This window comes from Anaeromyxobacter sp. K, from assembly GCF_000020805.1.
Classification (GTDB): domain Bacteria; phylum Myxococcota; class Myxococcia; order Myxococcales; family Anaeromyxobacteraceae; genus Anaeromyxobacter; species Anaeromyxobacter dehalogenans.
Genome location: NC_011145.1, coordinates 2,244,392 through 2,298,796, shown reverse-complemented (window position 1 = coordinate 2,298,796; position 54,405 = coordinate 2,244,392). Strand labels below are relative to the sequence as shown.

Genomic DNA, 54,405 nt, shown 5'->3' with positions numbered 1-54,405 from the left:
TCTCGCGCGCGGCGAGCAGCACGCTGTCGCGGCGCACGTAGCCGCTCGCGAGCACGTGGCGCATGGAGTCGAGCAGCGCGCGCAGCTCCTTCATGCGCTTCTCGATGAACCCGTCGGCGCGGGCCAGGTCGAGCCCGAGCGGCGCGAGGCCGGCGTTGATGGCCTTCAGCTTGCCGGTGAGCGCCTCGATGGCGCTGGTGTAGTCGCCGCCGTTCGCGAAGCGCGCGTAGACGCCGGGCTCGCCGGTCTTCTTGTGCTCGAGGAGCTGGTTGGTGACGCCCGCGTACGCGGAGACGACGTAGACCCGGCCGTACACGCGGCTCGGGTCGCGCAGCATGATGTTGCGCAGCACCTCGTCGAAGCGGGACATCGAGGTGCCGCCGATCTTCTCGACGCTGATCATGCGAAGGGTTCCGGGGGACTGGGTGGCGGTGCGGGACTCGTGGCCTGGGATGGTCGGTCCGCGATGATACCCAAACGTGCGCCACATGCCACCCGCCCGGGATCCGGACGGGCGCACCCTGGGCCGGAGGACGCCTCGGCGGGCCCGAGACGACGGCGCCCGGACCCTCGGGCGTCGAGGATCCGGGCGTCGGGCGCCGGGGTGGCGCGTGGCAGCCTAGGCGGCGAGCACGGTCCGGCGGAGGTCGCCGCGCGCCGAGAACCGGAACGCGGTCACCGCGCCGACGCGGATCTCGTCGCCGTCCCGGAGGACGGCGGACCGGACCCGCACGCCGTTCACGAACGTGCCGTTGGTCGACCCGAGATCGGTGACCATCCAGGCGCCGTCCGGCCGGCGGGCGATGCGCGCGTGCAGCCGCGACGCGCCGCGGTCGTCCACGGGCAGGTCGGCCTGCTCGGCGCGGCCGATGGTCAGGCCGTCCGTCAGCCGCAGCACGCGCCCGAACGCGTCGAGGTGGCTGGCGAAGCTGCAGACCAGCGACGGCGCGGGGGTGGTTCCTGCGGGTTCGAAGGTGGCGAGCATGGGGACCTCCTCGGCTACTCCGAGATGGACACGTCGGCCGCGTTCAGGAAGACCTGCACGGGCCGGAACGCGCGCCCGTTCACCGAGCAGGAGGCGTGCGTGACGCCGTCCGCGCCCGCCGTGCAGCGGTCCGCGGCCAGCCCGGCCTGGACCATCGGGCCGCAGGAGCCCGGGACGCCGTGCTCGGCGGCGCAGCCGCGGGGCGTGGACACCCGCGGATCGAGCGACTCGGCCGAGAGCGCCACGTACACGCCGGAGCCGTCGAAGAGGTTGCCGAAGTACGTCGCCTCGCTGAACCGCCAGCCGGCGGTCTCCTCGGCGGTGACGGGGATGGCGGCGCCGCTGGGGTCGTAGCCGCGGACGGAGATCTGGACGTGCTTGCCGAACGCGTTGGTGTGCGCCGCGACGCAGGCGCTCACGAGCTCCTGCTCGGCGGCGGGGATGGCGGCGCCCGCGGACCACCGCGGCGCCAGGCCGAACACGCCCGACCACGCGTAGGACTTGCCGGCGTGCGCGTAGGACAGCGCGGCGCCGGCCGGCAGCGCGCACTGCGCCACGTACTTCATGACCATGTCCGAGTACGCGGCGTCGCGGTCGAACCAGGCGGCGAACGCCGGGGCGGCCATCGCGGAGCCGGTCAGGCCCGCGGCCGCGATCCCCGACGTGCCCGCGCCGAAGGCGAGGCCGTTGTCGAGCGGACGGAAGCCGTTGGTGTTGATGCCGTTGGTGTTGATGCCGTTGGTGTTGATGCCGTTCGTGTTGATGCCGTTCGTGTTGATGCCGTTCGTGTTGATGCCGTTCGTGTTGATGCCGTTCGTGTTGATGCCGTTCGTGTTGATGCCGTTCGTGTTGATGCCGTTCGTGTTGATGCCGTTCGTGTTGATGCCGTTCGTGTTGATGCCGTTCGTGTTGATGCCGTTCGTGTTGATCCCGTTCGTGTTGATGCCGTTCGTGTTGATGCCGTTCGTGTTGATGCCGTTCGTGTTGATGCCGTTCGTGTTGATGCCGTTCGTGTTGATGCCGTTCGTGTTGATGCCGTTCGTGTTGATGCCGTTCGTGTTGATGCCGTTCGTGTTGATGCCGTTCGTGTTGATGCCGTTGCCGACGAGACCGTTCGTGTTGATCCCGTTCGTGTTGATCCCGTTGGTGTTGATCCCGTTGGTGTTGATGCCGTTCGTATTGATGCCGTTGCCGACGAGACCGTTCGTGTTGATCCCGTTGGTGTTGATGCCGTTCCCGACCAGGCCGTTCTCGCTGGTGGTTGCGCGGGCGTGCGCGGCGACGGTGAGAAGAGCTGCGATCAGGAGCGAGCGGATGTAGACGTGCATGAGCTTTCCTCCTCCGTCGCCTGTCCACGCAGGGGTCCCCACCGCCACTCCCCCTCGCGCACCTTTGGGCACGGATCCGCACCACTTTTTGTCCCTTCAAACGGGTACGATATCCCTTGATCATGTGACACTCGTAGGGGGTATACTGTACGTGAAAGGGGCAGATCTGCGTCCCTAAGGATCACGTGGCTTTACTCCAAGCGGATATCGCGCACCCGTTCACGGGTTTCGCGCGACCCACCCGTGAGCGCGTCGTATGATGCGCTCCGTGAATGCGTCCGGACCGCCTCCACCGGCCCTTCCCCCGATCCCGGGGTTCGACATCGAGGGCGTGATCGGGCGTGGCGGGTTCGGCGAGACGCTGTCCGCCCGGCGGGCGCGCGACGGGGTCGCCGCCGCGGTCAAGATCGCGCAGGGCTCGACGCCGCGCGCGCGCGACCAGCTCTTCCGGGAGGCCGACGCGGTCCGCGCGGTCGGGCCGGCGCTGGCCCCTGCGCTCCTCGGCAGCGGGGTGCTGGACGACGGCCGCGCCTGGCTCGCGCTGGAGCTGCTGCCGGGCCCCTCGCTCGGAGACCGGCTGGACGCGCTCCGCGGCCCGCTGCCGGCGGACGAGCTGCGCCGGGTCGCGCTCGCGCTCGCCGAGGCGCTCGCGCTGCTGCACGGCCGCGGGTGGCGCCACCTCGACCTCAAGCCCCGCCACGTGTTCGTCCGGTCGGGCGCGGCCCGCTTCGTGGACTTCGGGCTCGCAGAGGGCCCCGCGGCGCAGGCTCCGGCGGACGCGCCGCCGGGCGCCTCCGCCGGGACGGCGGCCTACATGTCGCCGGAGCAGGTCCGCGGCGACGCGCTCGACGTGCGCGCCGACGTCTACGCCGCCGGCGCCATCCTGTTCGAGCTGGCCACGGGCTCGCCGCCGTTCGAGGGCGCTCCCGGCGAGCTGCGCCAGGCGCACCTCGCCCAGCGACCGCCGCGGCCATCGGAGCGTGCCGCGGTGCCTGCCGGGCTCGAGGAGGTGATCCTCCGCTGCCTGGCGAAGCTCCCGGAGCGACGCTACGCCGACGGAGCGGCGCTCCGGGCCGCCCTGCAGGCGGCGTTCGCGATCACGGCCGAGGTGCGCCCGCCGGCGGACGCGCCGCAGCCGACCGGGGTGCGGCGCCGCAACGTCGGCCTGCTCCGGGTCGGCTTCGACTCCGACGTGCTCCGGCTGCAGCGCGTGGCCCAGGCCGCCGGAGGCCGGCTGGCGCAGTTCGACACGCGCTCCGCCGCGGTGGTGTTCGAGCCCGGCGCGCGGGAGAACGCGGTGCGCCTGGCGCTCGACGGCGCGACGGCGCTGGTGCGCGACGCCGTGGCGACGCGCGCCGTCGTGGACCTCGCCAGCGTGTCGCTGGTCGATCTCGCCACCGGGCCCCGCTACTACCTGCCTCCGGAGCCCTGGCCCCCGCTGCACGGCGGTGCGGCGGAGGGCGCCCAGATCTTCCTGACCGCGCGCGCCGCGGCCGCGGTCCCGTCCGCGCGCGTGGCGCCGCGGCCGGACGGGCTGCTCCGACTGCTGGACGACGACGACGTGGACGCCCCGCTGCCCATGCTGGTGGGCCGCGCCGCGGTGCTGGAACGGCTGGTCGCTGCCGCCGCGGCCGCGCTCACCGGGCACGCTCCGGGGGTGGTCTCGGTCACCGGCGAGGCCGGCATGGGCAAGACCGCCCTCGGCGCCGAGCTGGCGGCACGGCTGCGCGCGCTCCCCGGCACGCCGGAGGTCTTCGAGGTCCGCGCGCGAGACGGCATGGTCGGCCAGGACGAGACGCTGCGCGCGCTGCTCGCCTGGGCCCTGCGCCTGCCCCCCGGGGCGCCGCCGCCGGCCGATCGCGGGCGCGCCGCGCTCGCGAACCTGCTGCCGGATGCCGGCCGGGAGTCCTGGGCGCCGGTCGCGCTCGCGCTCGGCTGGATCGACGCGGACGAGCCGGTGCTCCGGCAGTGGCGCGCGGCCCCCGGCGCGCTGCGGACCGCGGCCATGCGCGCCGCGGGAGAGGCGCTCCGGGCCAGGGCGCGCGCCCGTCCGGTCTGCGTGCTCGTCGACGACGCGCACTTCGCCGACGCCGCGGCGCTCGACGCGCTGGAGTTCGCCGCGCTGGCCGAGGCGGAGGTGCCGCTGTTCGTGTGCGCGCTGGCACGCCCGGCGCTCGGCATCGCGCGGCCGGGCCTGGGCGAGCGCGCCGCGCAGCAGCACCGGATCGTGCTCGGGCCGCTCGGGCCGGACGAGTCCGGCGAGCTGTGCCGGCGGCTGCTGCTCCCGGCCGAGAACGTCCCGGCGCGCGCCGTGGCCCGGCTGGTGGAGCGATCGCGCGGGATCCCGGTGCTGCTCGTCGAGCTGGTGCGCGGGCTCCGCGCGCAGGGGCTGGTGCGTCAGCAGGGACCGCAAGGCAACTGGTACGTGGCGACCGACGAGCTGGAGCGCGTGCCCGACCTGCCGCTGGTGGACTGGCTGGCGCGGCAGGAGATGGCGCTCCTGCCCGAGGCGCTGGCGGCGCACGCGCGGCTGGTGGCGCTGCTCGCGGACGAGGTCTCGCGCAGCGAGGTCGCGGGCGTCGTGACCGAGCTGGACCGCGACGGCCTGGGGCGCTCCATGAGCCTCGACCCCGAGGTCGCGACCCGCCGCCTGCTCGAGCTGCGGGTGCTCGTCGAGCGCGGAGACCGGGTCGCGTTCCGGCACCCGCTGCTCCGCGACGCGGTGGCCGCGTCCGCCTCCGACGACGAGCGCCGGGCGGTGCACCGCGCCGCGTTCCGCTACTACCTGCTCGTCACCACCATGCCCGACGGCGAGCGGCTGCCGCGCCTCGCGGTGCACGCCGAGGCGTGCGGGCTGCGCCCGGAGGCGGCCTCGCTCTGGCTCCGGATCGCCGAGGGCCTGCGCGGGCGCCACGCGTACCTGGAGGCGGAGACCCACTACACCCGCGTGCTGACCCAGCTCACGGCGGAGGACGATCGCGGGCGCTTCGTGGCCCTGCGCGGGCGTGGGCTGGTGCGCTACCGGCTCGGCCGGTACCGGGACGCCATCGTCGATCTGGGCGCCGCCGCCGCGGTGGCGCGCACCGTGGGGGATCCGGTCGGCGAGGTGGAGTGCCTGCTCGACGAGGCGACCGCGCTGGACTGGATGAACGACTGGGCGGCCTCGGCCGAGCGGCTCGCCCAGGCCGAGCGGATCGCCGGGCAGAGCCCGGGCCCGCTCGTGGCGGTGCGCCTCACGCTGGCGCGGGGCCGCGCGCTCCTGCGGCGCGCGCGGGTCCGGGAGGGCGCCGCGGCCGTGGAGGCCTCCGCCACGCTCGCCGAGCCGCTCGGCGACGAGGGCTACGAGACGCTGATGGTCGCGCTGGTGATGGGCGGCGCAGTGTTGCCCAGCCTCGGCCGGACCGCCGACGCCGAGCGGACGTTCGGGCGCGCGCTGGCGCTCGCGAGCGATCGCGGGGACGCGCTCCACCTCGCGTCCGCGCTGAACAACCGGCGCAACGTCTGGATCGCCCGCGGCGACCTGGAGCGTGCGCTCGAGGACGAGGCCGCGTTCCTGCGCATCGGCCGCGATCTCGGGATGATCGGGATCGAGTACGTCGGGCAGTTCAACATGGGCGAGCTGCTGTACCAGGCCGGCGCGCCCGACCGGGCGCTGCCTCACGTGCACCGCGCGGTGGAGCTGGAGCGGCGTCACCCGGAGATCGCGGGCAAGCCGCTCGCCCGGCTGCTGATGGCCCGCCTGCTGGCCTGGGGAGGCGACGCCGAGGGCGCGCGCGGCTGGCTGGCGGAGGTGCGGGAGGTGGAGGCGCGCTCCAGCGCCGGCGCGGTCCTCGCGCCCTCCGACGAGGTGCTCGCGGCCATGGTGGATCTCACCGCCCGCCGGGCCGGCGCGGCGGAGTGGGACGCGCTGAGCGCCAGATCGCGCGGCACCTCCATCGACCAGGAGGCGCTCGAGGTGCTGGAGCTGCGCGGCCTCGCCGCGCTGCGCGACGGGCGGGGAGCGGAGGCGCTCGCCGTGCTCGAGGAGGCGCTCCGGCTGGCGGACGGGATCCCCAACGTGATGCGGCGCCGCCTGGAGGCGTCGCTCGCCCGCGCCCGTGCGCCGGCGGCGCCGCCCGGCGACCGCCCCGCCTGACCGCCGCGAGCACGGCGCGTCAGCGCGGCCCGGCACCGCTCGCGACCGCGGCGGCGATCAGCGCCACGAGCGACTCGCCCACGATCGCGCCGGCCGCGACCGGCTCCACCACCGTGCCCCGGCCGCGCCGGGCCTGCCATGCGCCGAGCAGCGCGCCCAGCAGCATCGTCCCGACGTAGTGCGCCGGCACCAGGAACCCGAGCCCGAGCGCGCCCGGGGTCGGGACCTTCCCGCGCAGGCGGCCGCGACTCGCCAGCTCGAGCAGCGCCCCCACGAGCGTCCCCGCGACCAGCAGCAGCAGCGCGCCGTGCGGCAGGTGCCCGCCCCCGCCCACCGCCTCCGCGAGCGCGCGCCAGCGCAGGGCCGTCGGCGCCGGGAGCTCCACCGAGCCGAGCGCGTGCGCGTGCACGAACGCGCGGTACAGCGGGACGGCCGCCGCGATGCCGAGCACGATGCCGAGGAACTGTGCGCGGAGCTGGAGCGCGGGGGGCACGCCCAGGCGGGCCCCCGCTCGCAAGGACCAGAGCGAGATCGCCGCCTGGCCCCCCACTGAGGAGGGCAGCGCCCCGGCAGCGGTGGCGGCCAGGGCCCCGGTGCCGAGCGCGCCCGCGCCGCCCTGCAGCACCTGCCCCACCTCGCCGATGGGCGCGACGTCGGTCCGCCCCGCCACCCGGGCGCAGGCGACCGCGCCGAGCAGCGAGGGCACCGCGACGAGCGCCGCCACCCCGAGGTGCAGGCCGAAGCCGACGTGGGCGGCGCCGACCATCAGGATCGCCGCCCCGACCGTGAAGGCGAGCGCGACCCTGGAGCGGCTCGCGCCGCGGAGCAGCGCGCCGAGGTCGGCGACCCCGGCGCCGAACGCCCGGAGGTCCGCGGCCAGCGACGCGACCGAGCCGCCGAGCACCAGCCCCACCCCGGGCCAGAGCAGCCACGCAGCCGACGAGACGAAGGTCACGTCGGCGATGGCGCCGGTCCGGACGAGGATGGGCGTGATGACGAAGAAGGCGAGCGCCGAGCCGGCCGCGAGCGCGCTCGCGTTCGCGACCCCCACCAGCGCCCCCGCCCCGGCCAGCATGGGCGAGAGCGCCACGCCGAGCCCCAGGGCGCCCGCCCGCCCGCCCGTCAGGAGCATCGCGGGGACCAGCCCCGGCCCGTCGCGCAGCGCCGTGAGCGCGGCGGCGAGCACGCCGCTCACGGTGAGCGCGCGCGCGCCGGAGCCGGCGTGCGTGCGGAGCACCTCGGCGGCCGCGATCCCGCTCGGGAACGGGAGCGCCTCCTCCTCGAGCAGCCGCCGGCGCAGGCCGTGCGCCAGCAGGAGCCCGAGCACGCCGGCCCCGATGCCGAACGCGACGACCGTCCAGGCGGGCGGGGCGGCGCCCATGAGCTCCAGCGCGGGGACCGCGCCGAGGAGCCCGGCGACGGCGGGCGCGGCGCCGGTGCCGGTCGCGATCGACTGCGTGATCGTCGCGTCCGTCGCGTCGAGGCGCCGGCCCAGCAGCGGGTACACGGCCGCGGCGAGCACCGTCGCGGTGACGATGCCGATCTCCCAGAACCCCGTCCGGAGCCCCATGTAGACGTTGCCCGCCGCGAGGAGCAGGCCGAAGACGGAGCCGGCCAGCACGGCGCGGGGAGTGAGGCTCACGCGCCCATGCTAAACCGGGGATCGAGGATGCCCGAGGAAAAGGCCACCCTTCCCCTCCCCGGTGCCACCCCCCCGGTCGGAGGCCGCGCCCCGGCGCCGGAGACGCTCGCCGCCGGCGCGTTCGCCGGCGACTGGCAGCTGGTCCGCTCGCTCGCGGCCGGCGGTCACGGCGTCGTCTACCTCGCGGCGCACCGCGCCACCGGGCGCCGCGCGGCGGTGAAGGTCCTGTCGCACGTCTACGCCGCCTCCCCGGAGATGGCGAGCCGCTTCGTGCGCGAGGCGCGCATCCTCTCCCGGCTCCGCCACCCGAACGTCGTGGAGATCCTCGAGCTGGGGTCGCTCGCCGACGGCCGGCCGTTCGTGGCCATGGAGCTGCTGGAGGGGCGGAGCCTCCTCGAGCTGGTGTTCGCCCGCGGGCGCCTGTCGCTGCCGGAGGCGGTGGAGCTGCTCGCGCCGGTGTGCACCGCGCTCGACGCCGCGCACCAGGCGGGCGTGGTCCACCGCGACGTCAAGGCGTCGAACGTGTTCGTGGAGAGCGGCGATCCGCCCCGGGTGAAGCTGCTCGACTTCGGGGTGGCCCACGCCGCCGGTCCGGACGATCCGAGCATCACCGTCACGGGCGAGCGGCTCGGCTCGGCGCACGCCATGGCGCCGGAGCTGATCCGCGGCGAGGCGATCGACGCGCGCGCCGACGTCTACGCGCTCGGCGTCCTGCTGTACCAGCTCCTCACCGGCGAGCTGCCGTTCTGGTCGGAGGACCAGTTCGAGCTCGAGCGGCTGCACCTCAGCGCGCCGCCCCCGCGGCCCGGACGGCTCGCGCCGGTGCCGACCGCGGTGGACGCGGTGGTGGAGCGCGCGCTGGCGAAGCGCCCCGACGAGCGCTTCGGCTCGGCGCCGGCGTTCCTCGAGGCGCTGCGGGCGGCGGCGGGCCTCGCCGGGCAGGCGGAGGAGCACGCGGCGCGGGCCGCCGTCCTGCACGTGTCGCTCGCGCCGGCGGGCGGGCTCGAGCCCGCGGAGGTGCTGGCGCTGCTCGAGCTGGAGGACGCCGCCGCGGGCCGGCTGTCCGCGGCCGGGTGGGAGATCGACGTGCGCGCGAGCGGGACGCTGCTCGCCACGCGCGTGCTGCCGCCGGTGCCCGAGTCGGCGCGCGCCGCGCGCGCCGAGGCCGCCGAGCTCGGGGCCGGGCTGAGCGAGTCGCTGGCCCGCGCGGCCGGGGCGCTGTGCCGGGTCGAGGTGTGCCTGCACGCGGGCGAGATCCGCCTCGGCCCGGGCGAGCGGCGCGCCGGCGGGGCGGTGTTCCGCATCGCGGAGTGGGTGCGCGACGCGCCCGGGGGCTTCGTCGCGACGGCGCAGGCGCTCGAGGGGCTCAGCGCCGGGCGCTGAGCGCGAGGCGCACCGCCCGCCGCAGCCCGGGGAAGCGCAGCTGCGCGGCCGCCTCCTCCCCCGTGGCCCAGGCGTGCTCGGTGTGCTCGCCGGAGAGGCGCGGCTCGAACCCGTCGGGCACGCGGGCCGCGAACGCCACCTCCTCGACCACCACGAGCGCGCCCGGCCGGACGCGGTTGACGCTGGGGTCGAGCCCGAACGCGTGCCGGTAGCCGAGGGACACCACCGGGAGATCGGCGCCGGTCTCCTCGCGCAGCTCCCGCCGCGCGGCCTGCTCCGGCGCCTCGCCCGGCTCGATCCGCCCGGTCACCTGCTGCCAGAAGCCGCCGCGCTCCACGCTCCGCCGGAGCAGCAGCACGCGCCCGTCCGGCCGCACCGGGACCACCGAGATGGTGCGCAGGTCGGGCCCGGCGTCGGCGCGGGCCAGCTCCAGGACGTCCGCGAGGTGCGCGGCCAGCCGGTTCTCGATCTCGGCCTGCTCCGGCGTGGCCCGGCCCCGCGCCGCCAGCTCGGCCTCGAGGCTGGTCACGCCGAGGCGCGGATCCGCGATGCCGCACGGGACGATCACCTGGAAGTGCGCGAGGTCGGTGCGGGCGTTGAACGCGAAGCCGTGCGAGGTGATCCAGCGCGAGAGGTGCACGCCGATCGCGCCGATCTTCCGGCGCCCCACCCAGCAGCCCCGGTGCTCGGGGTGGCGGCCCGCCTCCACGCCGAAGTCGGCGCAGGTGCGGATCATCGCCTCCTCCAGCGCCCCCACGTACCGCCGCACGTCCTTGCGGCCGTTCAGGTCGAGCACCGGGTAGCCGACGATCTGGCCGGGCCCGTGGTAGGTGACGTCCCCGCCGCGGTCGGTCTCGTGGATCTCGAAGCCCTGCTTCTCGAGCCAGGCCGGCGCGGCCACGATGTGCTCGCGCCCGGCGCTGCGGCCGAGCGTCAGCACCGGCGGGTGCTCGAGCAGGAACAGGAAGTCGGTCGCGGCGGGCGTGCCGGCGCGGACCGCGTCGGCGGCGAGCCGCATGAGCGCGAGCCCGTCCTCGTACTCGACGCGGCCGAGGCGGTAGGTGCGCAGGACGCGCGGCATCGATCCCTCCCCGCCGGACCGCGCGCCGCCGGGCAGCGGCGCCGGTGCCCGGCGGAGCGCGCGTCAGGCCCGAGCGCCCGCGGCGGCCTCGCCCTTCTTCGGGCGCTCCGGGCGGTTCAGCATGTGGATGGCCTCGCCGAGCGCGGCGCGGCAGGCCTCGTTGAGCGCCTCGGGGAGCGTCGGGTGGGCGTGGATGGTGAGCGCCACGTCCTCCAGGTACGCGCCCATCTCCAGCGCCAGCGCGGCCTCGGCGATGAGGTCGCCGGCCTCGGGCCCGCAGATGCTCGCGCCGAGCAGGAGCTTCGTCTTGCGATCGCCCACCACCTTCACGAAGCCCTCGGTGTGGTGGATCGCGATGGCGCGGCCCAGCGCGCCGAACGCGAACTTGCCGACGATCGGATCGTACCCCTGCTTGCGCGCCTCCTCCTCCGACAGGCCCACCGCGGCGACCTCGGGGTCGGTGAAGATGGCGGTGGGCATCCCCACCCAGTCGCGCACGGTCTTGTGGCCCGCGATGACCTCGGCGGCGATCTCGCCCTCCTTCGACGCCTTGTGCGCGAGCAGCGGCGGGCCGGTCACGTCGCCGGCGGCGAAGATGGTCGGCACGCTGGTGCGGTACTGCTGATCGACCTCGATGAAGCCCTTCGGCCCGATCTTCACGCCGACCTGCTCGAGGCCGAAGCCGGCCGAGCTCGGCTTGAAGCCGACCGCGACCAGGATCTTGTCGCAGGGGAGCTCCTGCTCCTTGCCCTCGATCTCGATCTTGACGACCAGCTCCTTGCCGCGGCGCTCGTACCCCTTCGCCTTCGCGTTCACGTGCACGGCCACGCCGCGCTGGCGGAGCCCCTTCTGCACCAGGCGCACCGCGTCGGGATCGACGCCGGTGAGCACCTGCGGCAGCGCCTCGACGAAGGTCACCTGCGCGCCGAGCTTCGCGTAGACGGTCCCGAGCTCCATGCCGATGATGCCGCCGCCGATGCAGACCAGGCGCTTCGGCACCTCCGGGAGATCCACCGCCTCCCGCGCGCTCCAGACGTCCTTCCCGTCGAACGCGAACCCCGGGATCTCGATGGGCCGCGCGCCGGTGGCGACCAGGATCGCGCCGGCCTCGAGCCGCGTCTTCTGCCCGTCCTTGCCGGCCACCTCGACCGCGTTCGGCGCGACCACGGTGGCGGTCCCGCGCACCACCTCGACGCCGTTGCCCTTCTCGAGCAGCGCCACGCCGCCGGTGAGCTTCTTCACCACGCCGTCCTTGAACTCGCGCAGCTTCGCCACGTCGACGCGCGGCGGCTCGGCGATGATCCCGCGATCGGCGGCGCCGCGCATCTCGTCCACCAGGTTCGCGGCCGCGATGAGCGCCTTCGACGGGATGCACCCCCAGTTCAGGCAGACGCCGCCCAGGGTGGCGTCCTTCTCGACGAGCGCGACCGTCTTGCCGAGCTGGGCGAGGCGGATGGCGGCCGGGTAGCCGCCGGTGCCGGCGCCGATCACGATGGCGTCGTAGGTCTGGGTGGGCATGGCGTTCCCTCGATGAAGGACCTGGAAGAGCGAAGCGCGGGTGTCCCCGCGCACGCGCGGACTCTAACGGCGGGATGGGGCCGGGTAAACGCAAAACGCGTTCCCGGACAGGGCACCGCGCCGCGGCGCGCGTGGGCGGCCGCGACCCGCGTCCTCGCCGGCCGGCCGTCCGGGCACCGGCCGCCCGGTGCGCGCGGCCGCGCGGCCCGCGTCCGAGCGTCGCGTCACCGGGCGCGCGGCTTGCGCCGGCGCTTCGCCTCCGCCTCGGACAGCGTGCGCGGCGCGACCGGCGCCACGCCGCCGAGCGCGTGCACCACCGCCGCGGCCGCGGCGAGGCCGAACGCGCCGGTGACGAACATGGCGCTCCCGTAGCACTTCGGCTCGCGGCGCCGCTCGCCGGGCAGCCGCGGGCGCGTGCCGGGGATGCCGTCCTCGTCGCCGGGCAGCGCCAGCGTCGGCCGCGGCGCCTCCACCGACCAGACCGCGGTGACGCCGGTGGGCGCGGTGGCGGAGATCCCGAAGCGGCGGCGCAGGTACTTGCGCACGTCCTTGGCGAGCTGGTCGGTGTGCGTCTCGCAGAGGTCCGTCACCTGGATCGCGGTGGGGTCGAGCCGCCGCGCCGCGCCGAGCGAGGTGACGATGGGGATGCGGTGCTCCAGGCAGCGCGCGATGACGTGCAGCTTCGCGACGACCGTGTCCATCGCGTCCACCACGAACGACACGCCCTCCGGCACGAGGCGCTCCGCGCTCCCCTCGTCGTAGCGCCCGACCACCGCGTCCACCCGCACCCCCGACATCACGCGCCGGAGCCGCTCCGCCAGCGCCTCCGCCTTGGGCGCGCCGAACGCGCCGTCGAGCGCGTGGAGCTGGCGGTTCGCGTTCGTCTCCTCGACGCGCTCGCCGTCCACCAGCGTGAGGTGCCCCACCCCGGCGCGGCAGAGCGCCTCGGCCGCGACCGTCCCGACCCCCCCGATCCCCAGCACCACCACGTGTGCGCGCGCCAGCCGGTCCATGGCCTCGAGCCCGAGCAGCCGGGCGGTGCGATCGAGGCGGGGGGAGACGGGGCGGTCGCCGGCCATGCGGGCCCGGTGTAGCGCGGCCGCGCGCGCCGCTCAAGCCAGCCGGAACAGCGCGCGGGCGTTCGCGGTGGTGAGCGCGTCCGCCTCCGCCGCGCCGGTGCCGAGCGCGCCCGCCAGCGCGGCCAGGATGCCGGGGAGGTAGGCGGGCTCGTTGCGGCCGCGGTGGGGGCGCGGGGTCTGGTCGGGCGCGTCGGTCTCGACGAGCAGCCGGTCCCGCGGGACCGCCCGCGCGGCGTCGAGCGGCTTCCGGGCGCGCTCGTAGGTGAGCGGGCCGGCGAAGGAGAAGTGCAGGCCCGAGGGCAGGTAGGCGCGGACCTGGTCGGCGCTGCCGGAGAAGCTGTGCAGCACGCCGCCCGCGGGGAGCGGCGCCTCGGCGAGCAGCGCCAGGAGCGGCTCGTGCGCGCGCAGGCAGTGCAGGATCACCGGCAGCCGGAAGCGGCGCGCCAGCGCCAGGTGGCCGCGCAGCACCGCCACCTGGCGGTCCATGGGCGCGCCCGCCTCGACGCTCGGCGCGTCGAGCCCGCACTCCCCGACCGCCACCGCGCCACCGCGCGAGAGCGCGGCCTCGAGGTCGGCGAGCCGGCGGTCGTCGCCGCCGGGATCGAGCTCCGGCAGGAGCTGCGGGTGGACGCCGAGGCCGTGGTGGACGCCCGGCGTCGCGGCGGCCCACGCCGCCAGCGGCGCCCAGGCCTCCGGCCCCACCGCCGGCACGATCACGTCGGTGACCCCCGCGGCGCGCGCCCGGGCCAGCGCCTCGGCCCGGTCCGCGTCGAACGCGCGCGCGTCGAGGTGGCAGTGCGAGTCGATCACACCATCTGCATGAACAGCAGGTTGGGATCCTCGAGGTACTTGATCACCTGGTAGGTGAACGCGGCCGCCTCGTGCCCGTCCACCACGCGGTGGTCGCTCGTGAGCGAGACGTGCATCACGTCGCGGGCGACGATCTGCCCGTCGCGCACCACCGGCGTGGGCCGGATGCGGTGGATGCCCAGGATGCCGACCTCGGGGTGGTTCAGCACCGGGGTGGCGAACAGCCCGCCCAGCGCGCCCAGGCTGGTGATGGTGAACGTGGAGCTGCCCAGGTCCTCGGGGCGGATGCGCCCGGCCTTGGTGTCCTGCGAGAGCCGCTCGATCTCCCGGGCGAGATCGAGGAGCGAGCGGCGATCGGCCGCGCGGATCACCGGGACCACCAGGCCCGCGTCGGTGGCCGAGGCGACGCCCAGGTCGTACCGGTGCTTCACCACGATCTCGCCGCGCTCGTCGTCGAGCGACGCGTTCAGCTTCGGGAACTTGCGCAGCGCCGCGACGACCGCCTTCACCACGAACGGCAGGAACGTCACGCGGACGCCCTCCTCCTTCGCGGCGGCGGCGATCCGGTCCTTCACCCGGACCAGCTCGGTGACGTCCGCCTGCTCCACGAACGTGAAGTGGGCGGCGGTCCGCTTCGAGCGCGCCATGTTCTCGGCGATCTTCCGCCGCATGCCGCGCAGCGGGATGCGCTCGTCCGCCTCCGGCGGGCCGGCCGGCGACGGCGCCGGCACCGGGGCGCGGGCCGCGGCGGGCGCCGGGGCCGGCACCTCCGTCTCGCCGCCGTGCCCGTTCACCTTGCCGCGGGCGCGCGACAGGTCGTCCTTGGTGACGCGGCCGCCCGGGCCGGTGCCCGGCACCGTGTTCACGTCGATCCCCAGCTCCCGCGCCATGGCGCGCACGGCGGGGGTGGCGAGCGCCTTCGCGCCCGCGGGCGCGGGGGCGGCGGGTGCGGCCGCCGGCGTGGCCTCCTCCGGGTGGGCGGGGCGGCCGACCGCCACCGACGCCGCCGCGGCCGCCTGCGCCGTCGCCGCCGCGGTGGCGGCGCGCACCGGCGCCTCGGGCGCCGGGCGCGGCGGCGCGTCGTCGAGCTCGATCTCGACCAGCGGCGAGTGCACCTTGGCCACGTCTCCCACGTTCCAGAACAGCTTCACGACCGTGCCGCGCTTCGGCGACGGGATCACCACCGTCGCCTTGTCGGTCATCACCTCGACGAGCGGCTGGTCCTCGGTGATCGCGTCGCCCGGGGCGACGAACCACTGCTGGACCTCCGCCTCGACGACCCCCTCGCCGATGTCGGGGAGCTCGAGCTTGTAGGCCATGGACGACTCCCCCTCAGTACGCGACCACCTCGCGGATGGCCTTCAGGATGCGCGGCGCGCGCGGCAGGTACTCGTTCTCGAGCGTGTACGGGAACGGCGTGTCGAAGCCGGTGACGCGCGCCACCGGCGCCTCGAGGTGCAGGAAGCAGCGCTCCTGGACCAGCGCGGCGATCTCCGCGCCGAACCCGCAGGTGCGCGGCGCCTCGTGCACCACGATGGCGCGCCCGGTCTTCGACACCGACGCCACGATGGTCTCGAGGTCGAGCGGCTGGAGCGAGCGGAGGTCGATGACCTCGCAGTCGAACCCCTCGGCCGCCGCCTCGCGCGCGGCCTGGTCCACCTCGTGCCACATCGAGCCCCAGGCCATCACCGTCACCTGGTTGCCGGCGCGCGTGATCCTGGCCTTGCCGAGCGGCTCGGCGTACTCGCCCTCGGGCACGTCGCCCTTGGCGGCGCGGTAGACGCGCTTCGGCTCGAAGAACAGCACCGGGTCCGGGTCGCGGATGGCGCTGATGAGGAGCCCCTTGGCGTCGTAGGGGTTGGACGGGACGACCACCTTCAGGCCGGCGGTGTGGATGAACATCGCCTCGGGCGACTGCGAGTGGTAGTGGCCGCCCTTGATGCCGCCGCCGTACGGCGTGCGGATCACCATGGGGCAGGCGTACTGGCCGCCGGAGCGGTAGCGGTACTTCGCCACCTCGTTCACGATCTGGTCGAACGCCGGGAAGATGAAGTCGGCGAACTGGATCTCCGGCACCGGCTTCAGGCCATAGAGCGCCATGCCCACCGCGGTGCCGATGATGCCGCCCTCGGCGAGCGGGGTGTCGATGACGCGGTCGGCGCCGAACTCGTCGTAGAGCCCCTGCGTGGCGCGGAACACGCCGCCGAACTTGCCGACGTCCTCGCCCAGCACCACCACGTCCGGATCCTTGCGCATCTCGATCCGGAGCGCGTCGTTGACCGCCTGGATGATGTTCATGGTGGGCATGCGGCCCCCTGTATCACGCGTCGGAGTGGCGCGGGTTCGCCGCGCGCGGGTCCGCGGCGACCGCCGCCTCGATCTCGGCGAGCTGCTCGCGCTGCTGCCAGAGCGGCTCCTCGTACACGTCGGCGAACAGCGTCTCGATGGCCGGCTTGGCCGGGAACGCCTCGGCCTCCTTCAGCGCCGCCTGGATCTGCTCGCGCAGCTCGTCGCGGAGCGCGGCGTCCTGCGCCTCGTCGAGCGCGCCGCGCCGCGAGAGGTAGCGGCGCATGCGCAGGATCGGATCCTTGCGCTTCCAGGGCTCGACCAGCTCGGCCGGCCGGTACGCGCGCGGGTCGTCGGAGGTCGAGTGCCCCTCGATGCGGTAGGTCACGCACTCGAGCAGCGTCGGGCCCTCGCCGGCGGCGGCGCGCGCCCGGGCCCGGCGGGTGGCGGCGTACACCGCGAGCAGGTCGTTCCCGTCGACGCGCTCGCCGCGCATGCCGTACGCGATCGCCTTCTGCGCGATGGTCTCGGAGGCGGTCTGCCGCTCGCGCGGCACGCTGATGGCCCAGCCGTTGTTGCGGCACACGAACACCACCGGGATCTTCCGCACCGCCGCGAAGTTCAGGCCGGTGTGGAAGTCGTGCGCGCTGGTGGCGCCCTCGCCGAAGTAGGTGATGGCGACCATCTCCTCGCCCTTCAGCTTCGCCGCCCAGGCGCCGCCCATGGCCTGCGAGACCTGGGTGGCGATGGGCGAGCTGATCGAGGTGAAGCGACCCGGCCGCCACGCCTCGTGGCAGGGCATCTGCCGGCCCTTCATGGCGTCGCCGCCGTTGCCGAACAGGTCGCAGACGAACGTGACGAGCGGCATCCCGCGCAGCAGCGCGGCCCCGTGCTCGCGGTAGCACGGGTAGATCCAGTCGCGCTCGTCCATCGCCGCCGCCGTGCCGAGCACGGTGGCCTCCTCGCCGATCGACCCGATGTAGAAGCCGATCCTCCCCTGGCGCTGGAGCGTGATCATCCGCTCGTCGAGCGCGCGGTTCAGCACCATCCACCGGTACAGCCGCAGCGCCTCCGCGTCCGGCAGGACCACCTCGTCCGGATCTGCGGAGCCGTCCTCACGGATGACCGTGTGGAGCGGGAACTCCTTCAGGAACCGGCCGGGCTCGTAGTCCCGTGCCTCGCGCGGGTGATGCCTCGTCGGCGGACCCACCACGTGCTCTCGGCGCATGCTCGCTCCTGTTGTCAGCGGGGCTTCGTCCTCGACTCGATCTCGCCGCGCAGGAACAGCTCCGCGGCGCGGTACGACGACCGGACCAGCGGGCCGCTCGCCACGTACCGGAACCCGAGGGCGAGCCCCTGGTCCCGGTACGCCGCGAAGCGCTCGGGTGACACGTACTCCACCACCGGCAGGTGCCACGCGCTCGGCCGCAGGTACTGGCCGAGCGTGAGGATCTCGACGCCGTGCGCGCGGAGGTCCCGCATCGCCTCGACCACCTCGGCCTCCTGCTCGCCCAGGCCGACCATGATCGACGACTTGGTGACCACCTGCGGGAACTCGCGCTTCATCTGCGCGAGGACGCCGAGCGTCTGGTCGTAGGTGGCCTTCGCGTCGCGGACCGCGGGCGTGAGCCGGCGCACGGTCTCGAGGTTGTTCGCGAAGACGTCCGGCGCGGCGCGGCCGACCGTGCGCACGGCCTCCGGGTCGCCGCGGAAGTCCGGCGTGAGCACCTCGACCAGCAGCCCGGGGATCTCCTTCAACCGCCGGATCGCGTCGGCGAAGTGCGCGGCGCCGCCGTCGGGCAGGTCGTCGCGGTCCACGCTGGTCACCACGATGTAGTCGAGCGCCAGCTCGGCGATGGCCTCGGCCAGGTGGCGCGGCTCGTCGGGATCGAGCGCGGGCGGGTGGGCGGCCGTCTTCACGTTGCAGAAGCGGCAGCCGCGGGTGCACACGTCGCCCATCAGCATGACGGTCGCGGTGCCGCCGCCCCAGCACTCCGCCACGTTCGGGCAGTGCGCCTCGGCGCAGACGGTGTGGAGCTGGAGGCCCTTCAGCGTCTCCCGGACCTTCTGGTACCGCTCGCCCCCCGGCACGTTCACCCGGAGCCAGCTCGGCTTCTTGGCGTCCATGGGGATGCCGCGCTCGCGCATCGCGGTCGCGATGTCGCGCCGCGAGGTGGGCGCCTCGGTGCCGAGGACCGGCAGGCTGCTGCGGGGTACGCTCATTGCGCCGCCGATGTAGCGATGGGTTCGAGCCGGGTCAAGACGCGCCGCTCCTTTGCCCGCCCGCCCTCTGCTACCCTACACATTGGGGAGCGTACCTGCATGCTATACTCCGCGCGCTTCTCCCCTCTTGGGTTCGCCCAGTCCGCCCCGGTTACCAATGACGGAGATCGCCCCCGAAGCCACCCGGATCCTCATCGTGGACGACGACGCCGCGGTCCGGGACGTCATCACGGTGCTCCTGCGGGAAGAAGGCTACGTCTGCACCACCGTGGCGAGCGCCGAGGCGGCGCTCGACGAGGCGCGCAAGACCGACTACCCGCTCGTCATCAGCGACGTGCGGATGCCGGCGCGCGACGGGTTCTGGCTGCTCGAGCAGATGCGCGAGGCCTCGCCCGACACCGCGGTCATCATGCTGACCGCCTACGGCGACACCGAGGCGGCGGTCGAGTGCCTGCGCAACGGCGCGGCGGACTACCTGCTGAAGCCGCCCAAGGTCACCGAGCTCATCCGGGCGATCGAGCGGGCGCTCGGCCGTCGGCGCCTGGAGCTGGCGCGCGGACGGTACCGCCGGAGCCTCGAGAACCGGGTCAAGGAGAAGACCGCCGAGCTCTCCCGCACCCTCCACGACCTCGAGAGCACCTACTCGCAGACGCTGTGGACGCTGGTGGCGGCGCTCGACGCGCGCGAGCACGAGACCAGCGACCACTCGCAGCGGGTGGTGCGCTACACGCTCGCCATCGCGCGCCGGGTGGGGCTCGCCGAGACCGCGCTCCCGGACGTGGGCCGCGGCGCGCTGCTGCACGACATCGGCAAGATCGGCGTGCCCGACGCGATCCTGCTGAAGCCGGGGAAGCTGACGCCGGAGGAGTGGACCGAGATGCGGAAGCACCCGCAGATCGGCTTCAACATCCTGAAGAGCGTCGACTTCCTGCAGGTGCCCGCCGAGATGGTGCTCTGCCACCAGGAGCGCTTCGACGGCGGCGGCTACCCGCGCGGCCTCTCCGGCGACGCCATCCCGCTCTCGGCGCGCATCTTCGCGATCGCCGACTGCTTCGACGCGATGACCAGCGACCGGCCCTACCGCAAGCGCACCTCCACCGAGAACGCGCGCAAGGAGATCCTGCGCTGCGCGGGGACGCAGTTCGACCCGCGCGCCGCCGACGCGTTCCTGTCGCTCGGCGAGGACGAGCTGCTGGAGCTGTCGCGGCCCTCGGACGAGCGGCCCATCTGATCCCGGGCCGGGCCGCTCGGGGCTCGACGGGCTCGCCCCGGGCGGATCTCCGGGCTCCGCTCGCCCCGAGCCTGTCGAGCGGCGACCCTTCGACTGCCTGAGGGCGCGGCTGTGCGCGGCCGCGCAGGCGTCCCGGTCGCTTTCTCCTCCCCCCGCGGTGGTGGTATGAGGCGCCGTGCTCCAGGAACACCCCTCCCCCGCCGACCCGCCGCTCGTGGACGGCCAGGGCCGCCGGATCGTCTACCTCCGGCTCTCCCTCACCGATCGCTGCAACTTCCGGTGCAGCTACTGCTCGCCGGCCGCGCCGGAGACGCACGAGGATCCGCTCGCCCGCGACGAGGTCGCGCGGCTGGTCCGCATCTTCGGCGGCCTGGGCATCCGGCGCGTGCGCCTGACCGGCGGTGAGCCCACGCTCCGCCGCGACGTGCTGGACGTCATCCGCGAGGTGGCGCGCGCCCCCGGCATCGAGGAGGTGGCGCTCACCACGAACGGCCACCTGCTCCAGGCGCTCGCCGGCCCGCTCCGCGATGCGGGCGTCACGCGGCTCAACGTCTCGCTCGACACGCTCGACGCGGAGAAGCTGCACCGCATCGCCGGCCGCGCCGCGACGCTGGAGCGGATCGTGGCCGGGATCGAGGCCGCCTACCGCGCCGGCTTCGCGTCGGTGAAGCTGAACGTGGTGGTGGTGCGCGGGCAGAACGACGACGAGCTGGGCGCGCTGGCCCGCTTCGCCTGGGGGTTCGGGGCCACCGCTCGGTTCATCGAGCTGATGCCGTTCGGCCCCGGGAAGCCGGTGCCCACCGCCGAGGTGAAGCGGCTGCTCGAGGCGCAGGGCATCCGGCTCGAGCCCGACGCGACGCGCGGCTGGGGGCCCGCCTACCACATGCGCGGCACCTCCGAGCACGAGGGCCGGACCGTCACCGGCCTGGTCGGCTTCATCGGCGCGATGACCGAGAACTTCTGCGACGGCTGCAACCGCGTGCGGGTGGGCGCCGACGGCTCGCTGCGCGCCTGCCTCGGCGGCCGCGAGCGGCTCGGGCTGAAGGAGCTGCTGCGCGGCGCCGCCAGCGACGCGGACATCGCCGCGGCCATCCGCGCGGCGCTGCTCGGCAAGGGCGAGCGCCACGACATGGAGCGCGGCGGCGACGGGCTGCTGCCCATGATCGGCACCGGCGGGTAGCGCGGTCGTCAGTCCCGCAGCTCGAAGCGGAGCGGCGGGGTGCGCACCGAGCGGAGCCCGCCCCGGCGGAGCGGATCCGGCTCGTCGCGCTCGAAGAACGTCACCTCGAGCGCGCGCTCCCGCAGGTCGTAGACCCCGTGCCAGAGCGTCCGCTCGTCGGTGAGCTCGCCGGGGCCGCCCGGCGGCTCCACGAACGCGCGCGCCGCCGCGGCGGCGAGCGCCGGCGGCGTCCACGGCTCGGAGGCCTCCGCCAGCGCGCCGCGCAGCGCGCGCCACCGCGCGTAGGTGCCCGCCGGGCCGGGTCCCGCCGGCAGCGGCTCGCGCTCGGGGTGGCGGTGCAGCGCGTGGTTGGTGAGGACGAGCGGGAGGCCGGCCGCGTCCAGCAGGTGCGCGCGGTTGCGGCCCAGGCCCACCTCGAACGCGAACGCGTCGCCGTGGCGGTCCGCCACCAGCCAGTGCACCGGGTACGCGGCGTAGTGGTGCTTCGCCGCGAGCAGCGCCTCGCGCGCCTGGATCGCGTTCGCGCAGGTCTCGAGCAGGTGCCGCCCGAGCTGCAGCTCGTCGAGGCCCACCGTCTCCGCCTCCGGCTCGAGCGGGCGCGCCTCGGCCGCCTCCACGTCGGAGGCGGCCACCACCACCAGCCCCTCCGCGTTGATCCCGTCGAGCGCGCCGCCCAGCAGGTCGAACGCCACCACCGCCAGCGTGGCGTGCCCGTCGGTCGGGTGCAGCTCGAGCAGGTAGGGCCGGTCGGCGCCCGGCCCGCTGCCCCGCGGTCCGCGCCCGCACGGCAGCGCGAAGTCGAAGGCGCGCGAGACGAGCGGGTGGCCGGCGGCGGCGTCGCGCGGCGGGACGAACGCGGCGGAGCAGCCCGCCACCGGCGGCGGCGCCCCGAGGCGCGAGACGTCGTAGGCGTCGTCGTCCGCGTCCACCCCGAGCGCGTCCGCGGCGCCGCGCACGCGCTCGTGGAGCACGGGCGCGTTCCGGCGGAGCCACTCCTGCTGCACGCGGACGCGCAGCGGATCGCGCGCCGCGGTCGCCTCCAGGCCGTAGCGGGTCCGGGCGATCTCCCCGAGGTGGTGGCCGATGGCGCGGTTCGAGCCGCGCAGCACCAGGTGGTGGACGACGAGCGCGCCGCCCTCGCCGCCCGCGACGAGCCGCTCCTCCACGCGTGCAGGCATGAGCGCCTCCCGCAGGAGACACTAGGCCGGCGGAGTGCGCTCCGTGGGCACCGATGGGGTCACTGCCGAACGCGTGCGACGCCGCGCGCGGGCGGGCGGCCGGGCGGGCGCCCGGCGGCACGGAGCGGGCCTCGCCGGGCGGGGCGGGTCGGCTCGCGCCTAGGCGGCCGCGGCGCGCGGACGGATGTTCGCGCGGATCCACTCGATGATCGCCTGGGTGGAGGAGCCGGGCAGGAACACCTCGGCCGTCCCCTTCTCCTTCAGGCGCGGCACGTCGTCCTGCGGGATGATCCCGCCGCCGAACACCACGATGTCCGCGGCGCCCTTCTCCCTCAGCAGCTCGATCACCGCCGGGAACAACGTCATGTGGGCGCCCGACATGATCGACAGGCCGATCGCGTCCACGTCCTCCTGGACGGCGGCGGCCACGATCATCTCCGGCGTCTGGTGCAGGCCGGTGTAGATGACCTCGAAGCCGCCGTCGCGCAGGGCGCGGGCGATGATCTTGGCGCCGCGATCGTGGCCGTCCAGGCCGGGCTTGGCGACGAGGATGCGGAGGGGGCGCTCGGTGGCGGGGCTCATGTGGTCGGCTTCTCCAAGAGGGCGATGAGATCCGGCGCTTCGGGATCCAGCTCACGGCCCGGGTGCTCCCCCGCGCCGGTCGTGCTCGTCAGCTCCAGGACGCGGAGGCCGGCGCCAGCGGCCAGGGACCTCCACTCGGAAGGCCTGTAGTACCGCAACTCCGCCGTGCCCGCCAACACCGCGCCGGAGGGGCGGACCAGGCGGCGGTGGCAGCGGTCCACGCCGGTGGCGGGATCGAACTCGGAGGTCTCCTCCACCACGGAGCCGTCCGGCAGGGTGCGACGCGACGCGTCGCGCGGCTGGAGCGCGAGCCGGAGCGGGTTCGCGTGGTGGACGAGGAGCCGCCCGCCCGGCCGGATCGCGGTCGCCAGCGCCGCCAGGCAGGCGGCGTTCCGCGCGTCGTCGAACATGAACAGCGAGGCGTACCAGGAGAACGCGGCGTCGAACGCGCCCGGCCGCAGCGGCAGCGCGCGGAGGTCGGCGCGGAGCCAGGCCGGGCCCGGCGCCCCGCCCGGCGCCGGTGACGAGGCCCGGGCGCGCGCCAGGTACGCGGCGCTGCGCTCGAGCCCGACCACCGCCCGGACGCGGCCCGCCAGCGCCCGGGCGTGGCGCCCGTGCCCGCAGGCGAGGTCGAGCACGCGGTCGCGCGGGCCGAGCCGGAGCAGGCCGGCGATGACGTCCGCCTCGAGCGCGGTCAGGCCCGGGGTGAGCAGGTCCGCGACCGGCTCCAGGTAGAGCGGGCCGTAGTAGCCGTCGGACCAGTGCGGCGCCGGGGAGCCGTCCACCCGGCCAGTGTACCGGAAGCGCCGGCCTAGAACCGGCCGTCCTCGCGGTAGGTGCCGTGGACCTTGCGGAAGGTGTCGGCGATCTCGCCCAGCGTCGCGTACGCCTTCACCGCCTCGATGACCGGCGGGACCACGTTCGTCCCCTCGCGCGCCGCACGCTCCACGCCCGCGAGCGTCTCGGCCACCCGCGCGGCGCTGCGCCGGCCCTTCAGCGCCTTCAGGCGCTCCACCTGCTCGCGCGCCACCGTCTCGTCGATGCGGAGCAGCGGGATCTGCTGCTCCTCGCGCGCCTGGAACGCGTTCACGCCGACCACCAGCCGCTCGTTGCTCTCCACGTCGCGCTGCCAGCGGTAGGCGCTCTCGGCGATCTCGCGCTGCGGGTAGCCCTCCTCCACCGCGCGGAGCATGCCGCCCATGTCGTCGATGCGGCGGAGGTACTCGACGGCGCGCCGCTCCATCTCGTCGGTGAGGTACTCGACGTAGTAGCTGCCGGCGAGCGGATCGATCACCCGGTCGGCGCCGGACTCGTGCGCGATGATCTGCTGGGTGCGGAGCGCGACGGTGACCGCCTCCTCGGTGGGGAGCGCGTAGGTCTCGTCGAGCGAGTTGGTGTGCAGCGACTGCGTGCCGCCCAGCACCGCCGCGAACGCCTGCAGCGCCACGCGGACCACGTTGTTGTAGGGCTGCTGCGCGGTGAGCGAGACGCCGGCCGTCTGCGCGTGGGTGCGGAGCAGCAGCGACTCGCGCTTCCTCGCGCCGAAGCGCTCCTTCATGGTCCGCGCCCAGATCCGGCGCGCCGCGCGGAACTTCGCGACCTCCTCGAACAGGTCGTTGTGCACGTCCCAGAAGAACGAGAGGCGCGGAGCGAACGCGTCCACGTCCATGCCGCGGTCCACGCACTCCTGCACGTACTCGATGCCGTCGGCGAGCGTGAACGCCAGCTCCTGCAGCGCCGTCGCCCCCGCCTCGCGGATGTGGTAGCCGCTGATCGAGACCGGGTTCCAGCGCGGCATCTCCTTCGCGCAGAACTCGATCATGTCGCAGACGATGCGGACCGCCGGCGTGGGCGGGATCATCCACTCCTTCTGCGCGATGTACTCCTTCAGCATGTCCGCCTGGAGCGTGCCGCCCAGCCTCGCGCGCGGCACGCCCTGCTTCTCCGCCACCGCCACGTACATCGCGAGCGCGATCACCGCGGTCGCGTTGATGGTCATGGAGGTGGTGACGTCGCCGAGCGGGATCCCGTCGAACAGGATCTCGAAGTCCTCCAGCGTGGAGATCGCGACGCCCTCCTTGCCCACCTCGCCGCGGCTCATCGGGTGGTCGGCGTCGTAGCCCATGAGCGCCGGCATGTCGAAGGCGGTGGAGAGCCCGTTCACGCCGTGCTCGAGCAGGTACTTGAAGCGCCGGTTCGTGTCGGCGGGCGTGCCGAAGCCCGCGAACTGGCGCATGGTCCAGAGCCGGCCCCGGTACATGGTCGGCTGCGGACCGCGCGTGAACGGGTACGCGCCCGGGTAGCCCACGTCGCGCAGGAAGTCGTGCTCGCGCAGGTGGGCCGGGTCGATCACGTCGGGGATGGGAATGCCGGAGTCCGTCTGGAAGGCCGCCTTGCGGCGCGGCAGGCGCGCGAGCGCCTCCGCCAGCTCCTCCTGCGTCCAGCGGTCCCGGGCCTCCAGCACCCGCGCGATCTCGTCGCGGGCGAACAGCGGCCGCTCGGCGCGATCCGGCGCCTTCGGCGTGTCGCCCCGCTTCTCCACCCGCCGCGTCTGGTCCTTCGCCGGTTTCGAGCCCATGGATTCCCCTCGCTGTGAGCGCTGGCTGCCTCGCTGATCTAACCCGAGGGAGGACGGCAGGTCAGGTCGCCTCGCGGGGCCGCCGGGACCCGCGGTGCGGACGCCCCCGCGCCGCGCCGCGGCGTCGGCGGCCGGCGCCCTCCCCGCCACCAGGCGGCCGGGCGCGCGCCGCGCTTGACGCGTTCCCGGCGAGAGGGATATGAACCCGCGTTCCGCAGGACCGGTGAGGTAGCTCAGTCGGCTAGAGCGAGGGTCTCATAATCCCTAGGTCGGGAGTTCGATTCTCCCCCTCACCACTCCACAGCACCACGAATACGATAGAAACGGCGGGCACTTCCGGAGCACCCGGGGTGCCCGTTTTCGTTGGTGTCGGAGCGGTGGTGTACGCCATTCCCCAGCCATTCCCCAGGCGCGGAGGCGTGCGATGACAGCCACGGGCGGCCACTGGGAGCCATGCGAGGTGCGGGGACTGCGCATCTGGCGCGACGCCTCCGGCCGGCGAACCTTCCACATCCGGCAGAGCATCCGGGGACAGCGGTACGAGATCGCGACCGGCGCCACGAACATCGCCTCGGCGCTCGAACAGCTCCGCCGCTTCCAGGCCGACCCGGAGGGCTATGACCCGCGGGGCGAGGCGCCGCGCGAGGGCCTGTTCCTCACCGACGAGCTCGTGCAGGAGTACCTCGCCTTCTCGAAGAGCGAGGGCAACTCGGTCGGCTGGCGGCGGAAGCAGAAGAACATCCTGGCCTGGTGGGCCGATCGGCTCGAGGGGATCGACCTGCGCAAGGTGAGCCTGCTCGACCACGTGCTGCCGCCGCTGAAGGGCGCCACCTCGCGCCACCACCGGACGGCGATCCTGAAAGGCCTCTACACCTGGCTCCGGACCGAGGTGCACCGGGTGACCACCGCCGAGGACCCCGTCTTCGGACAGCTCAAGGTCCCGCAGGCGCGCGCCGCCCAGCTCACGAAGTCCAAGGTGGTCCCGCGCGACCACGTGCTGCTCGTGATCGAGAACCTCACGGCGCCCTGGCGTGACGCACTCACGCTGCAGGCCGGCACCGGCTGGCACACGACGGAGATCGTCCGCTTCGCGGCGGAGGGCACCATCGAGCCCCTCCCCCGCCACGTACAGCAGGAGGGCGTGGCCGGCGTGGTCGTCTGCCCGATGCGGAAGAGCGGCGAGCCGCAGCGGACGCGCGTGAGCGCGGAAGCGCTCGAGGCGGCGAAGCGGCTGCGCGCGCACGCCGAGCGGATGGCGAAGGTGCGCGCCGAGAACAAGGCGAAGATCTACGAGGCCCGCGTGCGGGCGGCCGGCGGGAAACCCGCGCCCGGGCGGCGCCCGCCCGACGGGTTCTCGCGCGAGTGGTACGACCGAGCGGTGCGCGCCGCATGCGCGGTGGTGAAGCGGCCGGACGGCGGGACCGGCATCCCGCCCTTCACCCCCGGCCGGCTGCGGCACTCCGTGGCCACCTGGGCGATCGACGCCGGCGCCGACCCGGCCCAGGTCGCGGCGTTCCTCGGGCACCGCTCGCCAAGGACCACGCGGAAGTTCTACGCGACGCACAGCGCGCCGACGAAGGTGCCGACGCTGGCGTGAGCGTCGGACCCGCCGCGTAGGCTGCAGGCACGGCAGGGGGCAGGGTCGACGGACCCCGGCGCTTCCCGAGGCGCCAGCCCCCGCCGCCTTCAACTTCGCTCGGGACCGCTTCTCGGGAGGCGGATGACGCGGAACACCACAGCGGGTCTCGGCTCGATCGCCGACGCACTGGGCGACTTCGCGCTGCGGCGGTGGCTCGAGCGGGCGTGCGTCGCCAGGTGGGCGAACGATCTCCAGCGGGCGAGCGACGCTGTCGCGGCGCTCGGCGACGAGCTCCGTCGGCGCGCGCGCCTCGGCGCCCTCGTCGGCCTCGCAGGCGAGACCCTCGACGCGCGGAGCATCGCCGAAGCCGACGGATGGGTGCGCCGCGCGATGGGCGAGGAAGGCGACTCGGGCGCCGCTCGCCGCGAGCTGCTATCCGCCTTCCCTCGGCGCTGGCGCAGCCTGCTCTCCCTGGCTTTCGCGGAGGGCGGTACGGTCGGCGCGCTCACCACGGACCAGCTCGACGAGGTAGCGATCAGGCTGGCGGAGGTCGCTCGCTTCGTGCCCTCCGCCGAGCAGATGATGCCCAGCCACGTCCGCGCGCCCGGCCCAGGACGTCCGCGTGACGTGGCGGCCCGAAGCCTGAACGCGGTGCTGGGCGCGCGCGGCTTCCCTCACAAGACGGCGATGCAGGCACTCCACGAGCTCGGGATCGAACGAGCGAGCGTCGACGACACAGGCGCCGATCCGGTGAAGCGCATCGACGACCGCATGCGTCGGAAGAAATAGGGGTCCGCGACCCGTCGATTTCGGGGTTTCGTCGGATTCCAGGCGCGCAGGGTTTCGGCACCCTTCGCGTATGACTTCGATACCAAACACGAAGAACCCGGTTCGCGCCGCCCGCGAGCGCGCCGGCTTGACCCGTGAGCAGCTCGCCGTCAAGGCCGGCCTCTCGAGCAGCACGCTGTACCTCGCCGAGCGCGCCGGCTTGGTCAGCGCCGCGACTGCCGCGAAGCTCGCGGCGGTGCTCGGGGTGGCTGCCGCGGAGCTGCAGCCGTGAAGCGGGCGCGCACCGACGCGCTGGGCGAACGCATCGCCCTCGCGCTCACCTTCCGCGAGGCGGCGAGGCTGCTCCGCGTCGACCGCGGGGCGACGCTGCACGAGCTCATCCGGCGCGGGCTGCTCCGACCGGTGCCCTGGGGGAACGGCCAGCGCATCCCGCTCGAGCAGGTCCTGGAGCTCGCGCGCGACGGCTTCACCGTCGGCGGGAAGCCGTCGCGCGCCCGGTCGAACCCGCGCCGCGCCGCGCCGGCGCCGGGCGTGGGCGCCCGCATCCGCGCGCTCGGAGTCGAGCCGTGAGTGGGGCCGTGATCGTGGCAGCGGCGGCCCGACGCGCGGTGGGGCTCCGCGAGGCTGCCCTGCCCGTCCATGCGGTTTTCGTCGGCGACGCCGGCGATCGTTGGTTGGTGCGCGCCGACGGCGGGCTCGACGCCATCATCAGCGGCGGCCTGCCGCACGGCCGAAGCGCGGCCGCGGACCCTGCCCCGGGGCGACGGTCCGACGTGGCGGGCGCGGGGCGCGTGGAGCGATAGACGATGGCAGAGCGCCCGCCCTTCCTCGCCCTGCCCGCCCCGCTGGTCGACTACGTGCTCGCGCTCCCGGGCGACTACGGGAAGACGCTCCTCCGCGTTGCGCAGCTCGCGCGCGCGGCGCCGGGCGTGGTGGACGGCATCGCGCTCGACACCGGCGAGGCGCTGATCTCGTACCGCTCGCCGCGCGTGTGGGGGCGGGTTGCCCTCGATGCGGAGCTCGCCAAGGACGGCGAGGTGGCCCTGCGCCGTCGCGCCCTGGCGAGGGCGGAACGGGATGGCTGGGTGCAGATCCGGCCGGCACACCGATCCGGCACGGCAAGCGACACGCGAACCGGCACAGGTACCAGCACACCCGCGACCATCGTTAGGTTCCTGCGTTTCCGGGAGATTCTCTGGCCCGCATCGGTCCAGACAGCACAGCCCGCGGCACAGCCAACGGCACAGGAACCGGCACCGGGCAGCGGCACCATTACACCTGTTGTAACTCTACCTGATCCACCCGCTCCACCTGAGCAGCAGCAGCTACGCGCACGAGCGCGCGAAGAAGCCAAGCTCAGCCCGCTCGGCGCCCTTGGGACGCAGTTCCGTGAGTACCTTCTCGGATGGCTGGGGCACGGCCTCGTGGTGGCGAAGCGCGGGAGCTCGGCAAAGGTCGGAGGCGAGCTCGAGCAGATTCTGGAGGCTCACGGCCTGGAGGCCGCGCTCGCGTGGACGCGGGAGACGCTGCTGCCGCGCCTGATGGCGGGAGATCCGGGCCCGTCCTCCATGGCCTACGTCGTCGAACTGCTGCGCGACATGCCGCCGCCACCGCGGCGTGAGGGCGCCACCGCATGACGCCCGAGGCGCGTGATGGGCGGCCGCGCGGCGTCGGGGATCCGCCCGCCCCCCCTGGTCGGGGTGCCGTAGGTTCTTCCTGAGGGGGTTACACCGCGGGTGCGAATGACCGCGTTGTTGCGGTAGTTACAGCGGAATTTCGAAGTTGACGGTTGACGGGTTGACGGGTCCTCCATTGACCGCCAGTGCGGCCAGAAAGGAAAACGCGTGAAATTGGCTGAATTCGCAGCCCTCGTGAAAGCATCAAAGCAGGCCGTCAGCAAGGCGGCGGGCCCCGGGGGTCGCCTGCGCCGGTCCGTGCGCCGCGACGAGCGCGGGCGCGTGGTCGACATCGACCGAACCGTCGGACTCGAGGAGTGGCGGAACGCGGAGCTGCCACGGCACCCCGCGGCGGTCGAGGCCCGCCTCCAGCTCGAGAAGGCGCCTCCAGCCGACGACGAGAGGCCGCTCCCGGAGCTCCCCGCGGCCGACGTGCAGCGCCTCGTCGCGCGCCTCCTCGAGGTCGTCGCGACGCTCCAGGCGGACGAGCGCGAGATCGTCGCGGAGGCCCTCCCCGATGCCGTCGCGGCCGCGGCCGGCGCGCTGCAGCGCGCCGGCTATCCGCCCACGATCGCGCAGATCGCCGAAGCGCTCGACCTCGAGTCGGGCGCCGACGGGGACGGGGGCTCGTGGATCGCCGGCTCGCTGATGCGTGCCATCGGGGACGAGGACGCTGGCCACGACACGAACCGCCAGAAGGCGCGTAGAGCAGCGCGGGAGTCGATCGAAAGATGGGTCACCTGGCAGGCCGAGCATGGCGCGCTCGAAGAACTCGCGTCCGGCGGCGGGGCCAAGCCGTGAGCGCGCCGATCGAGGTCCCGGCGACCAACGGCGAGCGCGGCACGAGCCAGAGCGGGGCCCGGCGTCGCCTCGCGGCGCTGCTCAGGCTCGAGGCCCACTTGCGCCGACGCATCGAGGTCGGCAGGGCGTCGGGTCCGGTGGCGTCCTCCATCGAGCGTCAGATCAACGCCCTGCGCTGGGCAGTCGCCGAGCTCGGGGCGAAGTACCCGTCCGCCGTGGCGAAGGCGCAAGCGGACTCGGAGCGCGCCGAGGCCCGTCTCGCGGAGCGGGCGGTGAGGTACGGCGCGTGATCTCGAGCGCGGCGCTGGCGGAGCGGTTCGAGCGGGAGGCCCGGGGCCTCGACCAGGAGCTCGCCGTCCAGGTGGCGGCGGCGCTGTGGACGCGCGTCCCGCTCCCCGATCGACGCCAGGTCCGCGACACCCGGCTGCGGGCAGCAGCGGACCAGATCGGAGGCTCCGTCGAGTGGAAGGCGGCGCGGCTCGCCGACCTCGTCGGCCGCGCGCTGTCCGGGCGGCCGCTGCCTCGCGTTCCAGAGGCGCCCGCGGTCGCCAGCGCCGTGGCCGTTCTCCCTCGCCCGCTGGCACCGCGGCAGGTCCGAAGGATTCTGACAGCGCGGCCGCGCGGTGTCAGACGGCACGGTGCTCCCTTGGAAGCCAGGAGACTCACACCATGACCTCGATCTACCAGTTCGAAGCGGGCGAGACCGACCGCGAGAAGTTCATCCGGGCCGGCGCCGCCGCGATCATCACGCGCGCGGGGCACATGCAGCTCGTTCGCCAGGCGGCGAAGGACGGTCCCTTCGCCGATCAGCTGCGGGACGTCGGCGAGGGCCCCGGCGACCTCGCCGGCTGGACGCTGTCCGACCTGGCGCGCGGGTGCCTGGAGCGCGCCGGCAAGGCGTCCGGCGGCCCGGCCATCGACGTGGTGAAGCGCGCCCTCGAGGTGCGCGGCGAGGGCTCGAACACGACCAGCGACTTCGCGATCCTGCTCGAGAGCGCAGCCCGCAACATCAGCCTCGGCTTCTACGCCGCGACGCCCGCGACGTTCAGGCGCTGGTGCGGGATCAAGAGCCTCCAGGACTTTCGCAAGGCGAAGTTCTACCGGGCGGGCTCGTTCGGCACCCTCGACGACGCGCCCGAGGGCGGCGAGATCAAGTTCAAGAACATCCCGGACGGCGAGGCGGCCGATCTGACGCTCGGGACCAAGGGCAACATCGTGGGGCTCACCCGCAAGGCGATCGTGAATGACGATCTGAGCATCTTTCGGGAGCTCATGAGCGCGATCGGGGAAGCGGCGGCGCGCACGATCGAGAAGGCGGCCTTCGACCTGGTGCGCGCGAACGCCGGCATGGGGCCGACGCTCGCCGACACGAAGGCCCTCTTCCACGCGGACCACAAGAACGTCGGCGGCGCCGGCGCCCTGTCCGTCGACGTGTTCGGCGAAGCGATGGCGCTCCTCGCGGGGCAGACCGATCCGCAGGGGTCGGCCCTGAACTTCGCGCCGCGTGTCTGGCTCGGCCCGGTGAAGCTCGCGCCCACGGTGAGGCAGTTCAACACGAGCACCGCCGACCCGACCACCGGGAAGAACAGCGGCGTCGGGAACCCGCTGCTCGGCATCTTCGGAGACGTCGTGGGCGCCAGCCACCTCACGGGGACGCGGAGCTACGTCTTCGCCGACCCGACGCTCAACCCGACCTTCGCCGTGGGCTTCCTGAACGGGCAGGAGGGGCCGCTCATCAGCACGCTGCCGCAGGGCTCGTACGACGGCACGCGGTGGCGCTGCCTCCTCGACTTCGCCGTGGGCGCGTTCGACTTCCGGACCGCCGTCACGCTCCCCGGCGCGTAGCCCTCCGCCCGACCGGCGCGCATCTCGGCACGCCAGTCGAGCTCGCGGTGAGGTCGCGCGGCCGGCCTCGAACCCGCCCCGGCTCCCTCTCCTTCTGAGCCTGTGCGGGAGCCGCCTTTCCCCTTCTCCACCAGGAGCGCCACCGATGCACCGTCTCGAGCCCGAGCAGCAGACCCAGCAGCAGGACCCGGCGCCGGCCATGGACCACCTGTTCCGCACAGGCACGGGGCGCGCCGGCACGCACGTGGTCCGCACCACCAGCCAGGAGCCCGCGGCGCCCGGCGGGGCGGACGAGGCCACCAGCAAGGCGGAGGAGTAGGCCATGCACAGGATCGACGGGGCGGACAACGTCGCGGGGAGGTTCAGCGCCGGCGACCCGACGCAGGGTGTCCCCGGCACCATCGTGACGGCCGACTGGATGAACGCGGTGCAGGAGGAGATCGCGGCCGTCGTCGAGGGCGCGGGCATCGCGCTCGACAAGCCCACGAACACCCAGCTCCGGGACGTGATCACGGCGGGCATCCGCAGCGACCCCGCGCGCCTGCGGCTCTGGGCCCGGGTCGGCCTCGACGGATCGATCGGACTGCGCGGCGGCGCGCCGGGCGGGTCGACCATCACGCCGACGCGGATCGCGGCAGGCCGGTACTCGCTCGCCATCGCGCCGGCGGCTCCGACGGGCGCCTACGCCGTGCTCCTGACGCGCGTGAGCGAGGGTGCCGGCTTCGTCTACCTCGACGGCCCCAGCGCGGCGGGCGGCTTCACCGTGGTCACGAAGAACGCCGCCGGCGCCGACGAGGACTGCGAGTTCTCGGTAGCGGTGATCTGGTAGCGGAGGCCGGCCATGGCGAAAGAGTACCCGCTCTCGCTGGTGATCAAGGCGGTGGACCGCGCGACGGCTCCGCTGCGCGCCATCAACGCGCGGATGCAAAAGATCACCGCGCCGGTCCGACGCCTGAACAACGGCCTCCGCGCGCTCTCCGACGAGGCCGGGCTCCCCCGCCTCGTGAAGGGGTTCGGTGGGGTGGGGCGGGCCGTCGGCAGCGTGGGCCGCGAGGCGGCCGCGCTCGCCGCGAAGCTCGGCGCGCTCACAGGGGGAGCGGCGTTCGCGCTCTACCGGATCACGAAGGGCGCCGCAGACGCGGGCGACGAGCTCGCCACGATGGCCCAGCGCGTGGGCTTATCCGTGGACGCCTACGCGCAGCTGCAGTTCGCGGCGGCTCAGGCGGACGTCGAGCAGGAGGCGTTCGCAGGGGCGATGGACCGATTCAACAAGGGCCTCGGCGAGGCGAAGGCGGGCGGCGGCAGCATGCTCGCGTTCCTGCAGAAGGTCTCGCCACGGCTCGCCGAGCAGGTGAAGGGCGCGAAGAGCACCGAGGCCGCGCTCGCGCTGATGACCGACGCCTTCGAGCGGGTGAAGGACCCGGCGCGCCGCGCCGCGCTCGCGAGCGCGGCGTTCGGGAAGTCGGGGCTGCAGATGGGCCAGTTCCTGGGGCAGGGCTCGGCGGCGATCGACGAGCAGCGCCGCCGCTTCGCCGAGCTCGCGGGGAGCCAGGAGGCGTTCGCGCGCGGCGCAGGCGACCTGGACAACGCCATGCGCGAGACGGAGACGTCCTTCCTCGGCCTCAGGTCCGCCGCCGCCGGCGCCCTGTTCCCGGCGCTCACCGAGCTGGCGCGGGCGCTCACGAACCTGCTCGCGGGGAACCGCGGCCGCATCGCCGCCTGGGCGCGGGAGGCGGGCGCCGCGCTGTCGAGCTGGCTCGCGGGCGGAGGGCTCGAGCGGCTCGTCGAGACCATGCGCCGGTGGGCGGACACGCTCGGCCGGCTCGTCGACATGATGGGCGGGCTCAAGGGCGTACTCGTCGCGGTCGGCGTGTACATGGGCGCGGACTTCCTCTCGACGATCGCGAGCACCGTGGCGTGGTTCGCGAAGCTCGGCGGGGCGGTGCTTCCGATCGTCATCCGCGCAGGCGGGCTGCTCATCCCGGTGCTCGGGAAGATGCTGGCCTTCCTGCTCGGCATCAACCTCGCGAACCCCCTCGTCTGGATCGCCGCGCTGGGAGCCGCGCTCGCGGCCGCGGCCTACGTGATCTGGAAGAACTGGGAGCCCATCTCGGCCTTCTTCGTCGACCTGTGGGAGCGCGTGAAGACGATCGCGGGCGCGGTCGGGCGCTTCTTCGGGATCGGCGTTGGGGCCGCTGGGCCGACGCTCGGCGCGGCCGCCGCGGCGCCGGCGCCCGCGGGCAGCCAGATGGGGTCGGCGCACGTGCAGGTCGACTTCGCGAACCTCCCCCAGGGCGCGCGCGTGAACGCCGATCCGCGCGGCACCGCCGACCTCGATTTGTCCATGGGCTACGCGATGGGGGCCGCGCACTAGCACAGCGTCAGGCCGCGGTGCCACCGCGGAGTGGTGACGTGCGCGCAGGTGGCGACGCTTCATCCGGCGGCGGGCGGCGAGCTCGAGCCGGGCTCCCGCTTCCGCTGCCTCGCGCTGAGCGCCACGCTCTCCGTCCGCGTGTGCGTGCTTCGCCAGGCGGTCGTGCGGCGTCAGCGGACGCTGCAGACGAGCCGCGGCCAGGGAACCTCCTTCCCCACGTGCGACGGTTGCCTGCAGGGCGCCGCGCTGCGGGCGGCCCTGCCGGGCGGCGCGGAACTGCGCTGGCGCGGCTCGGGCCCCGGCGGTCGGTTCGCGCGCGGCCGGCAGTCGGGCGGCCGCGAGCAGCAGGCGGCGCGCCGGCGACTCGCGCGCGTGGGCCTGCTCGAGCTCGCCCCGACCATCGACGATCCGCCGCCCGAGCTCGACGAGTGACGGCCGCCGGGGGCGGCCGCCGGGTGCTACTTCGCAGCCTTCTTCGCCAGCCAGAGGTCGACGGCCTCGCGCACCAGCTCGCTGGCATCCGGCTTTCCGACCTCGCGCGCGGCGGCGCGCTTCAACGCCTCGCGCCGTAGCGCGGCGATCTGCTCCGGGCGCATCCGGTAGGCGGCCAGCTTCAGGCCCTTCTTCACGTGCGGCACGCGCGCGAGTGTACCCAACACCTCGGGTAGACGCTGCTTTCCGGTTTTCATGCGAGCATGCTAGCAAGATCACAAGAACTGCGATAGAGGTTGAACCCGCAGTTCAACCTCATGCCCAGGGGCACGAATGACGACCACGAAGAGGCGCCTCACGCTGCACGCGCTCCACCGCGAAGCGGAGCTCACGTCCGGGAACGGCGGTGCGCTGCCGCACTGGCTCTTCAGCCCGCCGACGCCCACGAACCCGGAGCGCATCGCGCCCGGCTCGAACGGGAAGCCGCCTGCGGACGCCACCGCGGTGGTGGAGTGCGACGGCCGCCTGTACGACCGGATCATCCTGCACCGGCCCCACGCACACACGCTGCGGCTGCCGGACCGCACGAGCCCCATGCTCCGGGTGTTCTTCGCGCGCCTGTGGCAGGACGTCGAGGACGACAGCCGGCCCGAGAACCGCGACCGCCGCGCCGCGATCCTCGCGCTGGCGGCGGAAGCGGGCGCCGGCGGCGAGGCGGACTTCCGCCGCGCGTGGGCGGTGATCGACTGGATGGTGCACGTCCAGGCCCCGGCGATGTTCGAGCTGGCCGGATTCCCCGGGCACGCCCGGGCCTACCGTGGACTCCCGGCCATCACCGGCTCCGAACTGCCGCGGGGCGCCGCCAAGGTCTTCCGGGCGGCGCACCTGGAGCTGAACAGGGCAGCGACCATCGCGGTGAAGCAGTGCAAGGTGCGCCGCGACGATCCCTGCCCCGAGACGGCCTTCGCACTGAAGTTCGCGGCGTGCACCACGTTCCCAGACCTCGGGGAGGCTCTCCGCGAGGACCTCTACACGAAGATGGCGCCCCTCGGGCTGGGGCTGCTCGCGGCCGTCCACGCCAGCGACTGCGTGCGGTACGCGCGCAGGGTGGCGCCGAGCGCCCTCAAGCGCGCTGCGGCGGCGCTCAAGGCGGCTGAGCGCGAGCTGGTGGCCGAGGTGGTCGGGATGCGCGACGGGAGCCGGGCGGCCGCGTAGGGCCCGCGGGCCAGGGCATCAGGCGCTCAAGGGGCCCGCTCCGGCGACGGCGCGGGCCCTTCCATTCCCCAGCCATTCCCCACCCTCCCCGCCAGGGACGGCCACGGACGGCACGAAATCCGTTGAAATCACGCAGATGCCGAGAGAATCGGAGGGCCAAAATGCGACTCATAATCCCTAGGTCGGGAGTTCGATTCTCCCCCTCACCACTCCACAAGCAACCGTGATCGCAGCAGAAAAGAGCCTCGGCGCGCCGAGGCTCTTCTTCGTTCCGGGCATCGTCTCCGCGCGCCGGGCGCGGTCTCGGGGCGCGACGGCGGCCTCCCGGGTCCGGCGCGGAAGGATCACGGCTCGTGACGCCCGCGCCGTCCGGCGCGAGCTCGGGCGCGGGCACGCGGTCGCCGGCTCCCGATCGGCCGGGACGACCCCGCCCTCCACCCGACCGCGCGCGGCTCGCCGCTCGCCGGCGGCACGCGGCGGGTGACGCGCGCCGCATGCGATGGTCGCCCGCCCGCCCGCGCCCTGACGCGGGGTGTCGTACCGGTAGGGGCCGCGTCGTCCGAGCGGCATGAAGCGCCCACCGGCCCTGTTCGCGCGTCGATGGAGCTCTTGCGCGCACGAACCGAGCTGACGGCCGCCTGGCAGGCGTTCCTCGTGGACGGACGGCTGCCGCCGCGGATCCGTCCCGAGATCCGCCGCTCGTGGCTCCGGGTCCGCGAGGAGGCGCGCGTGGACCCGCGGCTGCGCGCCTCCCCGCTCGCGGTCCGGCCCGAGGACGTGGTCGCGCGCGGCGAGGGCGACGACGCCGCCCGGATCGCCGCCGGAGTGGTGGCGCACTACGCCGAGCGGCTGCGCGACGGCGGGCACGTCGTCGCCTACTTCGACGCGGACGGGGTGATGCTGGCGTGCGACGGCGACCCGCGGACGCGGCGCGCGCTCGACCGGGTGAACTTCGCGCCCGGCGCGTGCTGGGCGGAGGGCGTCACGGGCACGAACGCGCCCGGCACCGCGCTCGTGGAGGGGCGGCCGCTGGAGGTGTTCGCCGCGGAGCACTTCGTGGAGGTGCTGCAACCCTGGACCTGCGCGAGCGCGCCGGTCCGGCTGGGCGGGCGCGTCGTGGGCGCGGTCGACATCACCTCGCCCTGGACCGCCCACCACGCGTCGCTGCTGCCGACCGCCGAGGCGGTGGCCCAGGTCATCGAGGGCCGGCTCGAGGCCGAGGCGGCGCGGGCGCACGCCGACCTCATGATGCACGTGGCCGGCAGCGCGCTCCACGCGCGCGACGACTTCCTGACCGTGGCCTCCCACGAGCTGAAGACGCCGCTCACGCCGCTCCGCACGAAGCTGCAGGCGGTGCAGCGGCTGCTCGACCGCACCGAGGGCGAGCTGGATCCCGCCCGCCTCCGCGAGGGCCTGCGCGGCGCCGATGCGCAGGTGGGCCGCGTGGTGGCGGTCGTGAACCGGCTGCTCGACGCCGCCCGCCTGCTGCGGGATCCGGTCCGTCCGGCGCCGGAGCCCGTCGATCTCGGCGAGCTGGTGCGCGGCGCGGTGGAGCGGCGGCTCGACGACCTGCAGCGCCAGGGCTGCCATCCCACCGTGACGGTCGTGGGCGAGGTGACCGGCTGCTGGGATCCGGCGCTCCTCGACCAGGCGCTCGAGCGGCTCCTCTCGAACGCCGCCCGCTACGCGCCCGGGCCGGTCGAGATCGAGGTTGCCCGGGACGGTCCGTCCGCGCGCGTGCGGGTCCGCGATCACGGCCCCGGGATCCTCCCGGACGACCGGGAGCGGATCTTCCTCCCCTACGAGCGCGCGGTGTCGTGCCGGAACTCGGCCGGCCTCGGCCTGGGCCTGCACGCGGTCCGTGCCATCGCGGCCGCGCACGGCGGGACCGTCCACGTGGAGCGCGCGCCAGGCCACGGCAGCACCTTCGTGCTCGCGCTGCCCGGCGTGGCCTCGCCGCGGTGAGCGCGCGGCTGCGCGCCCCGATCGATCGCCGCAACCTGGCGGAACCAAGGACGAATGCGGCGCCCGTCCCCGGCGCCGTCGGGCGCTCCGCGCCGCGCGGCCCAACCGGTGGGGCGCGCCCGGTGCGCCGGTCGTGAAAAGCTCGGGGGCGCGTCACGCCGCCTCCACCCGCTCCACCGCCCAGGGGATCCCATGAACGACGCGCTCGTCAGGACCAGGAAGGAAGGCCGGATCGGCTGGATCACGCTCCACCGGCCGGAGGCGATGAACACCTTCACCGTCGCGTTCGCCGACCAGCTCGACCAGGCGCTGCGGCGGATGGAGGACGATCCGGAGGTGACGGTCGTCGTCGTGGACGCCGCGGGGAAGCACTACTGCACCGGGATCGCGCTCGAGCAGTTCACGCCGCGGACGCAGCGCGAGTACCGCGAGCTCCTCCACCGCATCGACGCGTTCTACCGGACGCTCGCGCGCATGCGGACCGTCACCATCGCGGCGGTGCAGGGCTACGCGGTGGCGAACGGCGCCGGGCTCGCGTTCGCCTGCGACCTCACGATCGCGGCGGAGACGGCGCGGTTCGGCACCACCGCCATCAACGTCGGCCTCATCTGCCTGGGCCCGGCGGCGGCGATGGCGCGGCTCATCGGGCGGAAGAAGGCGGCGGAGCTCTTGCTGACGGGCGAGCTGGTGAGCGCGGCGGACGCGCTGGCGCTCGGGCTGGTGAACCGGGTGGTGCCGGAGGCGTCGCTCGCGGACGAGGCGCTGAAGCTCGCGCAGAAGCTCTCGGCGAAGAGCCCGCTCGCGCTGCGCATCGGCAAGGAGGGCCTGAACCGGCTGCCGGACCTGCCCGCGCTCGAGCGCATCGACCTCGCCGACGACCTGTTCGCCACGCTCGCCGCCACCGAGGACGCGGTGGAGGGCGTGAGCGCGTTCCTGGGGAAGCGCGCGCCCACCTGGAAGGAGCGCTGAGGCCGGGCGCCGGCGCCCGGGATCGGCCCGCCGCCAGCGCGGACGCGGCCGCGCGTCACCGCGGGTAGTACGACACGGTGAACGCCGCGCCGTTGCGCGTCACGTCGAGCGCGTGCACGCCGCTCCCCGGCGTGGCGACCGCGGTCGCGATCCGATCGAGGTCGGCCGGGCCCACCGGCTGCCCGTCGAAGCGCCAGAGGAGATCGCCCTGCCGGAGGCCGAGGCGCGCGAGCACCCCCTGCGGATCGACGGCGGTGAGCTTCACCGCGGGCTGGTCGATGACCACGACCTCGCCGGTGGCGCCGGTCCCGTGGGCGCCGCGCAGGCGCGCCAGGACGGCCGGATCCACGTCGAGGTCGTGCGCGCCGCGCGGGGTCGCCGCGGCGTCGAACGCGTGCTCGACCACGCGCACCGCCACGTCCCGCCCGACCTCGAGCCGGACCTGGCGCGCGCCGTCCGCGGCCACCACGCCGTCCGCCGCGATGGCGCGGACGACCAGGTTGCGCCCGATGGCGTCGCCCACGCGGACGTCGCGGGTCTCCCAGGTGGCGACGTCGGCGACGGTGGCGAACGCCCCGGGCGTGCCGGGCTGCTGGACGCCGAGGACGTGCAGCGTCACCGTGCGCGCGCGGTAGTCGGCGGGCGTCGAGGCGGGCTCGGGCGCGGCGAGCGCGGCCACCTCCGCGGGCGACACCGGGGTGACGGGCGCGGCGGCGGCGCGCGCCTGGGCGGACGCGGCGGCGCGATCGCCGGGCGCAGCCGGTGACGCGGAGGTCGAGGCGGTCAGCGCCGCGAGGGCGACGGCGAGGCGGAGGGGACGAAGGGCGCGGGCGGTCATGGCGGGCCTCGGTTCACTGCAGGAAGCAGCCGGCCTCGTTGCCCGAGCCGCCGAGGGCGACCGACTCCCACGACTCCCAGGTGGCGCAGGCGAGCGTGCGCTGGCCGGTGTTCCACTTCGGGTGGAAGCAGTCGATGTCGGACAGGTCGCGGCCGCGGAACCGGTGCGTGCCCACGCAGGCCTCGGGCGCCGGGTTCCAGTCGGTCGTGAACCGGACCGCCGGCGCGTAGAGCGCCTGCGCGGCCGCGACGGCGGCGGCGATGGCGGAGTTGTACTGCGCGATGCGCTGCGCGACGATCCAGCGATCGGTGCCCGAGCCGCGCGTCACCGTGGGGCAGATGCCGGCCGTGTACCAGATCGCCTGGCAGGGCGTGCCGGTGGACCACTGCTTCTCCAGGCCCGCCGAGTAGAGGTAGTTCACCGGCGGCACCGACATCACGTGGACCCAGGTGCCGGCGGGCAGCCCGCAGGTCGGGCTGCCGAGGATGGCGAGCGCCTGATCCAGCGCCGCGCGGAACGTGTCGGCGCCGTACAGCGCCGAGACCGACGAGCGGTTGCAGACGTCGTTCGCGCCGAGCAGCAGCACGATCCGGTCCGGCTTCGCGAGCTGCGCGCACACCCGCTGCGCCTGCGCGGGTGCGTTGTTGCGGCCCCCGACCATCTCCGCGCCGTCCACCGACACGAACTGCTCGCCCGCGGGGAGCTTGCCCAGCGCCCGGTAGCGCCGGTACACCGGGTTCACCGTCGAGTCCCAGCCCTGCGCGAAGCTGTACTGGATCTGGTCGCCGGGCGGCGGCCACCACGACAGCCGCGCGTTCGCCCCCTGCATCATGCTGTCGCCGATCCCGGAGAGCTTCTGCTGGGCCCGGTCCACGGACGGTGCGAGCAGGAGGAGCAGCAGGACCAGCGGGGCGGCGTGGAGACGGCGACCTCGGGCGCGCATGGCGACGCTCCTGCCCGGGCGAGCGGAGGGGTGCGGAGCCCGCCGGCAGCAGGAACATGGGTGAGCCGTCCGGCGACAGCAACAGACGGACCTGCGCGCGGCCGCCGGCACGGGCGCCGCGCCGAGCGCCCGGGTCCGGCGTCGCCGGCCTCGCCGGCCGACGTCAGGGGACGGCGAGGGGCGCGAACTCCACGGTCCGCAGCCACGCCGGCAGGTCGGCCACCCGCGCGGATCGCACGCCGGCGTCGCTCACCGCGTACACGAACGTGCCGGCCGCCGCGTCGTCGGCGAGCACGCCGCGCCGCACGTAGGGCGACCAGGCGAAGCTCCAGTCCGGGCCCGAGACGCCAGCGTAGACGTCGCCCATGGCGAGCGTGCCGGCCGGCGTGATCCCGGACGCAGGATCCACGCGGAACAGCCGCAGGTCGGAGACCGTCGCGCCCGTGCCCCAGTCCACGAACGGGATCGCGAGCAGGCCGCCGCCCGAGGCGCCCGGGAACCAGGTGAACGCGTGCGGATCCCAGAGCGCGTCCGACCCGCTCCCGCCCTCCCCCACCCGCGCGGTCGCGACGGCGACCGGGGCGGCGGGATCGGTGACGTCGAGGAGCTGCACCTTCACCTGCATCATCCCGCTCGTCCCCGGCTCGCGCCCGACGCCGAGCAGGTGGGTCGCGTCGAGCGGGTGCAGGTAGCCGATGAAGCCCGGCAGCTCGAGCTCGCCCACGAGCCGCGGCGCCGCGGGATCCGAGAGATCGAACGTGAAGAACGGGTCGATCTGCCGGGCCGTCACCGCGAAGCCGCGCGGGCCGAGGAAGCGGGTCGCGAAGAGCGTCTCGTCGCGCCCGAACGGCGCGGTCTTCCCGAGCGTGCGCAGCGCGCCGTTGGCGAGGCCGAGCACCGTCACCTGGCTGGCGCGCTCGACGCTGCCCCAGGGATCGCTCCCCGCTACCCGCGTCGCGAGCGTGCTCGCCACCCGCAGCGCGCCCTCGTGCTCGTCGAGCTGGTACGGGTCGTCGACCGTCCCGTCCACCACGCCGGAGCCGAGCCAGGTCGCGCGGTCGGGATCGCGGAGATCGAACGCGTGCAGGTAGGTCGCGTCCGCCTGGCCGGGCATGGGCCACCACCACCAGTGGCTCGCGGCGGCGTAGAGCGTGTCGCGCGAGGCGTACACCACGCCCGCCTGCGCCAGGACCGAGGTGCTGGAGGCGAGCGCCTGCCGGTCGAGATCGAGCGTGGCGAGGGTCAGGATGCCGGGGCGGACCGGCGCCGCTCCCAGGGCGAAGTCGGTGCAGGCGTAGGCGACCGGCGCGCTCGACCCGTCGGCCCGCTCGACCGCGCCGCGCCGCAGCCAGTCCTCGAGCGGCCGGGCGCGGATGAGCGCCTCGTTCGCGGCCTCCAGCTCCGCGAAGGCCCGGTCGCGCTCGGCCTGGCTCGCGCCGGGCGGGAGCGGCGGCCAGTACGCGACGCCCTCCGGGTACGGGAGCTCGTCGGTGGTCACGAGCCGCACGCGCGCGCCGATGCGCCGGGCGGCGAGGTAGCTGCCCGGCAGGTAGATCTCGGCGGTCACGCGCGGCGCGGCGAGGTCGGCGACGTCGAGCGTGGTCACCTTGGTCACGTTGCTCGCGTGGTAGCCGCACCAGATCGCGTCCGGCGCCGCGCCCGGCGCGGGCGCGCCCACCGCCGGTCCGACGCAGACCGGCGCGTCGCCCTCCAGCGCGCGGGGCACGTAGAGCGTGCTGAACACCACCACGCGGTCGCCGGCCAGGAACAGCTCGCGCGGCCAGCCCTCGATCTCGACCGAGGACCGCTCCGCCAGCGCGTCCGCCGGCCAGCTCGCGAGCAGGTGCAGGCGGCCGTCGGCGAGCGCCGCGATGCGGGTGCCGTCGTTCTGGACGAAGTCGGCCTCGTCCACGCCCGCCACCTGCGCGTTGGTGGTGGTGTAGCCGGACGGCGCGGGCGACCCGGCGTCCCCCGGGGCCCCGCCGACCGGCAGGCCACCCCAGCCGCCCCAGGTCAGCCGGATCTGCTCGAGCTCGCTCCGCATCTGGAGCACCAGCGCGTCCTCGATGGCCGCCTCCAGCGCCTCGCAGCTCGGGGCGGCGGCGAGGCTGGGCGAGCGGTCCACCGCGGCGGGCGGCGGCAGCGCGGGCACGCGCCGGGGAGAGTCGCCGCCGCGGCAGGCGGCGGTTGCGGCGAGGGCGGCGGCGAGCGCGACGGCGAGGGGGCGTGGAACGGGCATGGGCGGCTCCTCCCGGCCAGTCTGGTCATTCTCGCACCCCGCGCCGGAACCCGGGCGGACGGTTCCTTGACGTGTCACCGGAGCGTGGTACGAAAGATCCGATATCGGAGGATACCGGATGCGGAAGACCGCGCAGCGGCTGGCCACGCGCACCGAGCAGGCTCCCCCGCCCGAGCTGCCGCTCCGCGCCCCCGAGGCGCCGCCGCCGGCGCCGCTCCCCCGCAACCGCGCCGCCGACCGGATCAAGGACGCGCTGCTCCGCTGGCTCGAGGAGGAGCTGTGATGGCCCCCCGCCCGCGCACCCTGTTCCTTCCGTTCGAGGACGCCGCCGCCTCGGAGCTGGATCCGTTCCTGGCCGAGATCGATCGCGCGGTGGACGCCGGGTTCCTGGCCGAGCTCGAGGACGTGCTCGATCGCGCCGCGCGGGCCGTCCTGCCGGATCCCGCCCCGGCGCTGCGCTGATCGCGCTTCCCGGCCCTCAGCGACCCTGGCCGGCGCGGTACTCCGTCTCCTCGTCCTCGAGGCCCGCCTCCACCTCGCGCGGCGCCGAGAACAGCCGCCCCAGCTCGATGTGGCGGGAGAACAGGAACGGCAGGCCGACCGCGACCTGCGCGCCGATCTGCGCCGCCCACAGCACGTTCGCGTAGGCGACGCCGTGGGTGGCGACCCCCGGGCCCGGCGCGACCAGGCCCAGGCCGAGCACCACCGCGCCCTGGAACGTGCCCACCATGCCCGGGCCGGCCGGGATCATCACCCCGACCACCAGGACGCCGAGCACGGTGCAGGCGGCCGCGGGGCCCAGGTCGAAGCCGAAGCCGCGCGCCAGCACCTGCATGCCCCAGACGTTCACGAACCAGTAGATCGCGGTGAGCGCGAAGAAGAGCGCCACCTTCCGCCCCGAGGGCACCAGCCGCAGGCCGTGGATGAACGCGTCCAGCATCCCCGCGCCGCGCGCCGCCAGCCGCGGCGAGATGGGGGTGGCGATCCGCGTGGCGAGCGACACCGCCAGCGCCCGGTTGCGGTACGCGCCCACCAGGAACGCGAGCAGCGCCACGAACGCGAGCGACACCACCACGCCGGCGGTGCGGATGACGCGCAGCCCGGGCGTGCCCTCCGGCACGGACAGCAGCGACACCATGAGCAGCAGCCCGGTGAAGATCCCGTCGGCCACGCGCTCCACCACCACCGACGACAGCGCGCTCGAGACGCGCAGCCTCGGCCGATCGGCGACCAGGTAGGGCCGCGCGAACTCGCCCAGGCGGAACGGCAGCAGCGAGAGCGCCATGATGCCGACTGCGGAGACGGCGTTGAGGCGCCCGAACGGCACCTTCGCGACCGGCTCGAGCAGCAGGCCCCAGCGCACGGTGCGCACCAGGTGGATGGCCGCCAGGAACGGCAGGTACAGCCAGAGGTAGCGGTAGTCGGCGTCGCGCAGCGCCTGGCCGATGCCGCCGAGGTCCTTGCCGCGCAGCGTGAGCCAGAGCGCGACCGCCGAGATCGCCAGCCCGGCGACGACCTGCGCCGCGCGGTGGCTCCTGGCGCGCGGTGGGCTGGCTGCGGCGTCCGGCATGGCTGCCCCTCATACCATGCCGGCGACCCGCGGGCGCGCGGCTCGCGCGCTACGGCACGGGGTGGCGGGGCGCGTCGCCCGCGGCCACGCGCAGGACCTCGTCGAGCACCATCCGCGTCATCGCGGCGCGCGTCTCGCGCGTGCCCGAGCCGAGGTGCGGCGTCAGCACCACGCTCGGGAGGCGCAGGAACGCCTCGGGGATCCTCGGCTCGTCGCGGAAGACGTCGAGGCCGGCGGCGGCGAGCCGGCCCGAGGCCAGCGCCTCGGCCAGCGCCGCGTCGTCCACCACCTGTCCGCGCGCGGTGTTCACCAGGATGGCGCCGGGCTTCATCCGCGCCAGGCGCGCCCGGTCCATCAGGCCGTCGGTCGCGGGCGTGAGCGGCACGTGCAGGCTGACGAAGTCGGACGCGGCGAGCAGCGCGTCGAGGTCGACCCGTCGCGCGCCCGGGACCGCGGCGTCGCGCGGCGCGGCGTAGAGGACGCGCATGCCAAAGCCGGCGGCCCGGTGCGCCACCGCCCGTCCGATGCGCCCGAACCCCACCAGGCCGAGCGTCTTGCCGCTGACCTCGGTGCCGAGCATCCAGGCGGGATCGACGCCGGTCCACCCGCCGGCGCGGATCACCCGGTCGCCCTCGGCGACGCGGCGCGCGGCCGCGAGCAGGAGCGCCCAGGCGTGGTCGGCGGTGGCGGCGGTCACCACGTCCGGCGTGTTCGTCACGCACAGTCCGCGGGCGCGGCAGGCGCCGAGGTCGAGGTGGTTCACGCCGATGCCGTACGACGCGACGTGGCGCAGCCGCGGTGCGCCCTCGAGGAGCGCGGCGTCCACGCGGTCGAGGTAGGTGACCACCAGCACCTCGGCCTCGCGCACCGCCGCGGCGAGCTCGGCCCGGGACAGCGCGACGTCGCCGCCGCGGAGCTCGAACCGGCCGGCGAGCGGGCCGAGGTCGGCGAGCGGCAGCGGCCGGGCCAGCACGAGCGCGGGCTTCACGGCTCGTCGTCCTCGCGATCCTCGGGCCGCGCCGGCGCGTCGGCGCCGTCACCGGCGCGCGGGCCGGGGATCCGGTACTCCTCGCCCAGCCACTTGCCGAGGTCGATGAGCTTGCAGCGATCCGAGCAGAACGGGAACGCGCGGTTGCCGGGGCGCGGCGCGGCGGGACGGCCGCAGATGGGGCACTTCGGGGTGGACACGCCGCCGATCTACCGCGCCCGCGCGGGTCGCGCCAACCCGTTCGTCAGCCCTTCGGGCAGGACGCCGGGAGCAGCGGCTGGAGCGCGGCGGTGAGCGTCTCCCGGTCCAGCGCCCCGGCGAACACGTGCTGGACGGTGCCCTGCGCGTCCACCAGGTAGGTGCGCGGGTAGGCGGGCACGCCCCACGGCTCGAGCGCGGTGGCCCGCGCGTCGATGAGGATCGGGTACGGGATGTCGCGGGCCATCGCGAGCACGTCCTCGCGCCCGGACTCCTCCGCCACCCCCAGCAGCTCGAAGCACTTGCCCTGGTGCGCCTTCCACACCTCGGCGAGGTCCGGGATCTCGGCGCGGCACGGGCCGCACCAGCTCGCCCAGAAGTTCACCGCCACCACCTTGCCGCGGAGCGATTCCAGATCGACGGTGCGGCCGGCCAGGTCGGGCAGCGCGAGCGGGGGCGCGGGGTGGCCACCGCCCTGCGAGCGGGGCGCGCCGCGGCCGCGGAAGAACACCTGGAACGCCACCACGGCGAGGAGCGCGACGAGGACGAGCTTGAGGCGACCGTTCATGTGCGGAGGACTCCTAACGCGGGCGGGGGCCCGCTTCATGGGAGCCACGGGCCGGCGGGTGGGTTCGCGCCCGCCCGCCCACGGGTCGCCTCCGCCGGGCCTACTTGCCGGCGCCGCTCGCGGCGCTGCCGGCGCCCGAGACGAGCAGCGTCTTCAGGTCGTCGTCGGTGAAGTAGAGGCCCGCGCCGAAGAACACGTCGGTGCCGATGTTGAAGCTGCGGCCGTCGGGCGAGGCGGCGCTGCGCCACCGGTTCAGGAAGTCGTCGACGCCGGTGGTGACGTAGAAGTGCTGCAGGAAGTTGTAGTTCGCCCAGACCTTGGCGCGCGGGAACACGTCCTGGTACGGCCGCGAGAACTGGTAGAGCGACGTGGAGATCTGGAGCCGGTCCTTCATGAGGTGCAGGTCGGCGCCGAGGCCGCCGGAGCTCTCGATGACGCCGCCGCGGAACGTGACCGGGCCGTAGCGCTTCGCCATCTGCAGCGAGAACGTGACCTTGTCCTCGTGCCGGGTCCGGGTGGTGACCGTGGTCGAGTCGCCGACCGAGCCCGGCGTGCGGGTGGTGATGGTGTCGGTCGTGACCGTGTCCACGCCGCGCGGATCGCTCACCACCTCGAGCAGGTAGTACTTGTCCGGGCGCGGCAGCAGCTTCGCGCCGAAGTAGACCTTCGCGCCGGGGCGGCCGTCCTCCACGCTCTGGTTGAGCAGCCACTCGGAGCGGAGCTGGACCTCGATCTGCATCTTCTGCAGCCGGTCCACGTAGTCCGAGACGCCCTCCACCGCGGTCCCGAGCTGGCGGCCCATCTTCTCGTCGGTGAGGAGCCGGCCGGCGACGCTCTTCCCCTCCTGGACCTTGGCGAGGAGCTGGTCGAGCCGGGAGAGGCTGTCGTTGAGGCGCGCCACCGCCTGCTGCACGCCCTTCGCCTGCGCCTGCTGGCTGGCGACCGCCGGCGTCGCGCCCGCGGTGCCGGGCGCGCCGGGTGCGCCAGGTGCTCCCGGGGCGCCGGGAGCGCCGGGAGCGCCGGGCGGACCGCCGCCCGGAGCGCCGGAGCCGCCGCCGTCGAGGATGCCCTGCAGGCTGCCCGCGGCGACCTTCAGGCGCGCGGTGAGCTCGTCCACGTTCGCGAGGATGCTGTGGATGCGGTCCTTGTCGCGCGCCGAGATCTCGCGCAGGTCGGCGGTGAAGTCGCGGGTGTTCGCGATGAGCTCGGAGAGGTTGGCGCTGTTCTGCGCCACCACCTGATCGACCTGGCGCGTGATGCGGGCCAGGTTCTCCACGATCTCGCGCAGGCTGCCCTGGTCGCCCTGGACGGTCTTGGCGAGGTCGCCGGTGACGAGCTGCACGTCGCTGGCGATCTTCGCCATCGAGTCGAGCAGCTGCTGCACGCTGGTGGCCTCGCGCACGCACTTGATCTCGCGCTCGGCCTCCGGCAGCGACGAGAGGAGCGGCGCGGCGTCGGAGCCGGCGATGACCTCGAGCAGCGCGTCGGGGAGCAGCGCGGACGGGAAGCTCTTGTAGAGGCAGGCGTCGGTGTGGAGCGGCACCGAGCGGTCGATGCGGATCTGGAGCAGCGCCTTGTTCTTGTCGAGCGAGATCTTCGCGACCTCGCCCACCTGGATGCCGGCGATCTGCACCTTGCTCTTCCAGGTGAGGCCGGTGGCGTCGCTGAACCGCGCGTACACGAGGTAGCTGTCCGCCTCGGAGTACCCGCCCTTCTTGAAGAAGGTGAACGCGAACAGGAACGCCGCCAGGCCGACGGCGACGAGCACGCCCACGGCGAGGGCCTTGTTGACGGCGGGCTTCACGGGCGGTCCCCGGGGCTCACTGCTTCTCGAACCAGGTGGAGAGGAAGCGCTGCACGAAGGGATCCTTGCTCTGGCGGACCTCCGCGGGCGTCCCCTCCGCGGCGAGGTGTCCATCGTAGAGCACCGCCAGCCGGTCGGCCACCCGGAATGCGCTGGCGATGTCGTGCGAGATCACCATGCTGGTGATGCCGAGGCGCTCCTTGGCGTGCACGATCATCTCGTCCACGTAGTTCGTGGTGATGGGATCGAGGCCGGTGGTGGGCTCGTCGTACAGCACCACCTGCGGGTCGGAGACCAGCGCCCGGGCCAGCGCGACCCGCTTGCGCATGCCGCCGGACAGCTCGGCCGGCCAGCGCCCGAGGACCTCCTCGCCCAGGTCCACCACCGCGAGCTTCTCGATGACCCGCTTGCGCACCTCGCTCGCCGCCAGCCGCGTCCCGCGGCGCTTCTCGCGCAGCGGGAACGCCACGTTGTCGAAGACGTTCATCGAGTCGAACAGGGCGGCGCCCTGGAACACCATCCCGAACATGCGGCGGGCCTCGTTCAGCTCGCGACCGGTCAGGCTCGAGATCTCGTGCTCGCCCACGCGCACCGTGCCGCGGTCCGGCTTCAGCAGGCCGATGACGTGCTTCATGAGCACGGTCTTGCCCGAGCCCGAGCCGCCCAGCACCACGTACGTGTTGCCCTTCGGCACGTCGAGCGTGATGCCCTTCAGCACCTGGTTCGTCCCGAAGGACTTCCAGAGATCGCGGACCTCGATCACGCTCAGGTCCCCACGCTCAGGACGGTCCCGGCGTAGTCGGCGACGAGGATCGCGACCGAGCTGGCCACCACCGCGCGCGTGGTCCCCTCTCCCACCCCGCGCGCCCCGCCGCTCGCGGCGTAGCCGCGCCAGGTGGTGATCACCGCCACGATGTAGCCGAACAGCACCGCCTTGCCGAGCCCGTGGAAGATGTCGTCGGGCCCCAGGAACTCGCGGGTGTGCTGGATGAACGGGCCCTCCGGGATCCCGGAGACGAACACGCCCATCACGTACGCGCCGCCGTACCCGAGCGCGTTGAACAGCATGGTGAGCACCGGGAACATCAGGATGGACGCGACCACCCGCGGGACCACCAGGTACTGGATGGGCGAGACCGCCATGGTCTCCATCGCGTCGATCTGCTCGGTGACGCGCATGGTGCCGAGCTCGGTGGTGATGGCGCTGCCGGCGCGGCCCGTCACCATGAGCGCGGTGAACACCGGCGAGAGCTCCCGCGCCAGCGCGAACGCGGTCGAGCCGCCGGTGTAGCCCTCGGCGGCGAACTGGCGGAGCGCGTAGTTCATCTGGAGGCCGAACACCATCCCGGCGAACGTGCCGGTCACCCCCACGATGAAGGCGGAGCCGGCCCCGATGAAGGCCATCTGCGCCAGGATCTGGTCGGGCCGGAACGGGGGCCGGAACGCCCAGGCGACGATCTCGCCGGCGAACAGGATCATCCGGCCGAAGTCCTCGAAGGCGTCCCTGAGGCGGGAGAGCATGCGGGCGCATTCTCGCACGGCAGCGACCGCCGTGCCCGCTTTCGCGCAGCCCGGTCGCGTGCGGCGCCGATTCGTGAGGCGCCGCGCGGGGTCGCGGCTATACTCCGCGCCCCCATGGTCAAGGTCGGCGGCGAAGTCGATTCGTTCTGCACGAAGTGCCAGCTCATGCTGGCGCACACGGTTCACGCGGTGGTCGCCGGCAAGCCGGTGAAGGTGGAGTGCAACACCTGCCACGGCGTACACCGGTACAAGGGCCCGGCCGGCGCCCCGGCGCCGCGCGCCGCCTCCGGCGCGGCCGGCGCCCGGCCGGCGCGCGCCCCGCGCGAGAAGGCCGCGGCGGTGCCGTTCGAGGACCTGCTCGGCGCGAAGGACCAGTCGAGCGCCCGCCCCTACTCGCCCAAGGCCACGTTCCGCCTGGACGAGGTGGTGGATCACCCGCTGTTCGGGCGCGGGTTCGTCTCGGCGCTCCGCGACGGCGGGAAGATCGAGATCACGTTCCGCTCCGACGTGAAGATCCTGGTCCACGCCCGCGGCTAGGCGCCGCCCGGCGCCCCGCGCAGCAGCGCCAGCGTCCCGGCCAGGTCGGGGGGCAGCGGCGCCTCCAGCACCAGCTCCCGCCCGTCCGCGGGGTGGCGCAGCGCCAGCCGCGCCGCGTGGAGCGGCGTGCGCGCGAGCACCGCCTCGCCGCCGGGGCCGAGCAGCGGGGCCGCGTCGCCGTAGGCGGGATCGACGGCGAGCGGCGTGCCCGCCGCGGCGAGGTGCACGCGGATCTGGTGGGTGCGCCCGGTCTCCGGGAGCGCCTCGACCAGCGCCAGCGGTCCGCCGCCGAGCGCGTGGCCCGGGAACGCCTCGAGCCGACGCACCACCGTCACGGAGGCCTTGCCGCGCGGATCGTCCGGGGGGGCCGGGCGCATGCGCCCCTTGCGCCCGGGCGCGATGGCGACCTCGATGCGCTGCTCCGCCGGCGGGACGCCGCGCACCAGCGCCAGGTAGCGCTTGCGCGGCTCGCCCCGGTCGAACGCCAGGTTGAGCGTGCGGTGCGCCGCGGCGGTGCGCGCGAGCACCAGCACGCCGCTCGTGTTCCGGTCGAGCCGGTGCACCACCCAGAGCCGGCCGAAGCGCGCCTCCAGCTCCGCGCGCAGGCTCGGCTCGCCGCCGTCGCGGCCCGGGATGACCAGCCGCCCCGCCGGCTTGTCCACCGCGAGGAGGTGCGCGTCCTCGTGGAGCACCGTCACCGGCGCGGCGACGCCCGCGGTCACACCATCTTCCTGGCGGGGATCACCTTCACCGGGCCGAACCGCTCCAGGGACCGCGCGATGGCCCGCGCCGGGCCGACCGCCACCACCACCCGGCGCTCCAGCGGGAAGTAGCGCCGCCCCACCTCGCGGCACTGCTCGGGCGTCACCGCCCGCACCCGCTCGCGGAACTCGCCCACCTCGCTGTCGTCGAGGCCGTACAGCTCCAGGTCGGCGAGCTTCTCGGCGAGCTGGTCGTGCGTCTCGAGCGAGAGCGGGAACAGGCCGCAGAGGTAGCTCTGGGTCCGCTCCAGCTCCTCCGCCGACGGGCCCTCGGCGCAGAAGCGCGCGGTCTCGTCGAGCGTGACCTGCACGATCTCGGCGGTGGTCTCGACCTTGGTGAAGGTGGACACGAAGAACAGGCCGCCCACGGCGCTGGTGGCGAAGCGGCTGCGCACCCCGTAGGAGAGGCCGCGGTTCACGCGGATCGCCTCCATGAGCCGCGAGGTGAACCCGCCGCCGAGCACCGCGCTCGCCACCATGCCCGGGTAGTAGTCCGGGCTCCGGCGCGCGAACCCCTCCGAGGCGATCCGGACCTGGCTCTGCGTCACGTCCGGCTTGTCCACCACCACCACCGCGGTCCGCGGCGCGCTGGTCGGGGGGAGCGGCGGCAGCGGGCGCTCCGCGGCGCGCCACCCGGCGAAGCGGCGCCGCACCAGCGCCAGCACCTCGTCGGCGCGGACCGCTCCCACCACCACCAGGAACGCGGCCGAGGGCCGGTAGTAGCGCTGGTGGAAGCCGGCCACGTCGGGCCGCCGGACCGCGCCGAGGGAGCGCACCGTGCCCTCCGCCGAGCGCGCGTACGGGTGCGAGCCGTAGCCGGCGGCGAGCATGGCCCGGTCGGCGACCACGCCCGGCTCGTCGAGGTCGTGGGCGAGCGCGGCCACCTCGCGGCGGCGCAGGCGGTCCACCTCGCGGGCGGGGAACGTCGGGCTCCCGGCCATCTCGGCGAGCACGTCGAGGCAGCGCGGCAGGACCTCCACCGGGGCCGACAGGCCGAAGTAGGACGCGTCCTCGTCCACGCCGGCGCCGAGCTCCGCGCCGATGGACTCGATGGCGAGGTCGATCTCCTCGCCGGTGTGGCGGCGCGTGCCGCGCCGGGCGGCCAGCGCGACGAGGTGCGACAGCCCGGAGCGCCCGGACGGATCGAGCGAGGCGCCGCCGCGCAGCACCAGGCGCACCGCGGCGAGCGGGATGCCCTTGCGCTCGGCGACGATCACCCGCAGGCCGCCGGGCAGCGTCTCGCGGCGGATGGGCGGCAGCGCGATCGAGGGGCTCACCGCCGCACCTCCGGGTCGAGCACCACCACCGAGCGGCGGGTCGGGTCGAGGTACTCGGCCGCGACGCGTCGCACGTCCCGCACGCCCACGGCCGCATAGTGCTCGAGCGCCCGGCCGGCCTCCCGCCAGTCGCCCAGCAGCGCCTCCGCCTGGCCGAGCGCGTGCGCCACGCCGTGGTGGGTGGCGAGCTCGTGCAGCACCGAGCTGCGCAGGAGCGCCTTGGCCCGGCGAACCTCGGCGGCGGTCACGCCGCGCGCGGCGACCTTGGCGAGCTCCGCCCACAGCTCCTTCTCCGCGCGCGCCACCGACACCCCCGGCGCGAGCTCGGCGAACGCCAGGAACACCCCCGGGTCGATGCGCCAGCCCCAGCTGATCGAGACGGACACCGCCAGCTCCAGCTCCTGCACCAGCCGGCGGCGGAGGCGCGACGACTCGCCCACCGCCAGGCAGACCTGCAGCACGTCGAGGGCGGCGGAGTCCGGGCTGCGCGCCGCCGGGCCGCGCCACCCCGCCAGCAGCGCCGGCGCCTGCGCGGGATAGCGGACGGTGGCGCGACGCTCGCCGCGCTGGGGCGGCTCGCCCTGGGGCACCGGCGCGGGCCGCGGGCCGGCCGGGATGTCCGCGTAGTACCGCTCCACCCGCCGCAGCGTGTCGTCCGGGTCCACGTCGCCGACCACGTACACCGCCGCGTTGCTGGGCGCGTAGTAGGTCCGGAAGAACGCCTCGCAGTCCCCGCGGGCGATGCGCTGGATGTCCTCCATCCAGCCGATCACCGGCCAGCGGTACGGGTGCGACAGGAACACGAGCGACTCGAGCTGCTCCTCCATCAGGCCGAAGATCGAGTTCTCGGTGCGGAGCCGGCGCTCCTCCTTCACCACCTCGCGTTCCTGCTCCAGCGAGTCCTCGGTGAGGCGGAGCGAGCGCATCCGATCCGACTCGAGGTCCACCACCGTCTCCAGCGCCTCGGCGGCGAAGTCCTCGTAGTAGGCGGTGACGTCGTTCGACGTGTAGGCGTTCGAGTGCCCGCCGCGCGCCTCCAGGACCCGGTCGAACTCCTTCGGGCCGTAACGCGCCGCGCCGTTGAACATCATGTGCTCGAACAGGTGGCTGATGCCGGTCAGGCCCAGCTGCTCGTTGCGCGAGCCGACCTGGAAGAACGTGTAGTAGCTGACGGTCGGGGTGCTGCGCTCGGGAAGGACGCGGACCCGCAGTCCGTTCGACAGGGTGTGCGCGCGGACCTGCGCGAGGTCGAGCAGGGCGGGCGACTCGGGTTGGCTGGGCATCCGGCGCGGAACATAGCCGTGGCCGGACGCCCCGTCCATCGCGCGGACGGCCCGGCGCCCGCCCGCCCCCTCGCCGCGGCGCGCCACCGCCCTCCACCGGAATAGTCGCGTGGTCCGGGGACGTTCACTTGCCTCGGGCGATCGACAGTAGGTCGGTGGACCCGACAATCCGTTCGGTTTTACAAAATCCGGCCACTGCCACGTTCCGTTCGGGCGACTGGCCGTCAACCCAACGACCCGGGTTCAAGCGTGAGGATCCCAGAAGCGATGGCGACCAAGACGAAGACGCAGCGGGACCCCCGCCGCGAGGAGCTGCGCCGCCTCGGTGAGCGGGTGCGCGAGCACCGCCGCGGCCGCGGCATGACGCAGGAGGCGCTCGCCGAGGCGCTCGACCTCTCCGTCGCGTACGTGAGCCTGATCGAGCGCGGCGGGCGCAACCCGCCGTACACCACCGTGGTCGCGATCGCGCGCGCGCTGGGCATCCCCGCGACGCGCATCGTCGCGGAGGACTAGCGGCGGCCAGGGGGAGGCCGGGCCGCGCGCGTCCGGCCCGGCGAGATCGGATCCAGCGGCCGGCCGCAGGCGGCGCAGCGCCCCTTGCTGCGCCGGAGCGGCAGGCCGCAGCCGGGACACCGCTTCACCTTGGGTGATCGCTCCACGGCCGCGGCGCGGCCGTCGCCCGGCGGCGCCTTGCCGGCCTCCAGGCGGGCGACGCGCTCCTCCAGCGCGGCGAGGCGCGCGAGCAGGTCCGGCGAGGGCTGGCGCTTCCGGGCGGCCACGGAAGGCCGAGCCTGCCACGCCGCCCCGCCCGGTCAAGGATCCGGCCCCCGCCGGCCCGGCCCTGCGCCGGGCCGCGCGGCCCGGCCGCGCGTTGAGGCCCCTCCCCCGGCGTGTTATCTCGGCGCGGGATGGATCTTCCTCGCACCGACGCACCCGCCGCCGGCCCGCAGGGCCGTGCCTACGAGAGCCCCGACGTCCGCGCCCTGCTGGCGGAGCCGCACGGCACCCACCGCG

General features: G+C 74.6%; 55 protein-coding genes and 1 tRNA gene (2 of these 56 only partly in view). 25 read left to right on the top strand and 31 right to left on the bottom strand.

The window, feature by feature from the left end; translation table 11 throughout:
• From ANAEK_RS10255 to ANAEK_RS10245, 3 genes are all read right to left on the bottom strand, one after another.
• Positions 1-403, bottom strand: the start of a protein-coding gene (locus ANAEK_RS10255) for an aspartate kinase (RefSeq protein WP_012526074.1). 995 nt of this gene lie to the left of the window's left edge; only the first 403 of its 1,398 coding nucleotides appear in the window; the start codon lies at positions 401-403; its stop codon lies off the left edge, out of view.
• Positions 404-619: 216 nt separating this feature from the next.
• Positions 620-985 (bottom strand): FHA domain-containing protein, encoded by a 366-nt coding sequence (locus tag ANAEK_RS10250; protein WP_012526073.1) that lies wholly within the window; start codon positions 983-985, stop codon positions 620-622.
• 14 nt (positions 986-999) lie between these two features.
• Entirely contained in the window at positions 1,000-2,313 is a 1,314-nt protein-coding gene (locus ANAEK_RS10245) for a hypothetical protein (RefSeq protein ID WP_012526072.1), read from the bottom strand.
• A gap of 259 nt (positions 2,314-2,572) precedes the next feature.
• Here ANAEK_RS10245 and ANAEK_RS10240 point away from each other — a divergent pair, with 259 nt between their 5' ends.
• The gene (locus ANAEK_RS10240) at positions 2,573-6,448 is read left to right on the top strand and encodes a serine/threonine-protein kinase PknK (protein ID WP_232288443.1); all 3,876 of its coding nucleotides are present in this window, start codon (positions 2,573-2,575) and stop codon (positions 6,446-6,448) included.
• 19 nt (positions 6,449-6,467) lie between these two features.
• Here ANAEK_RS10240 and ANAEK_RS10235 read toward each other — a convergent pair whose 3' ends face one another.
• The gene (locus ANAEK_RS10235) at positions 6,468-8,090 is read right to left on the bottom strand and encodes an OPT/YSL family transporter (RefSeq protein ID WP_012526070.1); all 1,623 of its coding nucleotides are present in this window, start codon (positions 8,088-8,090) and stop codon (positions 6,468-6,470) included.
• A gap of 27 nt (positions 8,091-8,117) precedes the next feature.
• On the opposite strand from ANAEK_RS10235, the gene ANAEK_RS10230 reads away from it, so the two are divergent.
• A complete protein-coding gene (locus ANAEK_RS10230) occupies positions 8,118-9,473 on the top strand; it encodes a serine/threonine-protein kinase (protein ID WP_012526069.1) in 1,356 nt (451 codons plus the stop codon).
• On the opposite strand, the gene lipB is transcribed toward ANAEK_RS10230, so the two are convergent.
• The 8 genes from lipB to lipA form a co-directional block, all read right to left on the bottom strand.
• Positions 9,457-10,554 (bottom strand): lipoyl(octanoyl) transferase LipB, encoded by a 1,098-nt coding sequence (lipB, locus tag ANAEK_RS10225; protein WP_012526068.1) that lies wholly within the window; start codon positions 10,552-10,554, stop codon positions 9,457-9,459. The two genes, ANAEK_RS10230 and lipB, sit on opposite strands and share 17 nt — an antisense overlap.
• 63 nt (positions 10,555-10,617) lie before the next feature.
• Positions 10,618-12,072 (bottom strand): dihydrolipoyl dehydrogenase, encoded by a 1,455-nt coding sequence (gene lpdA, locus ANAEK_RS10220; protein ID WP_012526067.1) that lies wholly within the window; start codon positions 12,070-12,072, stop codon positions 10,618-10,620.
• A 224-nt stretch (positions 12,073-12,296) separates the two neighbouring features.
• On the bottom strand, positions 12,297-13,151 hold the full coding sequence (locus tag ANAEK_RS10215; RefSeq protein ID WP_012526066.1) for a ThiF family adenylyltransferase: 855 nt from the start codon (positions 13,149-13,151) through the stop codon (positions 12,297-12,299).
• Between the two features lie 33 nt (positions 13,152-13,184).
• Complete coding sequence (locus ANAEK_RS10210) at positions 13,185-13,961, bottom strand: TatD family hydrolase (RefSeq protein ID WP_012526065.1); 777 nt, start codon at positions 13,959-13,961, stop codon at positions 13,185-13,187.
• Positions 13,958-15,280 carry a dihydrolipoamide acetyltransferase family protein gene (locus ANAEK_RS10205; RefSeq protein WP_012526064.1) on the bottom strand — a complete coding sequence of 441 codons (1,323 nt, stop codon included), beginning with the start codon at positions 15,278-15,280 and terminating at the stop codon, positions 13,958-13,960. The genes ANAEK_RS10210 and ANAEK_RS10205 overlap by 4 nt, the downstream gene beginning before the upstream one ends.
• 13 nt (positions 15,281-15,293) lie before the next feature.
• The gene (locus ANAEK_RS10200) at positions 15,294-16,268 is read right to left on the bottom strand and encodes an alpha-ketoacid dehydrogenase subunit beta (RefSeq protein ID WP_012526063.1); all 975 of its coding nucleotides are present in this window, start codon (positions 16,266-16,268) and stop codon (positions 15,294-15,296) included.
• Positions 16,269-16,281: 13 nt separating this feature from the next.
• Positions 16,282-17,475, bottom strand: a complete 1,194-nt coding sequence (locus ANAEK_RS10195) for a thiamine pyrophosphate-dependent dehydrogenase E1 component subunit alpha (protein ID WP_012526062.1) — start codon at positions 17,473-17,475, stop codon at positions 16,282-16,284.
• A 14-nt stretch (positions 17,476-17,489) separates the two neighbouring features.
• The gene (gene lipA / locus ANAEK_RS10190; protein ID WP_012526061.1) at positions 17,490-18,470 is read right to left on the bottom strand and encodes a lipoyl synthase; all 981 of its coding nucleotides are present in this window, start codon (positions 18,468-18,470) and stop codon (positions 17,490-17,492) included.
• 157 nt (positions 18,471-18,627) lie between these two features.
• Here lipA and ANAEK_RS10185 point away from each other — a divergent pair, with 157 nt between their 5' ends.
• Both ANAEK_RS10185 and moaA read left to right on the top strand, forming a co-directional pair.
• Positions 18,628-19,701, top strand: coding sequence for an HD domain-containing phosphohydrolase (locus ANAEK_RS10185; protein WP_012526060.1), 1,074 nt, complete (start codon positions 18,628-18,630; stop codon positions 19,699-19,701).
• A 175-nt stretch (positions 19,702-19,876) separates the two neighbouring features.
• Complete coding sequence (gene moaA, locus ANAEK_RS10180; protein WP_012526059.1) at positions 19,877-20,881, top strand: GTP 3',8-cyclase MoaA; 1,005 nt, start codon at positions 19,877-19,879, stop codon at positions 20,879-20,881.
• An 8-nt stretch (positions 20,882-20,889) separates the two neighbouring features.
• On the opposite strand, the gene ANAEK_RS10175 is transcribed toward moaA, so the two are convergent.
• The 4 genes from ANAEK_RS10175 to ANAEK_RS10160 form a co-directional block, all read right to left on the bottom strand.
• A complete protein-coding gene (locus tag ANAEK_RS10175; protein ID WP_012526058.1) occupies positions 20,890-22,059 on the bottom strand; it encodes a C45 family autoproteolytic acyltransferase/hydolase in 1,170 nt (389 codons plus the stop codon).
• Between the two features lie 159 nt (positions 22,060-22,218).
• The gene (locus ANAEK_RS10170) at positions 22,219-22,641 is read right to left on the bottom strand and encodes a cobalamin B12-binding domain-containing protein (RefSeq protein WP_012526057.1); all 423 of its coding nucleotides are present in this window, start codon (positions 22,639-22,641) and stop codon (positions 22,219-22,221) included.
• Positions 22,638-23,426: a class I SAM-dependent methyltransferase gene (locus tag ANAEK_RS10165; RefSeq protein ID WP_012526056.1), complete on the bottom strand. Its 789-nt coding sequence runs from the start codon at positions 23,424-23,426 to the stop codon at positions 22,638-22,640. Before ANAEK_RS10165 ends, ANAEK_RS10170 begins: the two co-directional genes overlap by 4 nt.
• A 26-nt stretch (positions 23,427-23,452) precedes the next feature.
• The gene (locus tag ANAEK_RS10160; protein ID WP_012526055.1) at positions 23,453-25,219 is read right to left on the bottom strand and encodes a methylmalonyl-CoA mutase family protein; all 1,767 of its coding nucleotides are present in this window, start codon (positions 25,217-25,219) and stop codon (positions 23,453-23,455) included.
• Between the two features lie 222 nt (positions 25,220-25,441).
• Here ANAEK_RS10160 and ANAEK_RS10155 point away from each other — a divergent pair.
• From ANAEK_RS10155 to ANAEK_RS10090, 13 genes are all read left to right on the top strand, one after another.
• A tRNA-Met gene (locus ANAEK_RS10155) sits at positions 25,442-25,515 on the top strand.
• A 128-nt stretch (positions 25,516-25,643) separates the two neighbouring features.
• On the top strand, positions 25,644-26,816 hold the full coding sequence (locus ANAEK_RS10150; protein ID WP_012526054.1) for a tyrosine-type recombinase/integrase: 1,173 nt from the start codon (positions 25,644-25,646) through the stop codon (positions 26,814-26,816).
• A gap of 123 nt (positions 26,817-26,939) precedes the next feature.
• Complete coding sequence (locus ANAEK_RS10145; RefSeq protein ID WP_012526053.1) at positions 26,940-27,587, top strand: hypothetical protein; 648 nt, start codon at positions 26,940-26,942, stop codon at positions 27,585-27,587.
• A gap of 70 nt (positions 27,588-27,657) precedes the next feature.
• Entirely contained in the window at positions 27,658-27,858 is a 201-nt protein-coding gene (locus tag ANAEK_RS10140; RefSeq protein WP_012526052.1) for a helix-turn-helix domain-containing protein, read from the top strand.
• On the top strand, positions 27,855-28,157 hold the full coding sequence (locus tag ANAEK_RS10135) for a helix-turn-helix domain-containing protein (protein WP_012526051.1): 303 nt from the start codon (positions 27,855-27,857) through the stop codon (positions 28,155-28,157). The genes ANAEK_RS10140 and ANAEK_RS10135 overlap by 4 nt, the downstream gene beginning before the upstream one ends.
• A gap of 236 nt (positions 28,158-28,393) precedes the next feature.
• Positions 28,394-29,224, top strand: coding sequence for a hypothetical protein (locus tag ANAEK_RS10125; protein WP_012526049.1), 831 nt, complete (start codon positions 28,394-28,396; stop codon positions 29,222-29,224).
• 207 nt (positions 29,225-29,431) lie between these two features.
• The gene (locus ANAEK_RS10120) at positions 29,432-30,064 is read left to right on the top strand and encodes a hypothetical protein (RefSeq protein ID WP_012526048.1); all 633 of its coding nucleotides are present in this window, start codon (positions 29,432-29,434) and stop codon (positions 30,062-30,064) included.
• A complete protein-coding gene (locus tag ANAEK_RS10115) occupies positions 30,061-30,354 on the top strand; it encodes a hypothetical protein (RefSeq protein WP_012526047.1) in 294 nt (97 codons plus the stop codon). Before ANAEK_RS10120 ends, ANAEK_RS10115 begins: the two co-directional genes overlap by 4 nt.
• 379 nt (positions 30,355-30,733) lie before the next feature.
• Positions 30,734-31,909 (top strand): hypothetical protein, encoded by a 1,176-nt coding sequence (locus tag ANAEK_RS10105; protein WP_012526046.1) that lies wholly within the window; start codon positions 30,734-30,736, stop codon positions 31,907-31,909.
• 145 nt (positions 31,910-32,054) lie between these two features.
• Complete coding sequence (locus tag ANAEK_RS23005) at positions 32,055-32,228, top strand: hypothetical protein (protein ID WP_012526045.1); 174 nt, start codon at positions 32,055-32,057, stop codon at positions 32,226-32,228.
• A 3-nt stretch (positions 32,229-32,231) separates the two neighbouring features.
• The gene (locus tag ANAEK_RS10100; protein WP_012526044.1) at positions 32,232-32,738 is read left to right on the top strand and encodes a hypothetical protein; all 507 of its coding nucleotides are present in this window, start codon (positions 32,232-32,234) and stop codon (positions 32,736-32,738) included.
• 12 nt (positions 32,739-32,750) lie between these two features.
• A complete protein-coding gene (locus ANAEK_RS10095; RefSeq protein WP_012526043.1) occupies positions 32,751-34,283 on the top strand; it encodes a hypothetical protein in 1,533 nt (510 codons plus the stop codon).
• A gap of 48 nt (positions 34,284-34,331) precedes the next feature.
• On the top strand, positions 34,332-34,715 hold the full coding sequence (locus tag ANAEK_RS10090; protein WP_157376691.1) for a hypothetical protein: 384 nt from the start codon (positions 34,332-34,334) through the stop codon (positions 34,713-34,715).
• Between the two features lie 26 nt (positions 34,716-34,741).
• On the opposite strand, the gene ANAEK_RS10085 is transcribed toward ANAEK_RS10090, so the two are convergent.
• Positions 34,742-34,972, bottom strand: a complete 231-nt coding sequence (locus ANAEK_RS10085; protein WP_012526041.1) for a hypothetical protein — start codon at positions 34,970-34,972, stop codon at positions 34,742-34,744.
• Between the two features lie 76 nt (positions 34,973-35,048).
• Between ANAEK_RS10085 and ANAEK_RS10080 the strand changes: the two genes are divergently transcribed.
• From ANAEK_RS10080 to ANAEK_RS10070, 3 genes are all read left to right on the top strand, one after another.
• Entirely contained in the window at positions 35,049-35,930 is an 882-nt protein-coding gene (locus ANAEK_RS10080; RefSeq protein WP_012526040.1) for a hypothetical protein, read from the top strand.
• Between the two features lie 600 nt (positions 35,931-36,530).
• Positions 36,531-37,895 (top strand): ATP-binding protein, encoded by a 1,365-nt coding sequence (locus tag ANAEK_RS10075; protein ID WP_012526039.1) that lies wholly within the window; start codon positions 36,531-36,533, stop codon positions 37,893-37,895.
• Between the two features lie 192 nt (positions 37,896-38,087).
• On the top strand, positions 38,088-38,864 hold the full coding sequence (locus ANAEK_RS10070; protein ID WP_012526038.1) for an enoyl-CoA hydratase/isomerase family protein: 777 nt from the start codon (positions 38,088-38,090) through the stop codon (positions 38,862-38,864).
• 55 nt (positions 38,865-38,919) lie between these two features.
• Here ANAEK_RS10070 and ANAEK_RS10065 read toward each other — a convergent pair whose 3' ends face one another.
• The 3 genes from ANAEK_RS10065 to ANAEK_RS10055 form a co-directional block, all read right to left on the bottom strand.
• A complete protein-coding gene (locus ANAEK_RS10065) occupies positions 38,920-39,702 on the bottom strand; it encodes a hypothetical protein (protein ID WP_012526037.1) in 783 nt (260 codons plus the stop codon).
• A 13-nt stretch (positions 39,703-39,715) separates the two neighbouring features.
• The gene (locus ANAEK_RS10060) at positions 39,716-40,645 is read right to left on the bottom strand and encodes an SGNH/GDSL hydrolase family protein (protein WP_012526036.1); all 930 of its coding nucleotides are present in this window, start codon (positions 40,643-40,645) and stop codon (positions 39,716-39,718) included.
• Positions 40,646-40,808: 163 nt separating this feature from the next.
• Complete coding sequence (locus ANAEK_RS10055; protein ID WP_012526035.1) at positions 40,809-42,884, bottom strand: beta-propeller domain-containing protein; 2,076 nt, start codon at positions 42,882-42,884, stop codon at positions 40,809-40,811.
• 118 nt (positions 42,885-43,002) lie between these two features.
• Here ANAEK_RS10055 and ANAEK_RS23150 point away from each other — a divergent pair, with 118 nt between their 5' ends.
• Together ANAEK_RS23150 and ANAEK_RS10050 are read left to right on the top strand one after the other, a co-directional pair.
• A complete protein-coding gene (locus ANAEK_RS23150) occupies positions 43,003-43,167 on the top strand; it encodes a hypothetical protein (protein WP_012526034.1) in 165 nt (54 codons plus the stop codon).
• The gene (locus tag ANAEK_RS10050; RefSeq protein WP_012526033.1) at positions 43,167-43,346 is read left to right on the top strand and encodes a hypothetical protein; all 180 of its coding nucleotides are present in this window, start codon (positions 43,167-43,169) and stop codon (positions 43,344-43,346) included. Before ANAEK_RS23150 ends, ANAEK_RS10050 begins: the two co-directional genes overlap by 1 nt.
• Positions 43,347-43,362: 16 nt before the next feature.
• Here the strand turns inward: ANAEK_RS10050 and ANAEK_RS10045 are convergent, their stop codons facing one another.
• From ANAEK_RS10045 to ANAEK_RS10015, 7 genes are all read right to left on the bottom strand, one after another.
• Entirely contained in the window at positions 43,363-44,454 is a 1,092-nt protein-coding gene (locus ANAEK_RS10045; RefSeq protein WP_012526032.1) for a lysylphosphatidylglycerol synthase transmembrane domain-containing protein, read from the bottom strand.
• Positions 44,455-44,503: 49 nt separating this feature from the next.
• Complete coding sequence (locus tag ANAEK_RS10040) at positions 44,504-45,442, bottom strand: D-glycerate dehydrogenase (RefSeq protein WP_012526031.1); 939 nt, start codon at positions 45,440-45,442, stop codon at positions 44,504-44,506.
• Positions 45,439-45,642 (bottom strand): DNA gyrase inhibitor YacG, encoded by a 204-nt coding sequence (locus ANAEK_RS10035; protein WP_012526030.1) that lies wholly within the window; start codon positions 45,640-45,642, stop codon positions 45,439-45,441. The genes ANAEK_RS10040 and ANAEK_RS10035 overlap by 4 nt, the downstream gene beginning before the upstream one ends.
• 44 nt (positions 45,643-45,686) lie before the next feature.
• Positions 45,687-46,208, bottom strand: coding sequence for a TlpA disulfide reductase family protein (locus ANAEK_RS10030; RefSeq protein ID WP_012526029.1), 522 nt, complete (start codon positions 46,206-46,208; stop codon positions 45,687-45,689).
• Between the two features lie 100 nt (positions 46,209-46,308).
• Positions 46,309-48,012, bottom strand: a complete 1,704-nt coding sequence (locus tag ANAEK_RS10025; protein WP_012526028.1) for an MlaD family protein — start codon at positions 48,010-48,012, stop codon at positions 46,309-46,311.
• A gap of 16 nt (positions 48,013-48,028) precedes the next feature.
• Entirely contained in the window at positions 48,029-48,775 is a 747-nt protein-coding gene (locus ANAEK_RS10020) for an ABC transporter ATP-binding protein (protein ID WP_012526027.1), read from the bottom strand.
• Between the two features lie 2 nt (positions 48,776-48,777).
• Positions 48,778-49,533, bottom strand: a complete 756-nt coding sequence (locus ANAEK_RS10015) for an ABC transporter permease (protein WP_012526026.1) — start codon at positions 49,531-49,533, stop codon at positions 48,778-48,780.
• A gap of 114 nt (positions 49,534-49,647) precedes the next feature.
• Here ANAEK_RS10015 and ANAEK_RS10010 point away from each other — a divergent pair, with 114 nt between their 5' ends.
• Entirely contained in the window at positions 49,648-50,070 is a 423-nt protein-coding gene (locus ANAEK_RS10010; RefSeq protein WP_012526025.1) for a hypothetical protein, read from the top strand.
• On the opposite strand, the gene ANAEK_RS10005 is transcribed toward ANAEK_RS10010, so the two are convergent.
• The 3 genes from ANAEK_RS10005 to ANAEK_RS09995 are packed head-to-tail and all read right to left on the bottom strand — an operon-like array spanning position 50,067 to position 53,430.
• Entirely contained in the window at positions 50,067-50,792 is a 726-nt protein-coding gene (locus ANAEK_RS10005) for an RluA family pseudouridine synthase (RefSeq protein WP_012526024.1), read from the bottom strand. The genes ANAEK_RS10010 and ANAEK_RS10005 overlap by 4 nt on opposite strands.
• Complete coding sequence (locus ANAEK_RS10000) at positions 50,789-52,108, bottom strand: pitrilysin family protein (RefSeq protein ID WP_012526023.1); 1,320 nt, start codon at positions 52,106-52,108, stop codon at positions 50,789-50,791. Before ANAEK_RS10000 ends, ANAEK_RS10005 begins: the two co-directional genes overlap by 4 nt.
• The gene (locus ANAEK_RS09995) at positions 52,105-53,430 is read right to left on the bottom strand and encodes a pitrilysin family protein (RefSeq protein WP_041454210.1); all 1,326 of its coding nucleotides are present in this window, start codon (positions 53,428-53,430) and stop codon (positions 52,105-52,107) included. The genes ANAEK_RS10000 and ANAEK_RS09995 overlap by 4 nt, the downstream gene beginning before the upstream one ends.
• 228 nt (positions 53,431-53,658) lie before the next feature.
• On the opposite strand from ANAEK_RS09995, the gene ANAEK_RS09990 reads away from it, so the two are divergent.
• Complete coding sequence (locus ANAEK_RS09990; RefSeq protein WP_012526021.1) at positions 53,659-53,904, top strand: helix-turn-helix domain-containing protein; 246 nt, start codon at positions 53,659-53,661, stop codon at positions 53,902-53,904.
• On the opposite strand, the gene ANAEK_RS09985 is transcribed toward ANAEK_RS09990, so the two are convergent.
• Positions 53,901-54,170 (bottom strand): hypothetical protein, encoded by a 270-nt coding sequence (locus tag ANAEK_RS09985; protein WP_012526020.1) that lies wholly within the window; start codon positions 54,168-54,170, stop codon positions 53,901-53,903. The genes ANAEK_RS09990 and ANAEK_RS09985 overlap by 4 nt on opposite strands.
• A gap of 129 nt (positions 54,171-54,299) precedes the next feature.
• On the opposite strand from ANAEK_RS09985, the gene ANAEK_RS09980 reads away from it, so the two are divergent.
• Positions 54,300-54,405: the 5' portion of an HAD-IG family 5'-nucleotidase gene (locus ANAEK_RS09980; RefSeq protein ID WP_232288422.1), read on the top strand. It continues 1,523 nt past the right edge of the window; the window shows 106 of its 1,629 coding nt (coding positions 1-106); it begins with the start codon at positions 54,300-54,302; its stop codon lies off the right edge, out of view.

Bases quoted from the DNA above. Each gene is read 5' to 3' on its own strand.
- ANAEK_RS10250 (WP_012526073.1), bottom strand. From the start codon at position 985: ATGCTCGCCACCTTCGAACCCGCAGGAACCACCCCCGCGCCGTCGCTG.
- ANAEK_RS10245 (WP_012526072.1), bottom strand. From the start codon at position 2,313: ATGCACGTCTACATCCGCTCGCTCCTGATCGCAGCTCTTCTCACCGTC.
- ANAEK_RS10240 (WP_232288443.1), top strand. From the start codon at position 2,573: ATGCGCTCCGTGAATGCGTCCGGACCGCCTCCACCGGCCCTTCCCCCG.
- ANAEK_RS10230 (WP_012526069.1), top strand. From the start codon at position 8,118: ATGCCCGAGGAAAAGGCCACCCTTCCCCTCCCCGGTGCCACCCCCCCG.
- lipB (WP_012526068.1), bottom strand. From the start codon at position 10,554: ATGCCGCGCGTCCTGCGCACCTACCGCCTCGGCCGCGTCGAGTACGAG.
- lpdA (WP_012526067.1), bottom strand. From the start codon at position 12,072: ATGCCCACCCAGACCTACGACGCCATCGTGATCGGCGCCGGCACCGGC.
- ANAEK_RS10215 (WP_012526066.1), bottom strand. From the start codon at position 13,151: ATGGCCGGCGACCGCCCCGTCTCCCCCCGCCTCGATCGCACCGCCCGG.
- ANAEK_RS10205 (WP_012526064.1), bottom strand. From the start codon at position 15,280: ATGGCCTACAAGCTCGAGCTCCCCGACATCGGCGAGGGGGTCGTCGAG.
- ANAEK_RS10200 (WP_012526063.1), bottom strand. From the start codon at position 16,268: ATGCCCACCATGAACATCATCCAGGCGGTCAACGACGCGCTCCGGATC.
- ANAEK_RS10195 (WP_012526062.1), bottom strand. From the start codon at position 17,475: ATGCGCCGAGAGCACGTGGTGGGTCCGCCGACGAGGCATCACCCGCGC.
- lipA (WP_012526061.1), bottom strand. From the start codon at position 18,470: ATGAGCGTACCCCGCAGCAGCCTGCCGGTCCTCGGCACCGAGGCGCCC.
- ANAEK_RS10185 (WP_012526060.1), top strand. From the start codon at position 18,628: ATGACGGAGATCGCCCCCGAAGCCACCCGGATCCTCATCGTGGACGAC.
- ANAEK_RS10175 (WP_012526058.1), bottom strand. From the start codon at position 22,059: ATGCCTGCACGCGTGGAGGAGCGGCTCGTCGCGGGCGGCGAGGGCGGC.
- ANAEK_RS10170 (WP_012526057.1), bottom strand. From the start codon at position 22,641: ATGAGCCCCGCCACCGAGCGCCCCCTCCGCATCCTCGTCGCCAAGCCC.
- ANAEK_RS10160 (WP_012526055.1), bottom strand. From the start codon at position 25,219: ATGGGCTCGAAACCGGCGAAGGACCAGACGCGGCGGGTGGAGAAGCGG.
- ANAEK_RS10150 (WP_012526054.1), top strand. From the start codon at position 25,644: ATGACAGCCACGGGCGGCCACTGGGAGCCATGCGAGGTGCGGGGACTG.
- ANAEK_RS10145 (WP_012526053.1), top strand. From the start codon at position 26,940: ATGACGCGGAACACCACAGCGGGTCTCGGCTCGATCGCCGACGCACTG.
- ANAEK_RS10140 (WP_012526052.1), top strand. From the start codon at position 27,658: ATGACTTCGATACCAAACACGAAGAACCCGGTTCGCGCCGCCCGCGAG.
- ANAEK_RS10125 (WP_012526049.1), top strand. From the start codon at position 28,394: ATGGCAGAGCGCCCGCCCTTCCTCGCCCTGCCCGCCCCGCTGGTCGAC.
- ANAEK_RS10105 (WP_012526046.1), top strand. From the start codon at position 30,734: ATGACCTCGATCTACCAGTTCGAAGCGGGCGAGACCGACCGCGAGAAG.
- ANAEK_RS23005 (WP_012526045.1), top strand. From the start codon at position 32,055: ATGCACCGTCTCGAGCCCGAGCAGCAGACCCAGCAGCAGGACCCGGCG.
- ANAEK_RS10100 (WP_012526044.1), top strand. From the start codon at position 32,232: ATGCACAGGATCGACGGGGCGGACAACGTCGCGGGGAGGTTCAGCGCC.
- ANAEK_RS10095 (WP_012526043.1), top strand. From the start codon at position 32,751: ATGGCGAAAGAGTACCCGCTCTCGCTGGTGATCAAGGCGGTGGACCGC.
- ANAEK_RS10085 (WP_012526041.1), bottom strand. From the start codon at position 34,972: ATGAAAACCGGAAAGCAGCGTCTACCCGAGGTGTTGGGTACACTCGCG.
- ANAEK_RS10080 (WP_012526040.1), top strand. From the start codon at position 35,049: ATGACGACCACGAAGAGGCGCCTCACGCTGCACGCGCTCCACCGCGAA.
- ANAEK_RS10075 (WP_012526039.1), top strand. From the start codon at position 36,531: ATGGAGCTCTTGCGCGCACGAACCGAGCTGACGGCCGCCTGGCAGGCG.
- ANAEK_RS10070 (WP_012526038.1), top strand. From the start codon at position 38,088: ATGAACGACGCGCTCGTCAGGACCAGGAAGGAAGGCCGGATCGGCTGG.
- ANAEK_RS10065 (WP_012526037.1), bottom strand. From the start codon at position 39,702: ATGACCGCCCGCGCCCTTCGTCCCCTCCGCCTCGCCGTCGCCCTCGCG.
- ANAEK_RS10060 (WP_012526036.1), bottom strand. From the start codon at position 40,645: ATGCGCGCCCGAGGTCGCCGTCTCCACGCCGCCCCGCTGGTCCTGCTG.
- ANAEK_RS10055 (WP_012526035.1), bottom strand. From the start codon at position 42,884: ATGCCCGTTCCACGCCCCCTCGCCGTCGCGCTCGCCGCCGCCCTCGCC.
- ANAEK_RS23150 (WP_012526034.1), top strand. From the start codon at position 43,003: ATGCGGAAGACCGCGCAGCGGCTGGCCACGCGCACCGAGCAGGCTCCC.
- ANAEK_RS10050 (WP_012526033.1), top strand. From the start codon at position 43,167: ATGGCCCCCCGCCCGCGCACCCTGTTCCTTCCGTTCGAGGACGCCGCC.
- ANAEK_RS10045 (WP_012526032.1), bottom strand. From the start codon at position 44,454: ATGCCGGACGCCGCAGCCAGCCCACCGCGCGCCAGGAGCCACCGCGCG.
- ANAEK_RS10030 (WP_012526029.1), bottom strand. From the start codon at position 46,208: ATGAACGGTCGCCTCAAGCTCGTCCTCGTCGCGCTCCTCGCCGTGGTG.
- ANAEK_RS10015 (WP_012526026.1), bottom strand. From the start codon at position 49,533: ATGCTCTCCCGCCTCAGGGACGCCTTCGAGGACTTCGGCCGGATGATC.
- ANAEK_RS10010 (WP_012526025.1), top strand. From the start codon at position 49,648: ATGGTCAAGGTCGGCGGCGAAGTCGATTCGTTCTGCACGAAGTGCCAG.
- ANAEK_RS09995 (WP_041454210.1), bottom strand. From the start codon at position 53,430: ATGGACGGGGCGTCCGGCCACGGCTATGTTCCGCGCCGGATGCCCAGC.
- ANAEK_RS09990 (WP_012526021.1), top strand. From the start codon at position 53,659: ATGGCGACCAAGACGAAGACGCAGCGGGACCCCCGCCGCGAGGAGCTG.